Genomic DNA, 57,671 nt, shown 5'->3' with positions numbered 1-57,671 from the left:
ATGATTATCTTGTAAAACCGTTTAGTCCTCGTGAGCTAGTAGCAAGGGTAAGGGCCATATTGAGGAGAATAGGGGAGTATCAGGTATTGAGCGACCTTATCGGAATTGGTGACCTGAAGATATCATTGCGTGAGAAAAACGTTACAAAGAAGGGGCAAGCGGTAGAAATGACACCCAATGAGTTTCGCATGCTTACCACCTTGGTACGTCACCCTGGCCGAACGTGGTCACGTGAAGAGTTGGTGGAAGAAGTACTTGGAATGGACTTCGCTGGGAGCGACCGAACGATCGACACGCATATTAAAAACTTGCGGCAGAAACTTGAAGACGATCCAAAACAACCAGAGTACATTAAAACAGTGTACGGTTTAGGTTACCGCTTTGACAATCCTGCCAAGAATGGGGGTTAACGTTTGAAAAGCATATGGATGAGACTGGCGCTGGCCTTAATGGCTGTTAGCGCCAGTGGTATTCTGATATCTACGATTCTCTCGATCAAAGAGATGGATTATCATTTTTCTCTCTATGTGAGTGATGTGAATCAACAGCACCAGCAAGATCTCCTCGAAATCCTTCAGAATGAGTATCAAAGGGGACAAGGATGGAACGATCGTACTCTAGTGAAACTTGAATCCGCTTCTCGAGTACTCGGGGTGCAAATTTCTCTGTTTGATCATGAGAGAACACTCATCCGAACGTTTGGGAAAACAGTTAGTTCAGCTTTTTCGAGTAAAGATGACATGATTCCTATTAAGGACAACGAAAAAACGGTAGGGTACATCGACATCCAATATGACAACTCTAATGCAATGTCCTTAGAGGAGCACTTTCAGATAGCCCATACAAATGCAATGCAGTGGACAATGCTTGCTTTGCTTCTTCTGGTCTGTATCGCCAGCATTTTCATCGCTAAGCGAATTGCCAAGCCCATTGTTAATATGAGTGAAGCTGCCCAACAAGTATCAAAAGGGGATCTATCTATAAGAGTAGCTCTTCCTAAGGGTAAAGACGAACTGACAGTTTTGGTGCAAGCATTTAATAATTTGGTTCGGAACTTACAAAGACAGGAGGAGCTAAGGAAACGGTTAACTTCTGATATCGCCCACGAATTGCGAACGCCGTTAAATACGTTACTTGCCCAAACGGAAGGCATGTTGGATGGGATTTGGGAAGCGTCCCCAGACCATCTAGAAGCTACTCGTTCCGAAGTTCTACGGCTCATAAGAATTGTAAGTGATTTGGACCAAGTAATTCAGGCGGAAGCTGGTGCATTGAAATTCTCTAAGGAAGTGACAAACCTTAGTCAAGTAGTAGAAGGCATCGTGGATTCGATGACTGCAGCATTTCAGCTACACGGGATAAATTTAACAAGTCAGCTGAATACCGATGGGTGGATTGTAGGAGATAAACAAAGAATGGCTCAAGTAGTTTCCAATTTGATCACGAATTCGTTGAAACATTCGTCACAGGGTGGCGAAGTTATAGTTTCTGTTGAAAAAAAGGGAAGTTGCGTTGAGGTCAAGGTGAAGGATAATGGAGCCGGAATCTCACCAGAAGATTTGCCTTTTGTTTTCGAACGTTTTTATCGTGGAGATCGTTCACGTAGTAGGGAGAAAGGAGGAACAGGTCTAGGATTGACCATCGTGAAGGGGATTGTGGAGGCTCATCAAGGAAATATCACCATCGAAAGCGGAATAGGTAAGGGAACAATTATAACGCTAACTTTTCCGGCTGTGGAAAACAAATTTTGACTATAGGGGACTACAAAGGGTAAAAGCATTTGTTAACTTGAGATTGTTGAGGGCTCTTGTGAAGTATTTTGCAAATGATCTGTTCCAATTGTGAAAGTCTTGACGCAAGCAGCGACAAGAATGGAGATCATTGCATTGAATGGTGGAAGACATTGAATCCGTTACACGTAGCATCTTTTCGTAATTAATGATCTTGTTAGAAAGAAAAACAATTCTATAGCCCGAATGGGTCATCGTGAGTTTCTTCGATGAAACTAAAAAAACATTACAAATAATATACTTTTACAGATTGTACATTTTCAAACCGCCAAGTAAAAAAGAAACGATATAATCGATCTATTGCAGAGGAAACCTTTCCGGCAAACAGGGGGGATAATCATGGGGAGTCAACTTGATAACATGTCACCAAATGTAGGGTCAGCATCATTTTTGGAACTATGGAGTCCAAATTTGATGCTCTTGACGATTTTTCTTGCAATTTTGTACTTTCTAATAGCAGGTCCGTTACGCAATCGCTTTGCCAATTCTGCTCCTGCAACCACCAAACAAAAGTGCCTTTTTGTTTTTGCATTGATTTTGTTTTATACAGCTGAAGGGAGCCCCATAAGTTATTTCGGTCATCATTACTTATTTAGTCTTCACATGACGCAGCAGTCACTTTTATATTATGCATTGCCACCGGTTACGCTATTAGCAATACCTGATTGGCTCTTGGAAAAAATCTTCCAGCCCAAATTACTCAAATCGATTCTGCGTTTTTCTACCCATCCGATATTAGCATCGTTGGTTTTCAATACGTTATTTTCCTTTTACCATATCCCAATCATCTTTGACAAAGTAGCAGGCAATACCCAATGGATGATGGCATTTCATGTAGTCTTATTACTTTCGGCATTCGCTATGTGGTGGCCGATAGTAAGTCCATTTTCAGATAAGCAGCAACTATCGGGATTAAAAAAGCTTGCCTATATCTTTGCGAACGGAGTGCTTATTACTCCTGCTTGTGCTTTAATAATTTTTGCTGCTAATCCTTTATATCATCAATACAGTCTACATCCTCAACTTTTCACTAACTTGGATCCATTTAGTGACCAGCGTCTAGGAGGTATTATAATGAAGCTAGTACAGGAACTAGTATTCGGTTCTGTGCTTGCTTACGTCTTCTATAACTGGTATAGACAAGAGAAGCAAGAGGATATGTCAATGGAACAGCAAACATAACCACCAGCTGGCTAGTACAGTGAAGATGAGCGTAATTCAGAGTAAAGACAGTTAACCACTCACATTTCTTTTGTCATATACCATCAAAACCCTTGGTAGTACAAGGGTTTTTCATTATACTGAAAATGCTCACGGCTTCAGCTATATCGTGCTACGTCAGCAACTTGTCACCGTGGCTATTCCTTGCGCCCTAAACGTTCTCCTGGCCATTTGCGTTCGTGCAGTTATCCGCCGCGAGTAGGGGAGCCTTCAGCTTCCCCGACAGTCCTTCGTTCGTTTGGGAAGCAGCAGACGCTACCCTTCCTAGTCGGTGAAGTCATGGCGTGGGCAGCAAAGGAACGAGAGGCCGCGAACGAGACGTTCAACATTACTAACGGTGACGTCTCAACTTGAGAACGCTTAAAATGTATAAACTGGGTCTAAAACTTTATTTTCCTTAGTCAGCGAAGAGTAGTTTATGCTTTCGTTTATAAAAGGTCATTACCATGCAGTGAAATTGCTTTGCACTTCTGCTATTAAGTTGGAACTGGCTATGTTCAATGATATAAATTAGTACAGCCACTAACTACAAAAGGGTAGGAACATTCTTTCCTACCCTTTTGTACATTTTTTACTCTGGCATATTATTCACGCTTGGATCGATGGTAAAGTTAGGTTTGAAACCATTGTATTTTACTTCTGTCATCATACCTTTTGAAGCGTGCCCCAGGTCATGACAGTGGAACATCCAGTTTCCCGGATTGTCAGCCTTGAATGCTACGACATATTCCTCCCCTGGTAAAATGTTTAGTGTATCTTTCACTAATGGGGAACCAGAGACAGGCTTACCATCTTTACTCAAGACTTGGAAGAAGTGACCGTGAAGATGCATAGGGTGAATGTCTTCTGATGAATTATTCACCATTTTTACTTTCACCAAGTCTCCTTCTTTAACATTAAGCGGTGGGATGTCCGGGAAAGTCTTACCGTTAATAGTAAAGGACATGTCACCATTGCTCATTTTAGTGTTGAGATCCATCGTATATTCAATGTCGTATTTATCATCTAAAGAGAAGTTACCTTTTGCTGCTTCACCGTATTTTGTGATATCAACCAAAGGCATGTCACCTGAATCTGCTTTTACAGTAGCATTATCTGAACCTTCATAGATAATGGGAATGGCCAGAGATTTTGCACCCGGATTTGAACTGTGTTCGTCCAGAAGCCATTTACCCGGATTATTTGCTACAAATTCGAGGTCGTACCGTTCACCTGGTGCGATATTCAGCAATTGGCCGTTAATGAGAGGTGGGTTGTTAATCGGTTGACCATCGGTCGAAACGATTTTGAAATCATGACCAGGCAAGTGCATCTTGTGTGAGAGATACCCGGCGTTAATCAGACGGATTCTTACCTTTTCCCCTTCTTTTACTCTTAAGGGTTGGATAGCCGCTCCTGTCTTGCCATTTGCAGAAAAGATCGTGTACATCAATGGCATCATTTCAGCATCGCTCATATTACTCATGTCCATAGTAGAGCTGTTGGCAGTGCTGCCATGGTTCTTATTACTCATGTCCATAGTAGAGCTGTTGGCAGTGCTGCCATGGTTCATGTTACTCATGTCCATAGTGGAGCTGTTGGTGGTGCTGCCATGGTTCATGTTACTCATGTCCATATTTGCGTTATCTGCTGTACCACCATTCTTATCACCTCCAGCCCCGCCTCCGTGCATTTCGGCCATGCTGTCGTCTTGCATCCATTCATCCAAAACAAGAGTGTAATCTTTATCGACAGGTTCTGCATCCTTTGCCTCTACGACTAAAGATCCATATAAGCCTTTGTCGACTTGGTTAACACCATCCTGGTGAGAATGGTACCAATAAGTGCCGGGAACATCGACTTTAAATTCATAAGTGAAACTCTCTTTAGGTTTTACAGCATTTTGTGTAATACCTGGAATCCCGTCCATGTTATTCGGAACAGGTAACCCATGCCAGTGAATAGTTACAGGATCCGGTAACTCGTTATTCAAGACGACTTTAATTGTTTCCCCTTGTTTGACACGCAGTTGTGGTCCTGGCACGGTGCCATTATAAGTCCACGCTGTCTTCATAGTTTTGTCATCAAGCATGAGCATGTTTTCTTTTGCGGTTAAATTAAAAGTATTCCCTGTAAGAACTTCTGAAACTGGATCAGCAGAGGCAGACATTTGTTTTGCTTGATCGTTTCCTTCTGAATTCATGGAACCCATTTTCGACATATCATGGCCTTGCATATTATTTTGATTACTATTTGAACAAGCAGACAATACGAGTGCACCTGTTAATAAGACCGGGAGTACAATCCACTTTCTCGTTTGTTTCTTTTTGGTCATTTTGAATCCTCCTTTACAACTTCTAGGTGAAGAATAGCATACGATTGTGAAGAAAAGATGGAGAATGATCTTTTCTATAAATGCAAAGGCTTAGGATGACACTACTTCGCAAAGTTTATATTTAACCAGCCAAGGTCGAAGGTGGGGAAGGACAATAAAGAGTGATTTTATGATTGCGTTTGGTCTCCTATTCGTAACACTTATCGCTGTTTGGTTACTTTATAGATTCGGGTAGCTATACCGGCGTGTGATTTATCACCAACTCCTGCTTTTGTATTATACGCGTAAATCATAAGCACTCCCGTCTGTGTATATGTACATAAGAAGATGGGTAAGAGTATTTTCCACTATGGAATAAAGGGCACAAAAAGCACCTCGAACCGGGTGCTTTTTTAATGAGCGAGCATAACGGCTTTTATGTCGGCTTATGTTTAGTTCTAGCCAAACTGCCTGGACACAGGACATCCTCATTTTCAACACAATTTCTTCACAACCGCGTTCTACAATAGAACAGATTAGATAATGGGAATTGAACTAATTCGAAGTGATTTGAAAGGAGTACGATCCATGGGTCTTACTTTGGTGGGAACAGCTTTGATTACTCTTGTAATTTTTGTATGGTTTATCGTTACAAGAAGGCAAATTGAATCGTTAAAAAATGTGAAAAAACAAGAAGAAAGGGAAAAACGTCAAAAATTGTCCAGAACCCTCGGTTATTTAAAATGGGGGATGATTGCTTCCTTTCTTGTGGTAGTTGCAACGGGAGCACTGGCTCTGTTAGGAAATGCCAAAGAGCAGGGAATTTATCTTGAACATACACATGGGTTGGGTTATTCATCGGACGGTAAACGCATATTAATTCCAGCGCATGATGGACTGAGGGTATATGAAGATGGGCGTTGGAAAACACCGGAGGGTGAAAAACACGATTATATGGGGTTCTCACCTGTAAATGATGGTTTTTATAGCAGCGGCCACCCGGCCCAGGGATCTGAGTTGAACAATCCATTCGGCATTGTAAAAAGTACAGATGAAGGGAAAACAATAAAGTCTCTTGCTTTGGACGGAGAAACAGATTTTCACAACATGGCAGTGGGATATACGTCCCATGTCATTTACGCAATTAATCCCCAGCCTAATTCCAAAATGAGTTCAGCTGGTCTGTATTATTCAAAGGACGAAGGCAAGTCATGGACAAAAAGCGAAATGAACGGAATGACGGAGGAGCCAACAGCAATGGCTGTTCATCCTACGGAACCTTCTATTCTTGCCTTTGGCACTCCAACTGCGGTCTATTTTTCAAATAATTATGGGAACGCATTTGAAAAAGTAACTTCAGCAGGACAAGCTACCGCTTTGTTTTTTACGAACAAAGGCGAACTGTATATCGGTGGATACCAGAACAATGCGTACCTTCGTAAGGTGGATGTCGCAAGTAAAGCGTCAGAGGAACTGAAAATCCCTGAACTTGAGAAAGACGCCGTTGCTTTCTTTGCCCAGAATCCAAGTAATGAGAAAGAAATGGCTTTTGTAACCTTTAAAAATGACGTCTATCTATCAATCGACGAAGGTTCGAAGTGGACGAAAATCGCTGATGAAGGGAAGACTATTTCCAACGACGCTGAGAAAGCAAACTAAAAACAGTAAAGGAGTAAAATGCTCCTTTACTACCGAGTTATCCATTTTAACGCGGTGTGGCAATATACATCTTCATATTCTCTCCATATTGTTTGAGTATGATTACTCTGAAGGAACTTATGAGGGGAGACCGATGTATGAAGAAATTTGTGATTGGAGCCGTTCTTATCCTTTCCTTGGTGGTAAGCGCATGCTCATCGTCCGAAAACAAAAATGATAATATGCAGAACATGGACCACTCTAATATGCAAAATATGGATCATTCCAACATGACCAACAATACACAAAAGAACTAAAATATCGACTCCCCATCATTTCATGTGATGGGGAGTCCTTTTAATCGCCATTTTTGCTCTTAGTCAACAGGCTTTACCCTTTGTGATTTTGAGCCTAATTTCACCATGAAATAGCAGCCCACTAGAAACAAAAATACAATAATCCCTACAATTTCGAAATCAATCTCCGCCCAAGGATTAAAGAAAGTAAACGCTTCGTAAAAGGAGACACCGTATGCTAATACCACGATGACCCAGCCAATCATCCTTGAAGCGAATTGTCCATGTTTGTTTGATTGAGTAATCATACGATATACCACCAATGAATCAATGGTATCAGTGATCATAATGCCTATCATAAAGACAAGCCCCAAAATCAAAGGCATATATGTGTTTGAATTTCCCGCCGCAAGAGCCCAAACAGATGTTTGGCTAACTGTCTCTGCAGCAAGTGCAAACAATGCTCCAACTAAAATAATGAGGAATGGATTTGTGGTTCCCCTGGCTATCTTAGAAATAAGTTTTCCCTTTAACCCGCTTACATGAAATTCCTGCTTTTTGGCCTTTGTTCGAAGCAGATTATAAATATTTAACGTCCCGATAAGAAAAAGCGAAGAGATGGAAACCCAGGTAGCAAATGTGTCAAAGTGCTCTGGGAAGGTAAAGTCCTTGATCAGCATACCCAGAATAACGGCCATACTTGCCACGACCGCCCCATGGCCAAATGAAAATAATGTCCCAACCCAACGGGCAATGCGGCTGCCCATTCTCCAATTGAAACGAGTCTGGCCGTCAATAAAGGCTAAATGATCAGCATCTAGTCCATGGCGAAGTCCTAAAATAAATACAAGAAAAATCAGTGAAAGGTTCTCCAACAATAACTCCTCCTCATGAATAAATATAGCAACACAAAAAACCCCCAACCTTCATTCGATTGGGGCACTTAGTGCACGCGCAAAAATACGAAATATCGCCAAATCAATATTTTCGTTCCGTCCACGTACACCGCTCCTTTCCGCGAAGGCTTTTGGTGTGCAAGTTAGGTAGGTCTCCTGGCTATTGGATCATCGCACTTTATCGTCTTCCCCGAAATATTTCGAGTGACATGATGATAAAGTACTCCTCGATTACAGTGGCGGGACCGCTCGGGATTTACACCCGATTCCCTGTTACCCCTTGTTTTTTAAGGGCACCTAATTTGCTTCATACATATGAAGTTGTATTGTATCTTATTCGAGATGGAGACAAGAATTCCTTTTTCCCTTATTACTGGTAGTCAGTTGTAAACTGATATCAATCACGGAAGGTGAAATTTCCGTGTAAGGATAGTTTGGACACAAATGGGAAAGTTAATTTAAAAAGGGGTTGCTTACGATTGGATGAATTACTATACCTCATTGCATTAGTTGTGGGAAGCGTAGTTGGGTACTATTTATATCGCTATCAAAAAGAAAAACGCGTGAAAGCCAAGGAAAAGTTAAAACCATAAAATAAGCAGTCATAGTAAACATCGAAAAATTTTAGGTATTGCATACCCTACAGGGGTATAGTAATATAAGCGTTATAAAAGGTCTGGATATTCTTGGAGGTGTCGGCCTAATGAACAGCACGACTATGGCAAAAGACGCAAATGAAAACAATGCAAGCTTAAAAATAGAGGGGATGACCTGTGCATCCTGTGCGATCCGAATTGAAAAGGGCTTAGGTAAGTTAGAAGGTGTCAAGCAGGCGAATGTAAATTACGCTATGGAAAAAGCCACCGTAACCTACGATCCGTCCAAAGTAGATCTAACAACGTTACAAGCTAAGGTTAATGATCTGGGTTATAAGGTATCTACCGAAAAAACCGAATTAGATATTACGGGGATGACTTGTGCAGCATGTGCAACACGAATTGAGAAAGGGATTAAGAAGTTACCTGGTGTTATCGATGCTAATGTCAATTTGACAATGGAAAGGGCGACCGTTCATTTCAATCCGGGAGCAATCAGTACTGGCCAAATCATCGAGAAAATTGAGGATTTGGGATACGGTGCCCTACAACCTGAAGAATCAGCAGTTAAGAGTGATGACCGGGGAAAAGAAATAAGAGTACAAAAAACGCGTTTTTTTGTATCCGCAGCATTGTCATTGCCACTTCTCTATACCATGGTAGCTCATCTCGGACTATCGGGTATCTATATGCCCCATTTCTTAATGAATCCATGGGTACAATTTGCCTTGGCTACACCCGTTCAATTTATCATCGGCTGGCCTTTTTATAGGGGGGCCTATAAAGCTTTAAAGAACGGTAGTGCCAATATGGATGTTTTAGTTGCGTTGGGTACATCCGCTGCTTATTTTTACAGTTTCTTCGCTACGCTCGCCGGCAATACGGATAAATTGTACTATGAGACGAGTGCTGTTCTAATCACGTTGATAATCCTCGGTAAACTCTTTGAAGTTCTTGCTAAAGGTCGTACATCAGAAGCTATAAAAAAACTGATGGGTCTCCAAGCGAAAACGGCCACGGTCATTCGTGAGGAAAAGGAAACGGTCATCCCACTTGAAGACGTTGTGGTAGGGGACATCATTCTTGTGAAGCCTGGCGAAAAGATACCGGTAGACGGAGTTGTAAAGAAAGGAACCTCCGCAGTTGATGAATCCATGCTTACAGGTGAGAGTGTCCCGGTCGACAAGAAGGCTGGTGACGCAGTAATTGGAGCTACGATAAACAGGAATGGCAGCTTAATGATTGAGGCAACGAAGATCGGTAAAGATACGGCGTTGGCACAAATCATAAAGGTTGTAGAAGAAGCACAAGGTTCAAAGGCGCCGATACAACGTGTGGCCGACCGGATCTCCAGTATTTTTGTTCCGATCGTTGTAGGGATTTCAGTTCTTACCTTTATCATTTGGTATTTTTTCATGGAACCTGGCAATTTTACAGGTGCACTCGAGCCAGGGATTGCCGTACTTGTGATTGCGTGCCCTTGTGCTCTTGGATTGGCTACTCCAACATCTGTGATGGTTGGTACAGGAAAAGGCGCTGAATTGGGCATCTTGTTTAAGGGCGGAGAACACCTAGAGGCTGCACATAAATTGAACACAATTATCCTTGATAAAACGGGGACGATCACGAAAGGGGAACCATCGTTAACTGATATCGTAGCTGTAGGTAATATTCAAGACCAACAGTTGTTAACTTTGGTAGCTTCTGCTGAAAAAAATTCAGAGCATCCACTAGCACAAGCCATCGTGAAAGGAGCATTAGAGAAAGGTGTATCATTAAAACCTGTACACAACTTTGAAGCCATTCCAGGTTACGGATTGCAGGCAGAAGTGGACGATCAACAACTGTTAATTGGCACAAGGAAGCTCATGCACCGCCATAGCTTAGATACCTCTATGGTTGAAAGCAAAATGCAAGCTTTGGAAGATCAAGGTAAAACCGCAATGCTTATAGCCATTAACAATTCTCTTTCAGGTGTTGTTGCCGTAGCGGATACCATCAAAGAAAGTTCAAAAGAAGCAATCACCCAGTTAAAAGAACTGGGGCTCGAAGTGGTTATGATTACCGGTGATAATCAGCGAACTGCCAACTCCATCGCGAACCAAGTGGGTATTACTCAGGTGCGTGCGGAAGTACTTCCTGAAGACAAAGCTAAAGAAGTTGAAGCGTATAAGCAGCAAGGTAAAAAAGTAGCAATGGTCGGTGATGGGATTAATGACGCTCCTGCACTTGCTACTGCTGATGTAGGGATGGCTATAGGTACTGGAACGGATATTGCGATGGAAGCTGCGGATGTGACTTTAATGCGAGGCGAACTGACGAGCATCGCTCAATCCATTGCACTTAGTCATAAAACCATGCAAAACATTAAACAAAATCTATTTTGGGCATTGTTCTACAATAGTGTCGGTATTCCGGTTGCTGCTGTGGGATTGTTGGCTCCTTGGGTTGCAGGGGCTGCAATGGCATTTAGTTCTGTATCCGTTGTTCTTAATGCGCTACGTCTCAAGCGTGTGAAGATTTGATACGCGTTCCCGGTCTAATGCCGCAGACTGTAATCCAAGATCCAAATTCATTCAAAAAGGAGAGAGAAAAATGTCTATTACATTGAACGTTCAAGGAATGTCATGCAACCACTGCGTGAACTCTATTGAAGGGGCTCTGAATAAACTTGAAGGTGTAAGCTCAGCAAAAGTTTCCCTTGAAGATAACCAGGTTATCGTTACCTTTGATGAATCCATTGTTTCACTTGATAAGGTAAAAGAAACGATTGAAGATCAGGGATACGACGTTGCCTAATATCCTTAATATGAGAAAGGCCGCGGTTTATACCGTAGCCTTTCTTTGAAGTAGTATATTTCAGAAAGTTCAAAAATTGTGGTTGAGTTTGACATGACAAGATGTTGTCAAAAAACTGCTGAATCAGATACATCAAGTCATTTGTGTCCAATATGAGGTCAAAGCGGCAAGGATATAAAAGTAATTACATTGAAGTCTTTATTAAAGCCAGCATCACTAGCAAAATTACATCCCCAAACTGAACCATTTTTTTGTTCAACCTCCCATTGTGACGTGGTGTATTACAGTGAGTTGAACACATTTCTCATCCGATATCTTAAAGTGCCTATATTTCAAAAAAACAACGGATTGCAGAAGTAAAAGAATACGCCGTTGAATTCATTCGTGAACAGATGAAAGAGAACCGCTGTGGCTGTGAAGTAAATAAGCCACAAGGGGCATGTTGCAACGTATCTCATGTGGTTAAGCAATTAGGCAAGTATTGTGGAGGAGGAGTCATTCATGAATCGTGTAACGTTCGCAGTCAGTCCTGAAATTCGGGTAGGTGGATCTGTCTTTTCTCCAAAAGATATGATTGCAATTGGCCAAATTGTCGGTGATGATGCACAAATTGAGCTCACTACCTTTCAGCAATTAATCGTTGAGATGAATGAAGAAAATGCCGTAGAGGCTAAAAATGCATTGCGAGAAAAAGGTTTATGTGTCTATCAAACGGGTTCTGTTGTGAAAAACTTGTCAGTTTGCACTTTTTGCAAAGGAGCAGAAGAAGAAGGGTTATCGGCAGCAAAAAACTTGAACGATACTATAGTTGGCATGTCAGTGCCTTTTACCATGCGAGTAGGCTATACGGGTTGCCCAAATGCCTGTGGTGAACCTCTTGTCAAAGATATCGGAATTGTGAAACGAAAGGATACGTTTGAAATTTACGTTGGTGGCCAAACCAAAACTCTCGAGGCAAAAACGGCGGAATTGTTGATCGATCAGGTAAATGAAGATGATCTGTCTCCAATCGTAAAAAACGTTGTTACTTTGTATCAGGAAAAAGGGAAAAAGAGGGAGAAATTCTCGAAATTTGTGCAAAGATATGGAATCGAGAACATACGAAAAGATTTGGGGTTTTCCTCATAAATGATAATGGGGGAAGCTACCATATCTTCCCCCAATCTATCAATGTTCCTTAGATAGATACTCTTCAAATACCTCAGAAAAAGCTTCAACCGAATTGTAACCTTCTTTCATTGAATTTTCGATTCCTCCAATCTCCAGTAAAATACTGTTTGGGGAGACAGACTGATTGTATTCTCCGTCCCCGCCATCTTCGCCTTTATCAATGATTCCACGGGAAAGGCCTGGGTATTTACTTTCCATGATGGAATGGAGTTCTTCCGCAAACTTTTTGTTTTTGTCACTGTGCTTGCTCGAAGCACCAACTACGAAAAAAATTCTCGCATATCCTTTGCCATTAATCGTAACAGTTGTTTTTTCGCGTGGTTTATCATCTCGATGAAGATCGAAAAAGTACTTTAAATTTTTGTTTTCCTTCTTAGCGGCTTGTATCGCTTTCAGTGACTCTTCGTAAGAATCGACATACGACTTGCCTTGATCAAGTAAGTTTTGATAAAAATCATCGGTGTTTACGGCTGTTCCGATGCCTTTTTCAGAAAGTTTCTCCGCCAATTTCTTTCCGATTAACGTCATGTTTTTGGTTGGATGCTCTACTGATTTCGTTAACTTAGTAGGGGAGGTGACGCTAAGCCAAGATTCTCGATTGTGCGTTTGGTATACAAATACTATCCTTTTGTTCTTATCAATTGAGGATGCTGTAGCCATATTCATACTCGGCTTGTTTGTCACAGGAATGATCTGACTTTCCTCGGTCTTAAATTTCTTTGCTGGTGGTTCTTCGAGTTTTTCCTTTTGCAATTCATTAATCGGATTCTCGGATTTTTGCGGTGTAATTGCAACAATAGTGTCCAAATTGCCTGTAGGTGCTCCTGGTAATTCTTTATTGAGAAGTGTATTTAGCTCTTGGGCATTTACACCTGAACTTAGTTCGAAAAGTTGACTTGCAATTTTTTTATTTGTCTCATCAATTAAGAAGAGGCGTGCTCCATTGATAAACCGGTGTAACAAAGTTGCTTCATTTTGCTGGAACAAGGGGGAGAGATACGAGATGACACTCCCATTGCTTGCAAAAAAAAGAGTAAAGGCCATAAAGAAACCAAACAAAAATGACATGAGATACCAGTATCGTTTAAGACTAAGCATAATTCTCCTCCTTCCTGCTGCTCACTATTAATCTATGCACGGATTGTCAAAAATGACTAGGATATTTGGTATAAAAATAGAGAAAACGGTAGATTAAATTTTCTAAAGATTCGATAAATATATTTGACAAAGAAGTGGCTAATGGTATTAAAATAATACTGTACCCATGCATGGTATATAACCAAATAAGGGGGCATTTTCTAATGATAAAGAGGCTCATTAGGTATAGTCTTTTATTATCCTTATTGATTCTTACCGCTTGTTCCCAATCCACAAATTCACCGCAACCACAAACGAATTCACCAAAGGAATCATCTTCAAACACTAAAAATACAACTCAAGCGTTAACAATTAATGCAAAAACGGAACCATCCAGTTTAAATCCGGCTTTGATCGACAATCAGTCAGCAGGAGATATCGCCAATCAATTGTTTGAAGGTCTAGTACGAGTAGATAAGAATGGCGAAATAGTGCCAGGGGTCGCGGAGAAATGGGATATTTCTGAAGATAAAACGGTTTATACCTTTCATTTAAGACAAGACGCCAAATGGTCGAACGGGGAACCGGTAACCGCAGATGATTTCGTTTACTCATGGGAAAAAGCTTTGCGCCCGGATACGGGAGCTCCCCTTGCAGATAATTTAAGCTTCATAAAGAATGGGAGCAAATACTTGGCTGGAGAATTAAAAGATCCAAGCGCCTTGGGAATGAAAGCGTTAGATCCTCAAACGCTTCAAGTCACTCTAGAGCGACCAACTCCATTTTTCCTCCGTCTCACCTCTTTCTTTTCCGTTTTGCCTATCAACAAAAAAGTGGACGAAAGCAATTCAAGCTGGTCTGGAGAAGCAGCAAGCTTTGTCTCAAACGGTCCTTTCATGATGAAAGAGTGGAAACATGATCAAGAAATTGTCATGGTGCCAAATCCCCAGTACTGGGCTAAGGACGCGGTTAAATTGCAAAGCATTGTTTGGAAAATGGTCAATGATCAAAATACGGAGTATCAGATGTTCCAAACAGGTGAACTGGATATCGCCTTTCCTCCTACCAGCGCTACAGCCAAATTGTTAGCTGAGGGAAAAGCGAAAACAGTCCCTGTGGCCAGGACTGCATACGTTCGCTACAACCATAAGGATAGCCTTTTTGCCAATCAGAAGATAAGAAAAGCGTTTGCCTCCGCGATCGATCGAAAGCTGCTTGTAGAGAAAGTCGTTCAAGGTGGGCAGACTCCGGCGACAGCATTAATTCCTGAAGGTCTATCCAGTGGAAACGGGGACTTCCGGACAAAAGCGGGTACGGATCAGTATACAGGCTATTCCGTAGAAGAAGCTAAGAAATTACTGGAGGAAGGCTTGAAAGAACTAAATCAGACTACCCTACCGAAAGTTACCTTCCTAACAGACAATAACGATCTCCGCAGTAAAATATCTCAGGCTCTCCAAGAAATGTGGAAACGTGACCTGGGTGTCGAGGTGGAAATCAAGAGCATGGAGAGAAAAGTATTTGTACAAAGCGTGAAAGCAGGTGAATATCAGTTTGCCTTATACAGTACCGGGGCTGACTATGACGATTCGTACAATCTGTTTGGACAGTTTACTACGGGAGACGGTTATAACTACAGCAATTACAGCAATTCAGAGTATGATAACTATGTGAAAGCGGCCTTTATGGAAACCGACCCAGCCAAAAGGGCTGAGCATATGATCGAAGCAGAAAAAGTCCTAATGAATGATATGGCTATCAATCCGCTCTATTACGATAAAGTAGTCATATTAGAAAATGAGCGGGTGAAAAACGTATATCGGTTTGCCGTTTCAGCATTGGATTTGAGGGAAGCATTCGTGGAATAGAAGTAGGTGAGGAAGGGGACGAGGATATCGCCCCCTTCCCATCAGTAACTGCAGAGGCGGGATGCAGATGCTTGTATTTATCGTTAGACGATTAACGGGTATTATCCTGACATTATTGATGATCACGACGTTGACGTTTCTGCTCATGCATGCTATCCCAGGCGATCCATTTACGAGCGAGCAGCGTATCCCGGAGGCAGTCCTTAAGAATTTGTATGCTTACTACGGTTTGGACAAACCTCTCTATATTCAATATCTCCAGTACATGAAAGGCATCTTCACGCTTGATTTTGGCCCTTCATTAAAGTCGGAGACGCGGGAAGTAATTGATATCATTTGGGATGGTTTCCCGGTATCAGCAAGGTTGGGGATTCAGGCGATATTGATCGCAGTCATTTTCGGTATCACGTTGGGAATTGTTTCGGCACTGAAGCAAAACGGTCTCATCGATTATCTTTCGATGATCTTGGCAGTAATCGGAATTTCAGTCCCCAGTTTTATATTTGCAACACTACTTATTCACTATTTCGCTGTGACTTGGCGCATATTTCCCGTTGCGAGCTGGGGGAGTTGGGAGCATACGATTTTACCATCCATTGCACTAGCAATGACTCCCTTAGCGTATATCGCTCGACTTATGAGATCTAGCGTCCTTGAAGTATTGGATCAGGACTACTTAAAAACGGCAATCGCCAAAGGGGTCTTCGGCAAAAGATTAATTTTGAAGCACGTGTTGCGTAATGCTATCCTTCCCGTCATTACAGTCTTAGGGCCCATTTCAGCAGGTATCCTCACAGGCAGCTTTGTCATTGAGCAAATTTTTGGCATACCGGGATTGGGAAAATACTTTGTGTCCAGCATTGTAGACCGTGACTATCCGGTTATTCTGGGGACGGCTGTCTTTTTCAGTTCTATCCTCGTATTGCTCGTTTTCATTGTTGATATCGCTTATGGGTTCATTGATCCTCGCATTAGAGTGACAGGGAGGAAAACGTGATGCAGCCAACCATCTCGGACAAACAATTTCAATTTATCGAGCGAAAGGATCAAGCCTTTCGTCAAGAGCCGCTTCTCGGTAAAAATCGGTCATCTTTTCAAGAGGCAAGGGAAAGGCTGCTGAAAAATAGGCTGGCAATCGCCGGCATGATCATCATCGCTTCGCTAATCTTGATGGCAGCAATCGGACCTTATATGGTTCCGTATTCATATTCGGAACAAAGCCTTTTGGATACCGATATGCCGCCTGATCTGCAGCATTGGTTTGGAACTGATGATTTGGGAAGGGATATCTTCGCCCGGACTTGGGTTGGCGCAAGAATCTCGCTGTTCATTGGGATCTCTGCTGCCATAATCGACCTAATGATAGGTGTTATCTACGGAGCAATTGCAGGATATGCCGGCGGCAAAACGGAAGAAGTGATGATGCGATTTGCAGATATGCTATACAGCCTTCCTCATCTTCTGGTAACCATTCTGCTCATGGTTGTTATGAAGCCGGGGTTGCTGACGATCATTCTTGCGATGACTGCAACTGGTTGGATTGGTATGGCCCGTCTGGTTCGAGGTCAAGTCTTGCAACTGAAAGAGATGGAATATATCATCGCAGCGAAAGCTCTCGGTGCCAGCTTCCCACGTATTTTGTTCAAGCATTTGATTCCAAATACGATAGGGCCCATCACAGTAGCGATGACCCTCACCATTCCGGGAGCAATATTCTCTGAGGCAACGCTTAGCTTTTTGGGCTTGGGTGTTCCTGTGCCGTTAGCCAGTTGGGGGACAATGACGTCGGATGGATTGGTAGGCATTTTGACAGGTCAGCCCTGGCGAATTCTCTTTCCAGCTATGTTGATTTCCTTGACAATGTTCGCATTCAACGTATTGGGTGATGGTTTGCGTGACGCATTGGACCCACGTCATCGAAAGTAGGGGATCGTAATGAACAATTTGCTTGAAGTCAATCAGTTGCAAGTAGCTTTTCATACCAAGTACGGAAAAGTACATGCCATCAGAGGTGTATCCTTTCATGTTGGGAGAAAGGAGGTAATAGCTATCGTAGGTGAATCAGGCTGTGGCAAAAGCGCGACAGCTCAAAGTATTCTTGGCCTCTTGCCGAAACGTAATACCGAGACTTCAGGTTCCATACTTATGGAAGGCCAGGATTTATTATCGTCTACTGAGAAACAACTCAAAGAAATTAGAGGATCTAAAATTGGAATGATCTTTCAAGACCCGATGACGTCGTTGAATCCCACCATGACAGTAGGAGATCAAGTGGCTGAGGCTTTTGTCGTCCATCTAGGAATATCAGCAAAAGAAGCCTTTCAAAAGTCGATTGAATTATTACAACTCGTGGGGATTCCAAGTCCGGAAGCGAGAGCAAGACAATATCCCCATCAATTCAGCGGGGGGATGAGACAACGAGTCCTCATAGCAATGGCGTTGGCATTGCAGCCAGATCTGTTAATCGCCGACGAGCCTACGACAGCGTTGGACGTAACGGTACAATCTCAAATTCTTGCCTTGCTGAAGGAATTGCAGATCAGACGGGATATGTCCATATTGCTGATCACACACGACCTAGGTGTTGTGGCAAATATTGCGCAGCGTGTCATCGTGATGTACGCAGGCGAAATTGTAGAAAGTGGATCCGTTGAAGAGATTTTTGCTAGACCCCAGCACCCGTACACGTGGGGGTTATTGGAATCGCTCCCAAGAATGGATGATAAAAAAGGAGGGAAGCTCAGATCAATCACTGGGACTCCTGCGGACTTGCTCAATCCCCCAACCGGGTGCGCATTTGCACCCCGATGTCCGTATACCATGGAGATATGTGAAAATATGAAGCCATATGAATACAGTCTCTCCACTGATCATAAGGCTTCATGTTGGTTACAGGACGAACGAGCACCAAAGGTTACCTGGAACTACGAGAGAGATGCATCGGAACAAAAAACCACTATTTCACCACGTCCTTTTTTCAAAAAACCTTGAATACGCAAGGGGGGTATGCTAACATTCATATTGTATCTAACTTTTTTCTTGTAGCTAAGTAAAGCGTTAAATAATTAGAATATTCGAATTTATTATATCGCATTAGTAAGGGGAGGAGAATGACATATGCAAGCCATTACAATGAGCGTAACGGGCATGTCGTGCCAACATTGTGTAAACGCAATCGAAGGTGCTTTAGGAAAGCTCGACGGCATTCAATCCGCTAAGGTAGAACTCGCTGCCAATCATGTATTTGTCACATATGATGATTCCAAAATCAGTGTTGATACAATCAAAGAGACAATTGAAGAACAAGGATATGATGTAGTATCGGGGTAGTCATTTCATAAGCGAGTAGGCTATCTTACGGACAACAAATAGCCTACTCGGTAAAAAGGAGATACTAGTATTAGTTCGTTATTCATTTGAGGAGGAAAAGAATATGTCAGCAATGGAAGCGAATGTCGGTCAGTCCTGCCATACATCTGAACGTATGAGTCATCATTCTGAGAAGACGAAGCAAAATCTACAGTCCAGATTGAATCGAATTGAAGGTCAAGTGCGTGGTATAAAAGGCATGATTGAAAAGGATGCATACTGCGATGAAGTTCTTAATCAAATTGCTTCTATTCAATCCGCTCTAAATTCAGTTGGTAAAATCCTTCTGGAAGGTCATATGAAATCATGCGTGATTGAACGGATCCAAGAAGGAGATCACGCAGTCATTGACGAGATCTTAACTACGATGAATAAACTCATGAAATAAAGGCTTCGAAATGAAGCTTTTTTTTCATGTTCACGATGAATTGGCTATACCGAAACGTTATTGTTTGAATCATGTACGTGATCATGTGATCGCATCTTCCGGATAAAGCGAAGATATAAGAATACAGCGCGGGCAAAAAGGTCAACTGCGATTGACAACCAAACTCCTGCTATTCCCAACTTGAAGTGGATGGACAAGACATAAACCCCGACAACTCTGACTAGCCACATGCCGATCGCCGTACTGTACATGGGACTTTTGGTGTCACCAGCCCCCTGCAAGGCACCTGCCACAACCAGTCCTATCGCCAGAAACGGCTGAGCGAAAGCGTCAATCCTGAGTGCAGTCGTTACCATTAGAATGACTTCGGCTTGATCAGTAAACCAAGATGCCGCAATGGGGGAGAGGAAGAAAAGCAGAATCCCTACAAACGACATGAATATGACAGCCATACCTGTTGTCAGAATTCCATAACGGTAAGCGTCTTCGCGTCGATTTGCCCCTAAATTTTGCCCTACCAAAGTGGTTGCAGCAACCGCTAACCCATAACCAGGCATATAAGAAAATACCTCAATGTTGCCTGCAATCGTATGGGCAGCATATACATCCGTTCCGATTCGGACAATCAACCCAAAATAAAGCACCTGACCGAACCTCATGATCAACCTTTCGATTGCAGCAGGAAATGAAATTTGTAAAAGAGGTAAAAAGAATTCTCTTGAACCATCATTTCGCCAGGAAAAAGAGAGATTTGATTTCTGGATTTTATGATAAAGGGCAATTGTTCCGACTGCTCTGGCGATGACTGTAGCCCAAGCAGCCCCGGTAATCCCGTATCCGGTAATTCCAAGGAAACCGAAGATCAGCACATAGTCTAGAACGATATGGATCAGGTTGATCCAAATGCCTACTTTCATCGGAGTTTTCGTATCGCCTGCTGCACGCAAAATACTTCCAAATATCATCATTAAAGAAATGAAAATTGAGGGAACTGCTACAATCCGAAAATAGGTAACGCCATCAGCTAAAATACTTCCTTCTGCTCCCATCAATCTCAACAAAGGCGCAGCAAACAAAAAGGTAAGGAGGCCAAATAAAATACCCAAGAGAGCAGAGAGTAAAGTCGATTGTCTCGCGATGGACTTTGCTTTTACCAAATTACCTGCTCCCACATTCTTGGCAATAAGAGCTGAAGTACCAACACCCATCGCTAAAAAAACAGCAAGATAAACGGCTAATATAGCATTTGTTACCCCAACAGCAGTCACTTCGCCAAGGCCGAGCTTAGAAACAAATAAGGTATCTACGAAACCAACGACCGTTTGAAGCATGTTTTCGATCATAGCCGGTACCGCTAACGCCAAAATAACTTTCATTTTCTCTTTATTACTGGTATCACCTACTGATACTAAGTCTGACAAGTCTTTCACTCCCTCATCGGATGTAATTATCTAAAGCCTTATGTAAATCCTCCAGCACTTTCTCTTGATTTCCATGAAGCACCGCGTCAACTACGCAACTCTCAAGGTGGTCTTTGAGGAGCAATTTCGCTGCTTTATCCAATGCTTTTTGTACTGCGGCGATTTGCAGCAAAACCTCTGAACAGTCACGGCCAGCTGCTGTCATTTCCTTGACGGACCTCAAATGCCCTTCGATTCTGGCCAATCGATTTACAATTTGTTTTCGATGTTTGTGTTCATGGTCGTGATGTTCCATAATATCCGAACCCTTCTTGATATATTTGACACCAATCCTAACCCCCCAGGGGGGATGTGTCAAGTCGAATTAACGCGCGAGGACCAGTCTATAATACCGCGTATGGGTATAGCCAGGCATTCATAAACCTTGTTCATTGTTCTATAAAATCACGCAAATCTTTAGCACCTCTCATACAGACGGGTACATGTAGCTAGGGAGAGAAAATAAGTAATTCATATTGATAAATATAGGTCAGTGGGGTATAGTATAAATAAGTTCAGAAAATTGCATATATACTGATTTCTGGACATCTACGTATTAAGAGGGAGGAAGTCAATTGGGCAAAAAAATGTTACTACTGGGTGTGTACGGCATGGAGGTTGTCGAATGCGGAGGAGCTTTAGCAATTAACGTGCAAAACGGGGGAGAATCATACGCTTCCATCATGCTGTCCAGTGAAAAGTCTCGCTCCCAGATTACCCACGCGGCAGAAGTTTTGGGTGTCCATATGCATTTTCCGGGTTTCCAATACGGGTATGTGGATGTGAGTCCAGAGTCAAAGAAAAAACTTGTTCGGATCATTCGGGAAGTGAAGCCGGATATCATCATCACGCAGGATCCCGAGCATTCTTTCCATGACCTGGATCCAGATCGCAGACAAGCCATGGTGTTGATCCTCGAGAGCATCGCGTTAGCAAGCAGAGATTTTGCATTGGATGAAATGCCAGAGCTTGATCCCCACCCCATACCTACGATCTACTACATGACACCGCACCATCCGAACTGCGTCGTTGACATTTCCTCCGTTTGGGAACTAAAGAATCGAGCCATGGATGTACTACATAGTCAAATGGAATTCAGCGGACGTCATTTTGAAGAGTCCATCGAGCAGAAGGCGCTTGAAACTCTCGTCCCGGGGTTCTCGACAATGCCCAATGATTACGAGAAGGGAAGGGCGATGCACAGGGTCCTCGATCAAGCCATTCACGTGTATCACGGGCTAGCGACTCATGGGCATTTCGTCCTGGCGGAAGCATACAAACGAGAAGGTAATTTTCATCTGAAAGAGCTTATTGACTAAAGGAAGGAGGGAGCCCCATGAAGCCGAAACGGAGATCCATCGCAATCTTGCTGATTGCCCTTCTCTGTACCTTCGCGGTCCCCGCCTACAGTGCGGAACCTGTTAAAGAGCTAAAGCTGGGGATTAGCAAGGACGAGAACTGGCTGAATCCATACACGTATGTTACTGGCTCACCAGGGCTTGATCTTGTGAATTTGATTTACGATACGCTGTTCATCCTCGATGAGAGCAACAAACCCGTTCCCTGGTTGGTAAAAGATTTTTCTGTTAGCGATGATGGAAAACAGTACAAGTTGGTCTTGCATGACAATGTCAAATGGCAAGACGGGAAACCTTTGACCTCGGATGATGTGAAATTTACTTACGAGTATCTGGTTGCTCACAATAAATCCCGCTTTACGAAACCTGTAAAAGCAATCAAGAGTATTCAGACCCCCGATGCTGCAACGGTTATCATGGAACTTAACCAACCAGAACCTGACTTTTTCATTCAACCTCTCGCAGATCTGCCAATTCTTCCTAAACATATATGGAGCACGATTTCAAATCCCGATCAAGCCACTGAACATCTTGGAAGTGGTCCTTACCTTCTTGAAGAGTATAAACAAGGACAGTATTACAAATTCAAGTCAAATCCGAACTATTTTAAAGGCATACCGCCCATAGAGAACATGGTTTTACCCATTATTGAAGATCCGACTGCATTGTTCACCGCATTAAAGGCAGGACAGTTGGACGCGGTGAGTCGTTCGGTCTCGCCGGAATTGGCCAAGGAATTTGAGAACAACCCAAATATCAAATTGATGAGAGGGCCAGGCTTTTCCACTACCATGCTTCAGTTCAATTCGGAAAAGTTCCCGCTCACAGATATCAAGGTGCGAGAAGCAATCAGTCTTGCGATTGACCCGCAGTATCTGGTGGATACAGTCCTGCTGGGCTATGGAGCTACTGGAAGCCCTGGTTTTATCCATCCAGATTCCCCGTATTACAATAAGGCCGTAACTCACAAGACAGATCTTGAAAAGGCAAAATCCACTCTTGAACAAGCAGGTTATAAGGATATCGACAACGACGGGATGAGAGAAGCACCCGACGGAAAAAAAGTAGAACTAGTAAACCTGGTATATTCGAATAGCCCAACAAGGATACGAACCGCTGAGATCATTTCTGATTGGTTAAAGAGTATAGGGCTCAATGTCAAAGTGCGGCCGATGGACTCCACTACTGTAGATTCTCTTGTATGGCCAGAATTTGACGTAACAAAAGGGCGAAATTACGATATGGCGATTTGGTCCTGGTCTTCAACCATGCAGTTGTTCCCAGCACGAATAACCGAACTATTCCACTCCAATCTGGAAATCGGGAATACAAACATCGGGGCGTTCAAGAGCAAGGAATTCGACAAACTTGCTGACCAATTGAAGATCACGTTAGAGCCTGAAGAACGCAGCCAGCTTATTAACAAAATGCAAGAGCAAATCGCGGCAGAAAATCCAATCGTGCCCCTTTATTATGAAGAGGTTACCAATGCTTTTAATCCAAGTAAATATGGAGGATGGTTGTTCCAGGACGGAAAAGGAATTATCAACAAGTTGTCATTCATAACGGGTGATGAAACAAAGGAGGCAGTGGCAGCGAATCAACCCGCGCCAGCTGCGACCAGTACTAGCAATCAATCAGAACCGGCAAAATCCACAAGTTCAGGACAAGAAACGCCCAATGTCAATACCGGGAAGGGATCGAATGCCTTAGTAACACTACTCGTAATTTTGGTTGTGATTGCCGGAGGGGGTTACTGGCTAAGACGTACCAAAACTCAGAACAAAGGTAAGAATTTATAAAGGATTCCCCCACAATGAAACCATACGTTCATTGTGGGGGAATTGTATAACTTTGACTCAACATAAAGAGGTGAACCCATGTCACGATTTTTGACCGGCAAGGTAACCCAATATGTATTCGTAATCTTCATTATGCTTACATTGAACTTTCTTCTACCTCGATTAATGCCAGGCAGTCCTCTTGCCTATCTTGCAGGAGAAGATGTAGGTCTCATGTCGGCATCCGAGAAAGAAGCCATATTAGAATCACACGGACTGAACAAATCTCTTTGGGAGCAGTACGTTCTCTATCTGAGAAATATCGCGACAGGTGACTTTGGCTATTCTTATCAACAAAAAATGCCAATCCTCGAGATCATACAGGACCGTTTGCCTTGGACTTTGTTATTGACAGGAGTGAATTTGATCATTTCAACTGTTTTGGGTGTGCTCTTCGGTACGATTTCAGCATGGAAGCGAGGGAGCAATAAGGATATAAGTTTATTGACCGGTTTTATGTTTTTAAGTGCAATGCCTTCTTTTTGGTTGGGCATGATCCTTGTTTCCATTTTCGCTTCGCAATTAAGTCTTTTTCCTATCTACGGTGCAGAGACGGCTTGGAGCAATTTAAAGGGGTTGGACAGAGTCCTGGATATCGCTCACCATCTTGTGTTGCCTTTGACTACTCTCGTGTTAATTTCAGTGACGAACGTTTACATGACCATGCGGTATTCCATGCTGAATGTTCTTGGCGAGGATTACATCATGATGGCACGAGCAAAAGGTGTTAAGGAAAAAATGATCAAGTACCGGCATGCGATGCGAAATGCATTACTTCCGGTAGCTACGGTCTTTATGTTGAGTTTGGGATTTATGTTTGGTGGAGCTACGGTGATCGAAACCGTATTTGCTTACCCAGGTATAGGCAGGCTCATGTTTGAGGCAGTGATAAGTAGGGATTATCCAGTCATTCAAGCCTCTTTCCTTATTATTACGCTGAGCGTAGTAATTGCTAACTTCCTGGCAGACGTGCTTTACCCCGTACTCGATCCAAAGGTGGGAAGAAACAATGGTTAAGGGAAGATGGCAACATTATTGGCATGTATTTCAGTCAAGTCGGCTTGGGTCAATAGGAGCTGGCATCATTCTCTTGTATCTGGTCGTTGCCATCGCGGCCCCGCTTATTGCCCCATTTGATGCGGAGGAACGTGTGGCGCAACCGTTTCTTAAACCGGGAGGGGACTACCTGTTAGGGACGAACGACGTCGGACAAGACATCTTCAGTGAAATGGTTTTCGGTACAAGAGTATCGCTATTGATCGGCATTGTGGCTGCTCTTCTTTCCATTTTAGTTGGATGTCTTGTAGGAATTGTCGCAGGTTATTTTGGTGGCAAGATCGATTCCATCCTGATGAGAATAGTCGACCTAGTCTTGGTTGTTCCATTTTTGCCTCTCATGATCCTGCTCGCTGCTTTTATCGGTCCGAGCTTTTGGAATCTGATCCTCGTGATCAGTATATTAAGTTGGGCATCTCCGGCTCGAGTCGTGCGTTCGCAGGTACTAACCATTAAGACGAAAGGCTTTGTGGAGGCGGCACGCTCAATCGGGAGCAGCGTTCCAACGATATTAATCCGGCACATTTTGCCCGGTGTAGTTCCCATCGCATTATCCCAATTCGTTATGGCAGCGAGCCATGCCATTTTAATCGAGGCTTCTCTTAGTTTTCTGGGATTAGGCGACCCTTTAAACAAGAGTTGGGGAACTATTTTGTACTATGCCCAAGCTAGAAATGCCTTTCTGACAGATGCATGGGTTTGGTGGGTCTTGCCGCCTGGTGTCATGATCACAGCCCTCGTCATTGGGTTCGCATTTACAGGGTATTCGCTGGAGGAAATCTTTAATCCACGCTTGAGAAAGGGGTGACATGGAGTGGATAAAGTATTGGTCGTTGAAAACCTGCACACACACTTTTTTACGGAAAATGGAATCGTGGAAGCTGTCGAAGATGTGAGCTTTCATCTAGAGAAAGGCGAAATGCTTGGGTTGATCGGCGAATCTGGATGCGGGAAGACGACCGTAATTCAATCGATCCTGCGATTGCTGGAATACCCCGGTAAAGTGGTGGGGGGAAAGGCAATCATGAATGGCGTCGATTTATTGCACGCTCCCATGGATCAGATTGAGAAGCTCCGCTGGAAAACGATATCGGTTATTCCCCAGAGCGCAATGAACGCGTTAAACCCCGTAATGACCGTCGGGGATCAGATAGTGGAAGCGATTTTGTTGCATGAAGAAGCTACGAAGGAAGAGGCGATCAAGCGGACCGAATACCTTTTGGAGATTGTCGGGATCCCCAAAGAGCGAAGAAAATCTTATCCCCATGAATTTAGCGGGGGCATGAAACAACGCGTGGCAATTGCAATGGCACTCGCCTGTCAGCCTCAGGTTGTCATCTCAGACGAGTCTACAACCGGACTAGATGTATTGACACAGGCTCAAGTTATCGCAGTGATTAAAGATTTACAGGAAAAAATGGACCTTTCAATTATCCTCATTTCTCATGATTTGCCCATGGTAACGGCCATTTGCGAACGAGTGGCCATCATGTATGCGGGAAAGTTAGTGGAGTGGGCAACCACCGACCAACTGGTGAATAATCCCCAGCATCCGTATTCGCAAGGATTGCTTGCTGCTACACCAGATATTAATAATCTGGACAAAGTGTGTAAGTCGATTCCAGGTACAGTACCTATGCTGATAAACCCACCCAAGGGATGCAGGTTTCAAACGAGATGCCCTTCTGTGATGGACAAATGCAAAGAACAAGTACCCGCAATGAGGAAAGTGCAAGAAGGTCACTACGTATCCTGTTTTTTAGGGGGATCGCTATGACAAATTCCAAAAAGACACAAATTCATGACGAACTAATTACGGTAAAGAGTCTTGTTAAGCGATTTGAAAAGAAGCAGGGTACGATTTTTCGAAAAACAAAATCAACTGTTCATGCTGTTAATCATGTAGACTTCTCTATAAAAAAAGGCGAGATTCTGGGGATTATTGGAGAAAGCGGTTGCGGAAAAACTACGACTGCACGGATGATTATGAGACTGACAAAAGAAACCTCAGGGCAAATTCTTTTTGAGGGACAAGATTTATGTCAGATGGGCGAGAGGGAATTGCGCAGGGTTCGTCCTCAAATGCAAATGATATTTCAAGATCCCTATGACTCATTAAACCCGGGTATGACCATCCTTGAAATTCTGATGGAACCGCTGCATGCTCATAGAGTGGAACTATCTTTTGACGATAAACGAAAACTGGTTATCGAGGCATTAGAACACATAGACATGAAACCAGCCGAAACATTCTTGTATCGGTATCCCCATCAATTGAGTGGTGGTCAGCGCCAACGAATTGCGATTGCTCGTTCCTTGATTTTAAAACCCAAATTTGTTGCCGCTGACGAGCCCACATCCATGCTGGATGTTTCTGTAAGGATGGGGATCCTGCAACTATTAAAATCTCTTAAAGAGGACATGGGTTTGACCATGCTGTTTATCACACATGATCTTTCTACAGCTGCCATCATGTGTGACCGTATTGCTGTCATGTACCGAGGTGATGTTGTTGAAATTGGGCCGACTAACAAGATCATATACAACCCAACACACCCATATACGAAGGCATTGGTCGCGGTTGTCTCCGATCTCAATTACTTTTTGGACCATCGAAGCGAATTGATTTTGGACGGTGAAGTACAAAACGAAGGAGAGCAAGGGGGATGCCCATTTCTCGCTCGTTGTCCACAACAGATGGATAACTGCCGAATCGGCATCCCTAAGCTGGAGCAGATGTCTGCAGATCATTACGTTTCCTGTTTCCATCATCACCCTGAGAGTTTGATGAGTGCCAACAAACAAGCAAACTAGAATTATACAAAAAGAGGCCCTTTGACATTGTCAGAGGGCTTTATTCTTGTCCTGTTTTGCATTCTAGCGACATATTCTGTAAGGAGGAAATATACTCGGGGGTGGTATCTTGAGCTTAACGTATCAAGTCCTGGCATTTGTCGGATTATCTTTCGGTTGGTTTTCGTTTTATTCTTGGAATAGAAAAAGACGAATGGACCACATGCAGATGATGATCATTGGTATGTCAATGGGTATGATGATTGGTTTGATAGCGGGTCTTCTGTTTGGTGTTGTATATAAAGGAGATTTGTTCCTCTCAACAATTTGGGGAATGCTCGTTGGTGGTATCTCCGGAATGATTATTGGAATTCCTTTATCCCTTCTGAGTACAATAGAGGGAACTCTCTCTGGAATTATGGCCGGAATGATGGGAGCCATGCTGGGAGAAATGATTCCAATGGAAAAAATGGAGCCGCTTTTGTTCTTATTTATCATGCTCTATACAGGATGCATTCTAATGCTGTCAAACTTGATTGAGAGAAGCGAGGGAGACACACCAAAGAGAAAGTGGCTATTTACATTGCATCATCCAATTACCCCTCCAGTTCTACTGATTGGAGTGTTCATATGGTTTCAATCGTTGCCATTCTCCATTATGTCTGCAGAAAATGATCAAATGCATAGTCAAAATCATATGAGTCAACCTGTCGTACAAGAAGTGAATATCATCGCATCTGATTTTTCCTATAAGCCTAATCGGATCGTAATGAAAAAAGGTGTCCCAATGAAAGTGAAGTTTCAGAACGTTGGGAGTGTTGAACATGATTTTGAGGTTGTCTCTTCTAGGAATTTTGTCATCAGTTCTGAATCCAATAACCATCATCAACATGGAAACACGGGCAAAGAAAATCCGCATTTGCATGCAAAACCGGGAGAATTGGCTACAAGTGTATGGCAAGCAACGGAAGAAGGTAACTATGAATTTTATTGTACAATTCCCGGACATAAGGAAAGCGGAATGGTGGGGAGGTTGGTCGTATTGTGACTCCCTACTTATTTCCCTTTGCTGCTGTCATGATTGTCGGGAAAGTAGCGTTTGTTGCTGAGGTGAATAATTATTAAGATCAAATGATGAACAGTAACAGCATGATGAATATGATGGGAGATAAAAATATAACAGGATGATGGGTTCCAGGAATTCTGTGAGGGTAGAGATGATGAAGGGCTCCAACCAATTTATGGATTTTTACAGTACGAGAGACGATCAATTAGTTACGTCCAAAGAAAAGGAAAACCGTGTAATATAAAGTTAATCAATTGGCAGTAACATAATGGGATACTGTTGACCTTCCAATAAGAAAACTCATGTTTCAAACAGTCAACCGACAAGTAAACTCAGCCCACTTGATCTGTTGAAAATTCGGTTTCCTCAGGGGGATATTATCTTTGAAGAGTACGAGAAAAATAATCACATGCGGACGATGAGGACCAGCATCCGGCGGGGGGCGGTGCTAGCTATTTATAAAACCTAAGTCGGAGATGAAGAGCAATGGGAAAATGGTTCCCAAAGTTATATGATTCATTGATGAGCCCTTTAGAGCGCCGGGGCATTCAGGGTGTTCGTAAAAATCTAATTCAAAAAGCGCAAGGAAAAGTGCTGGAGATTGGTTCAGGAACAGGATTGAATTTTCCCTTTTATCTCCAGGCAGAACAAGTAGTCGCAATTGAACCTGAACCTTTGATGAGAAAGCAGTCGCTTTTGCGAGCAAATAAATCCCGGGTGCCTATTGAAGTTATATTAACAGGAGCAGAGGAGCTGCCTTTTTTAGACAATTCTTTTGACACGGTGGTCGGAACCTTAGTGCTATGCACAATTCCTGATCCCCAAAAAGCTTTAGAAGAAATCCGAAGAGTTTGCAAACCAAATGGCCAGATGCTTTTATTTGAGCATGTAAAAGTAAATCATCCGGTTCTAGGGCGAATTCAAGATTGGATGACCCCAGTATGGCGACGATTTTGTGATGGATGCCATTTGAATCGAAACACGCTTGAAATAGTCAAGCATACAGGCTTTCATGTGAGGCATATTGAACGGCATTATAAGAATATTTTTGTTGTGATTGAAGCGGTAAATCGTAAGTAAATGAAGCGAATTTGTCAATCGGAGTAGCACATAAAGTTCATTGGCAATGCCGCCTATTTAATAAGGTCTGTAAGAAACTAGAAGGGGAAAGGTGCATGCCTTTCCCTTTCATTCTTTTTATGAAGCCATCATGCGGCAGTGTTCCGCACACTCTCTGCAGACTTTCGCACACTCCTGACAATGGGGATCTTTGTACATTTCGCAATGAGTCGCACATTCTGTGCAGATCGTGGCACAAACGGAACACAACTGCTTTGCGTATTGACTGTTACGTGTCATGAACTGAGAGGAGAGGGCACAAATATCAATGCAGTCACGTAGGGTTTGAATGCACATGGTACGATTCTGCACATCGGGCTCTTGTAGGCAAGCTGTTAGACATTGCTCGCACGCTTGCATGCATTTCATGCAAGCTTCAATACATTGTTGATACGAAGTGGAAATAGTTACAGGCATACATACTCCTCCTTAAAATTGAATCAGGAGTAGTATGGTGTAAGCAATTAGAATTATACCCGTTTATCTTCATAATTCCAACACACAGCTATCGTATGATATTTGTAACTTGAAGTACGTTCAGTTTATCGCAGAGGTTGGAGGAGAAGGAATGGATTGGTATTCGTACTTGTATCAATTTGGCTCATGGATTACTAAGCCATTTTCTGATTTATATTATGGTATGGGAGAACAGGTACCTTTGATTGGGGCGCTCCTTCTCGGGATGATCGGTGCGTTTGCACCTTGTCAACTTTCCGGAAATGTTGCTGCTTTTACCGTGTTTGGAAAAAAAGTTATCAGTGATGGGACATTTGGCAGTAATCTGTTCATGTTCATTTTAGGGAAAGTGCTAGTGTATTCTACCTTGGGCGGTATCGTGTTTATTCTTGGGGAACAACTCTCTACACAGACAATCCCCTTGTTTCAATGGGCAAGAAAACTGTTAGCTCCATTGTTTTTACTGATTGGGCTGTTTATGCTCGGATGGATCCGATTGCCGTTTTTTCAGACACAATCTTTTACACGGAAAATGGAGCAATTTACAAATCGCTTTGAAGGCAGGACCCAGTCGTTTTTGCTTGGATTTACATTTTCCCTGGGTTTTTGTCCAACAATGTTTTGGCTCTTTTTTGGACTTGCCATGCCACTAATGCTTTCCAGTTCATTCGGTCCTTTCATACCTGCTGTTTTTGCGCTGGGGACTGCCCTTCCACTTGCGGTTGTTCTGCTCATACTGGCGGCAGTGAGTGACAGACCATTTATTTTGAAAAAGGCAAGAGAGTTTGGTTCGGTTATTCAAAAAGCTGCTGGTGGAATCTTTATTATTTTGGGGATTTCTGATCTTTTTACGTTTTGGTAAGTTCTCTCCTACTCTAAGTTATCCAAGACAAACAATGAAGGGGATGAGTCTGTCATGAGAAAAATATGGGTTGTTTCTATGCTGGTCCTTTTGATTGCCGCAGGTGTTTATTGGATGAATGTTTCAGAGAATTCAGCAGTGGAAAGTAGCAGTGCACTTCAAATTGTTGGTTCTGAGGCACTGACCCAGATGATTAATGAACAAACCGATATGACGATTGTGGACCTTCGCGAGCCAGAACTATTTGCACAAGGGAGAGTACCCAACGCAATTAATATCCCGTTTGCAGAAATCAAAACGGAATATACGAGTATCCCAAAAGATAAGAAAGTTGTGTTTGTCTGCCATACAGGACGAATGGGGACTGAAAGCGGAAACTTCCTGATAGAGAATGGGTATAGAGATGTTTACAACCTTGATGGCGGGATGGCGAAATGGAAAGGAAAAATTGAGCAATAATTACTACCTGATGGCGACGGTCGAACCGTTGCCGTCTTTTCGTTATCATAGTGGAATGCTCTGTTCGAAACGAAAGACATTTTCTGGATCGTAGTTTTTTTGACTTTTTTCTACTTAGCGATTTTCTCCCCAAAATACATGGTCGGCCAATCATGAATGAGCAGATCGGAATAGTTGCGGTATGCACCTCGGGTGAAGGGTAGCATGGATGTACGAAATTGTTCGACCCATCGAGATAGCCGTACCCGCCGCCAAGAGTCAACCCGGACACGCCGGTTGTCGAGCAGGCCCCTCTTGAAACGGTGAGTCTTGTTTCCACAAGGCTTCATTTAAAAGCAGTACCCGAAACCCCACATCTACACGTGAGTGCAACCAACCTTGTCAATATTTAGTTGCTGTAACTCGCTGATATCGATTACAAGACCACCGTCAACTAGAGAAAACGCTTCATAGCTATGCCCGCCGCCACGCTCATGGAAAGACACCTTATTTTTACGTGCCCATGTAACGGCGCATCCTGCTCACTCATGTAGTAAACAATTACTTTTGGAAATTAGAAATGCGGGTGTTGAAATCGAGCCTTACTTCCTTGTACCCAGATTTTCCCTCCACAATCACACGCCCGGTCAATCCGTATGTCGATAGCACACGAACAACTCCTTTGAGCTCAACTATGATTATCAATGGCAACGGTCGAACTTTTTTATTTTATTGTCGCTTGCCTAGTAATACGCACATAATTTGCCTCCTCACACAAAAAACTATGGGTATAACCGATGGGAGGAAATTATATGAGAAGAATGGCAATACCCGTCGTATCGCTTTTGATCCTGGGAATGTGGGGATGCTCTCCGAATGCGATGCAACAAGCAAAACCGGCCAAAATTGCGGCAGAAAATCAGATGCCCATGCCTATGTCTAAACCGAACCAACAAGCTACTGGGAGTAAGCCAAATACCGAGATTCTCACTACCCTGAAATTAAGACAATTACCAGCCCTTGCGGAGACGGATGCAATCAAGCCTACGGGACATCTACGAGAGTATAAGCTAGAGGCCAAACCAGCGCGCTGGGAGCTTGTTTCCGGTGTACAAACGGATGCCCATACGTTTAACGGGACGGTTCCAGGGCCAACCATTCGTGCGAAAGAAGGAGATACGATTCGTGTAATACTCAAAAATAGTTTGCCAGAAGAAACCTCCATTCATTGGCACGGTCTGCATATTCCCAACAATATGGACGGCGTGCCATCCTTCACTCAGCACGCTGTGAAACCAGGCGAAACATTTACTTACGAGTTTATAGCAAATCATGCGGGAACTTATATGTATCACTCCCATTTCAACAGCATTCCACAGATTGATAAAGGTCTGTACGGTTTGTTAATTATTGATCCTCAGAACAAGGGAGCGTTAAAGCACGATCGTGAATACACCATGCTTTTCGGAGGATGGAACGTACCAAACCAATCAGGCGGACAACAAAAGCAGACCGGGAATGACAAAATGACCGGAATGTCAAAAGGAAAGGCAAACGAGCCGAAACATAAAGGAAATGTCAGAAGCATGATGAACCATGGGGCTCAAAACAAAGATCAGCAGAAAAACCCTCACGCGGGTATGAACATGCCGCCGACCGAATCCTCAAAAGACAACGCGGGCAGCAGCGTGATGGGGATGGATTACAATTACTGGACAATCAATGGCAAGTCATTCCCGGACACGGATCCGATAGAAGTAAAACAGGGAGAAGTGGTACATGTCCGAATGGCCAACATCAGCAATGGAACTCACCCGATGCACCTGCATGGACATGATTTTCGTATCATAGCGAAGGACGGTCATCCACTTGCCAGTCCTTCCATAGTAAACACCGTCACGGTAAATCCAGGGGAAACCTACGACATCGACTTCATTGCCGACAATCCTGGAGAGTGGGTTTTCCATTGTCATGAGCTTCATCACACAACGAACGCTATGGTGGAGCCTGGAGGATTAATGGTCCTCGTAAAATATATCAAGTAGCATCAAGAAAAGCAGCTTTGTTCCCGACTTGAATTAGTCAATATAGGCTGTGAATGAAACGATTATGGTAAGGAAAACAGTGACGAAAAAGTCTTACAACACATACCCCTTTAAACTATCCCGCTCCACAACGGGATAGTTTTTTATATGAAAAGACCACCTGATTGAGTATACAGGAAAGCGTTGGAATCTGGACAAATGCTACTTTTCTACCCCTTCGTTGGACCTGATTTCAAATTTCTACAAAAGCACCAACCATCTTGCTACACAAAACCGTTACAATAGACATGCAACGACGATATTTTCACCCCCGAAAGAGGCCGAGAGACATGAAAAAATTGCTTCCTTTTTTTATCCTATCATTGATTTTGATGTTGTTTCTTCCAGGCGGGAGTTCCGCCAATACCTCTGCCATTCAATTGGGAAGTGATGTACTCTTCAATCAGTTCCATCAAGTAATAGAAGGCAAAAAAGTGGGACTCGTCACCAATCAGACAGGTGTAAACAGCAAGGGAATTAGTACGATTGATTTGTTGAGACGCGACCACTCCTTAACCTTGTCAGCCTTATTCGCCCCCGAGAACGGTTTGGACGGAAAGGGCGAAGACCAAGTGAAAAGTTACACACATCCTGTCTATGGGATCCCGGTTTACAGTATTTCCGGGGTAAACCGGATGCCTACCAAGGAAATGCTCGCTACCATTGATGTAATTCTCGTCGATCTGCAGGATAACGGCTCCCGGACCTCCACTTACATATCCACCCTGCAGTATTGCCTCACAGCAGCGAAGCAGCAAGGCAAACCAGTAATCGTGCTTGATCGTCCTAATCCTGTCGGTGGCAAGATCGTGGATGGACCCGTCTTGGAAAGCCCGTACCGTTCGATCATTGGGGTAGATACCCTACCGCTTGCACATGGCATGACGATTGGCGAGCTGGCGCTGTTTTTCAACCGGAACATCGGTGTGGACTTGACTATTGTTCCAATGCAAGGCTATACCCGCAGCATGGTGTTTCAGGAGACCGGACTTCGCTGGATTCAAAACTCACCACAGCTTCCCGATCTGGCTGCCGTGTTCGGCTACATGGCCACTGGTTTGGGAGAAGGTATCGACCTCAATCAGGCAGACGGCTTCACCTGGATTGGTGGAATTGGAATCCCTTCCTACCAGTACGCAGATTTGTTAAACGCAAGTAAACTGCCTGGAGTGACCTTTTTGCCTGAAAGCAAAGAGACAGCAGGTGGAGTCCGACTGCATATCACAGACCCACGCCGATTTAATCCGGCAAAAACCGGGATCTATGCATTGGCCTATGCCAGACAACTTATCCACTTCCCATTGCCGAAAAGCGACAGAACCGTAGAATTGTTCGATCAGGTGATGGGCACGAACAAGATCGGCCAATATCTGGAGCAAGGAAAGAGTCCCCAAGAAATAGAGGCTACATATAAACAAGCGCTAGCGCAATTCCGCGAGCTTCGCAAGGCATATCTGATTTATGGCGAGCAGCCATTTCAACCAACTCAGCTGATCCATAGTAAGCAGACTCTATCTGTGAAGCCAAATACTGCACCACCTACTGCTTCACCGGCCAGGCCGCAGCCAGGTACGAGTGTGACGAACTCTCAGCCGAAACCGCAGTATCAGTCCGTCCAGCCGCGTCCTGGTACCAAGGCAACCACGCCGGGAACGAGCAAAGTCGCCTATCTGACCTTTGATGACGGGCCATCTCCTGTAACCCCACTGGTACTGGACACGCTAAAACGGTTCAAGGTGAAGGCTACCTTCTTTATCGTTGGCCGAAATGTTCCCGGCCATGAAGCAATCTTGAAGCGGATTGTTTCAGAAGGTCACGCAATTGGTGGCCATACGTACTCCCACGACTACCGCGTTATTTACAAAAGCGTCCAGGGTTTTTTCACGGATTTTGACAAAGGCAATCAGTTGATCGAAAAAGCAACAGGCATCAAGCTGACATTCTTCCGCTTTCCAGGGGGAAGCACCAATACGGTCAGCCTGAAGTATCAAGATCCAACACTCTACACCAAAGAAAAACCGGTCATGCGCGCAATCAAAGAAGAAGCTGCAAGACGTGGTACCATCTTTATTGATTGGAATGTAACCAATGAGGATGCACGAAGCAACCACTATACAGCTGAGGAAGCACTCGCGAACGTGAAGAATCAAGTTAAAAATCAGAAGGAAATCGTCATCCTGATGCATGATGCCAGTACCAAAATGGCGACTGCACAAGCTCTACCGGGAGTGCTACAGTTCTTGAAAGATAAAGGCTATCGTTTTGAAGTAATCAATCATGACCATCCTACATTAGCTGTAGTGAAGTAATGATGAATAAAGCCCGCTCACGGCGAATAATGCCGTAGGGCGGGCTTAGACTGTTTTTCGAATATTTGGGACATTTCTGTCATTAGTAGCGGGGGATTCTGTTAAGGATGCTTGGATTTATACGTAGATGATCATGACCCGTTCTTTCCCGAGCCAATCAGGAACAGATGCATATGGCGAAACCAGCTATATCATGAAAGGCGGTTTACATTATTTCTGAGCAACATCCTTTCATTTATGGTTGACAACAAAGGTTGCCTTTACCTGTTTCAAGAGCAGACTTTAAACTACTGAGAACGCCTGACCAAGCCATTTGATGCCACTTAAATGTCTCTTCCCATTTCTCATCTTCCATAAACCCCGAATGCTCAATGGTAACCGTTGTGGTCTGTTGATCCACTGACGCAAACGTTACTTTCACAATGGTCAGTTCGTTAGCTTGGTTCATGATCTCAGCGAAAGGGTCTGGTCCTTTCCATGTAAATTGTAATTCTTCTTGATCAAGCAGTTTTGTTATTTTGCAACCTTTGGTATTCATTCTAGTAGTGTTACCTGGTTCAAAATATAATTCGAATGGTCCTCCTTCTATTGGATCTATAACTGCTTCAGGGGCAAACCATTCAGAAACTCTGTCAGAAATAGTCCACGCGAACCAAACCAAGTTCAGTGGGGCATGAATCGTGACCCCATTTTTTATGAACCTTTGTGTAGAAGAGGCGGCCATCGCAATCCCTCCATAAGGTATTTTTTACAAAATAAGTATATCATTTGATAGGTTTAGATTGAATCATTCTTTAGAATATTTATAAAGAACCGCTGGTTTTGTGCTATACTTTTCCAAAGGATCGTAAGCATCAAATGGGGGAGAGTCATGATACAAATTAGTTCGATTGAACATTGGTTTCTTCAATTGATTGACATGTATAGGAGAGATCCTCATTCCGTTTATAACACATGGTTTGCCAACGAAAGCCGATTAAAATACTTTCGTTCTATTCGTAAGGGAGTTGCGAAAGTCGTTGATGAAATTAGATCTGGATCTTTTGGGAATGACTTTAAAGGCTCGTCCTTGGAATCCGTATTACATTCCATATGTGAACAAAAGGAAGTATTCCAAGGTGCAAGTCATGCATTTATCTGGAAACCTAAATTACGGATACCGGATATCTATGAAAATGAGGAAAATAAAAAGGCGTTCGGTGCGTTCTTAGATGCATGTTTACGTGGACAGACTGATTCCGCCTTGTTGCAAGAGGTAGATAGGCTTGCCAGTCGCAATATCAAGGGATTAGGTCCAGCAGTTGCCAATATCCTGTACTTTTTGCATCCAACAATCTTTCCTCCCTTCAATACTGCAATGGTCGAAGGTTTCAATTTATTGTTTCAACAGAAAATAAAGCTAGGGTCTTGGGAGTCGTATCTGTACATGCGTCAGATCATTCTTCAGGTGAATAAAAGTTTCAATCGTGATTTATCAAAAGATCTAGGAATGATAGGGGGTCTTCTCTTTGAGGTCGGGACAGGTGAAATTCTCCCTCCTGTATCATCTGGAATCTCAATAAGAATGGATGATGAGAAGATTCGAAAATACCAAGAGAAGCGGTCAAGTTCCGCGAAGTCGACAAAAAAGGAGGAAAATGCACATCAAGAGCAGCAGTTTATGCTTTCTAAATTAGGTGGGGCATTGGGATATGATGTTTGGATCGCCTCAAATGATCATGGTAAAGAATACTGTGGTGAAAAACTGGGGAGGTATTCGTTACATTCTTTTCCTAAGCTTCCCTATCCTCAAGAGGTAATTGATACAGCAAAACTAATCGACGTCATTTGGTTTAAGAAAAACTCGAATGAAATTGAGGCGGTCTTTGAGGTAGAGAGCACAACATCCATCTATTCGGGTATATTGAGAATGTATGATTTATCACTTTCACTTGGAAGGCGACAGTTGTGCTATCTGGTAGCACCTAAAAGCCGTGAAAAAGAAATATTGGCCCAAGTAAGAAGACCGTCCTTTCAAGATATAGCTGATATGGAATTACACTACTTGTTTTTTGAAGAGATCTGTGATCACTGTGAAGCAATGTGCAAGTTTGGAAATGACAAAGGAGTATTACATAAACTGGCAAAAACCTGTTGTTAGACAACTTTCGCCTCATCATAACTACTCTGAATGATTACAGAGTAGTTTTTTTATTTATCTACTGAATGATAAAGTGAAGAACCGGAACAATGAAGACATCTATTAAAGTTTGGAAAAGCCCTCATACATGTGCATGAGAGCAAAAGAAGGGCATTACAGCCGTTGTTTATTAAATCACACGTTTGATTTTAACTACTCTTTTTTCCCAATTCGTATCAAAGAATTTGGAGTAAATCACTCCCGGACTTCCATAGGTATGCAGAACTTTTCCATTACCAGCATAAATGGCAACGTGTGTAATCCGATCTGACGAACTGTTTACGGAAGCTTTCATAAAAATTAGATCGCCTTTCTGTAGATCCTTCATAGAGACGCTTTTCCCTACGGTTGATTGTTGTCGAGAATCACGCGGTAAGGTGATGCCTGCTTCCTTGAAGACTCGTTGGGTAAACGAAGAGCAGTCAAATGTTTTGGTTGTATCCTTGCTGGATCCATACTTATACTTTGTCCCTAGATACTTCTCACCATTGGAAATGATTTTGTCCGCCAAATCGTTGGGAGATACAGTTTGTTCGGACTTGAATGAAGGTGTTGATGACGACTCTTGTTTCGTCACATTCCCACTCAAAATTCTACGTGCACCAACGAACTTATTATCAAATTCAGAAATGTTTTTCAGAACGACTGCATCTTCGGCTTGAGAAGCATAAACAAATTGATTTTTGCCTATGTATACTCCCATATAATTGGGGGATTTCGATCCTTTAGAAGAGAAGAAAACCAAGTCTCCAGCTAACAGGTTTTCTTGAGACACACTGCTGCCGGATTTATACAAATCTGAGATTGAGCTTTTAATCGTAACCCCCGCTTTTTTGTAGACGTAGGTAGCCAATTCAGCAGAGCCAAACTTTGAAGGACCTTTGGCCTTAAATTGATAATCTTTCCCCAGCAGAGATTCTGCAAGTTTCGCAATCTCTTCAGACTTTTGCAAACTTGTCGTATCGGATGCAGCTTGTCCAATTTGACCACCAAATCCTAACAGGGACGTACTCAGTATGACTGCTACTGCTGATTTCTTCATCCAATCTCGTTTCGTCACTTTCTTTTCCTCCTTGTCATCTTGTGGATACCTTTGTGGGGTATGTGGATAGATTACCTTAGGAGGAAACGGTAGGATAAGCCCGTAAAATTTCCCAATCAATCATTTAGTAAGATGGGACTATAAACCAAGCGCATAGAAAGTATTGATGCTAATGGTATTTAGTTCTATAGTACTGATCACAAAATGTCCAATAATCAAAAAGCTTTGGTCAAGAAAAACCATCTTTGGGCTATGCCAATTGATGGTTTTTCACTTCAATAATTGTTTGGGCAGCAAGACATTGTTTCCTTGGTTGTTTGGGGATGGCATTTTGATTCTGGGTCTGTCTTGGGGTCACTTTTGGTAACGATCCATCTTCCCCTTGTAAATTTCATCCAAAGTATTAGTGCTTTCACAATAATGTCTAACCCAATTGCAATCCACACACCCATAAGCCCCCAACCGAGACGAATTCCGAGTAGATAGACAAACAACGTACGAATAACCCACATACCGATTGCAGTGAGATACATGGGGAATTTTGTATTGTTTGCACCTTGAAAGGCACCTGTCAATACCAGGACAAATGCTAAAAACGGTTGGAATAAACCTGATACTTGCAGAGCCACCTTAATTTCATCAAGCACTTTAGCTTCAGTTGTAAAGAAAGTACCTGTCCATCCCCCAAAGAAGAACAAAAATACTCCAAGAATAGTCATAAAGACGACAGATAAATAAGTACAAAGCTTTGCATATTGTTTAGCCTCTTCAAACTTACTTGCACCCACTTTTTGACCCACTAGAATGGTCGCAGCTGTACTAAAACCATACCCGATCATATATGAAAATATCTCTATGTTACCTGCGATCTGATGTGCTGCAAACGTGTTGGTACCTAGCGCAACGATAAATCCGAAGTAAACAACCTGTCCTGCCCGCATCACAAGTCGTTCTCCTGCAGCGGGGCTGCCCATTGTAACCAACTCCCACTGATGTTTCCAATCAATTTTCCAAAACTCTTTCTTGAAAGCAATTGTTTTTGATCTCTTGATGTAAAAGTACAAACCTATAGATCCTAAAATACGAGCGATAACAGTTGCCCACGCAGCCCCGATAATACCTAAAGAGGGAATGAAGGAAAATCCAAAAATGAATACATAGTCCAACAGAGCATGAACAACATTGATTACGATACTTACAATCATCGGGGATTTTGTATCACCGGAACCTCGTAAGATACTACTTAATACGAACATTAATGACATAAAAACGGATGGGATGGCAACAATTCGAAAATAAATGGAACCTGCCTCAAGAACATTTGGAGCAATCCCCATTAACCGAAGGAGAGGTTCTGCAAAAAAAAGAGTGATGAGTCCGAACAAGATACCTAAAAAAATGGCCATGATAATCGCTTGTTGAGCAATATGCTGTGCTTTGTCTTGTTGATTTGCACCTAAAAAGTTGGATATAAAAACATTAGCGGCTACACCAAGTGCCATAAATACTGCAAAATAGATTGCCAATAGCGCATTGGCGATACCTACGGCTGACACTTCTACGAGCCCAATTTTTGAAACAAAATACGTATCGACAAAGCCAAGGGTTGTTTGAAAGAAATTCTCGATTACTGCCGGAATAGCCAGGATTAAGATAATCTTGATTTTTTCCCTTAGATTATTATCTTTGCTAAGTAGACCTTTATGATGTGAAAACTCCATCTAATTATTCAACCACCTTACCCAATAAGATAATGATTAATCCTCTATAGCTATACCCATAAATTCCATTTTAAACCTATCTAACTCAGCCTTGAGTTCACTGCCATTTGCCATTAATTACTTTAGGAATCATAACTTCAATACCCGAAATTCCGAAATCTCCTTGAGATAAGATTGGAAAGCCATCATTTTGTGGAGTGAAAAATTGTATTGACAACATAGGGTAGGGGGCTATACTATTTATTCATCGAGCACCGGTAAATTATGGAATACAGTGGTGTCTTTTTATGACGGCCGTCGCGTGCACCAATGATTATTCACCGGAGTTCGTGAGCAGAGGAGGGACTTTTCATGGGGAATCAAGCGCAAGCGGTTTTTCAACCGGATCCAAGACGGTGGAAAGCATTAGCTTTGTTATGTTTAGCCAATTTTATGGTGATCATGGATACGTCGATCATCGGTGTTGCATTACCGGCGATAAAAGAGGCACTCGGTTACACACAGGCGAGTTTACAATGGGTGTTTAATGCTTATGTCATTTTCTTTGGCGGGTTGCTTTTACTAGGCGGTAGGTTATCGGACCTCTTCGGACAAAGGCGCATGTTCATGTGGGGATTTTCGATCCTCACGCTGGCCTCTTTACTTGCAGGAGTTGCGTGGAACGAAGAGTCGCTAAACGTCGGCCGGGCATTGCAGGGTATCGGTTCTGCATTTATCGCTCCAGCGGCCTTAACGATCGTCATGATGCTGTTTGGCAGCAATCCGAAAGAGCTCGGAAAAGCATTCGGTTTTTGGGGAGCGTCAGCTGCTGCGGGAGGAACTGCAGGGGTATTTCTGGGAGGGGTCATCACCGAGTGGCTTAGCTGGCATTGGACGTTTCTGATCAACATCCCGGTCGGAGTTCTTGTTCTTCTCGTTTCGCCAGCACTTCTCTCCAAAGGAATGGCTCGAAAAGGAAGTGTCGATCTACTAGGAGCACTTTCTGTCACTGCCGCCCTTGTGCTAGCCGTTTATGGTATTGTGACTGCTGAACATAACGGTTGGAGTTCAAACACGACGATCTGGACCCTGATCTTTGCTGCAGTTTTATTCGTTCTGTTCCTTGTTATTCAGGCGCTGAAAAAAGATCCGTTAGTCCCATTGCGAATTTTCTCCGCGCCGAATCTGGCTGCAGGCAACATAGCGTTAATCATGCTCTCGGCCGCATGGATCCCGCTTTGGTTCTTCTTGAATCTATACTTGCAACAGGTCTTACAATTCAATGCTTTTGCAGGTGGACTTGGATTGCTCCCCATGACAATCCTGATTATGGTTTTCATGGTGCTCATCACGGGCAAAATGATCGGGAAGTTTGGAGTAAAGGCGAACATGGTTATAGGTTTGATCGCCCTTGGGGGATCTCTGCTCCTATTCGCTGAAAACACTCCGGTAGATGGAAACTTCGTAGCCAATGTCTTACCCGCTTCCTTGCTGGGGGCTCTTGGCATGTCACTCGCTTATATCCCGGCAACCATGTCCGCGATGTCTGGAGCGAAACCGGAGGAAGCGGGCCTTGCTTCTGGTATCGCCAATACGAGTTACCAGATCGGTTCAGCCATCGGGCTCGCAGCTATGGTCGCTATTGCCGCGGCTACTACTGGATCCCTGACAAGTATGGAGCAAACCGTCGCCCTCAACGAAGGATTTCATCAAGCCTTCTTTTGGTCAGGAATTGTGGCTTTCGTAGGCGCACTTCTGGCACTCGTTTTTATCAAGCCAGCTAGACAAGGAGATACGAACGGGCCTGCTGCTTTGTAAAAATATGATCTCCAGCCAAATGTACTTTGGCTGGAGCCTTTTTCAAAACGTTGCACTAAATAGGGTGTAGGAGTATAAAAATGGGTAAGGGAGAGACGATTGGAATGAGTATGGAATCAGAACAACTGAATGTAAATTCGATCAAAGTATCAGCTTGCTGTTCTCCAGGTGAAGAAATCCGTAAGAGCCATCATTCGGATCACGTAAAAAACGGTTTAATCAGTCGTCTGAATCGGATTGAAGGGCAAGTTCGAGGTATTAAAGGGATGGTTGAGAAAGATGTATATTGTGACGACGTTCTTAATCAAATTGCTTCAGTCCAATCTGCACTGAACAGTGTAGGAAAGCTTCTGCTTGAAAATCACATGAAAAGTTGTGTCATTGAACGTATTCAGGAAGGTGATACGCAAGTACTGACAGAACTTATGATAACAATCAACAAACTGATGAAATAAACTTTGTAAATGGCGTAGTTGCTGCGATTTTTAAAAACAATATAGGGTACTAGGGTATTGTAATTTTCCTGTTGACATTAAATACGGTAGAGGGGTATACTAAATTCGAAGGGGTTGATGGAAATGAATCCCAGTGAACCAACTGAAGAGCGAAACAGCCAACTGAATTTGAAAGAGAAAACAGCAATCCTAATGAGACTAAATCGCATCGAAGGCCAAATTCGCGGTGTGAAAGGTCAGGTGGAACGTAACGAATATTGCGATCACGTGTTAAATCAAATGTCTGCTATACACTACGCACTTAACGCCGTAGGGAGACTTCTTATGGAGAATCACCTGAAAACGCACGTTAGGAGTCGTGTCGAGCAAACAAAAGGAGCACTTCTTGATGAAATGCTCCAAACACTAACCATTTTGATGAAATAAAGGAGAGATTACGATGAAAAAACTTACATTGCAAGTCGAAGGCATGAGCTGCCAGCACTGTGTCATTTCTATTGAAGGTGCACTGAAAGAAATCGGGGCCGCCGGAAAAGTCGATCTCGGAAGCAATACTGTGGATGTGACGTATGACGAGGAGAAAATCACGCTTGAGGCTGTAAAAGAAACCATTGAAGAGCAAGGCTACGACGTCGTGTAATCAACAGTAAAAAAGAAAAGGGGGGCGAATCGTTATGGAATCAACCGCTACAAAAGAAAGCAAACAAATCAACTTACAAATTACAGGCATGACTTGTGCCGCATGTGCGATTCGAATTGAAAAGGGCTTAAACAAAGTGGATGGGGTATCAGCGGCAAATGTCAACTTCGCCATGGAAAAAGCAAGTGTGATTTATGATCCGGCAAAAGTCAGCGTAAGTCGGCTTGAAGAAAGTATCAGTAAGTTGGGGTACGGTACGGCGAAGGAAGTCGTTGATTTTCAACTCGAGGGAATGACATGCGCCGCATGTGCGAACCGGATTGAAAAGGGTTTGAATAAGATTCCCGGTGTTACGAATGCAACTGTGAACTTTGCTATGGAAACCGCGCACGTTGAATATTCACCTAGTGAAGTTTCCATAAGCGATATGCAGAAAAAGGTACAGCAGCTTGGCTATAAAGCCATATTGAAAACGGAAAATGAAGGTGGCAAAGATCATCGCGAGAAAGAAGTGCAGAATCAAAAACGTAAATTGCTCCTTTCAGCGATTCTCTCGTTCCCTCTCTTGTGGAGTATGGTTGGTCACTTTTCCTTCACTTCCTGGATTTATATGCCGGAAATTTTCATGAATCCATGGCTGCAACTGATTCTGGCCACACCGGTTCAATTTTACGTCGGCAGACAGTTTTATGTGGGTGCGTACAAAGCCCTTCGCAATGGCAGCGCAAACATGGACGTGTTGGTTTCACTTGGGACATCAGCGGCATACTTCTACAGCCTATATCTGACGATTGCCTGGTTCATTGGAGATGGCGGGGCTCATCACGGTCCATCACTCTACTATGAGACAAGTGCGGTCCTCATCACACTTGTAATCATGGGCAAGTTGTTCGAGTCGCTCGCAAAAGGACGTTCATCAGAAGCCATCAAATCCTTGATGGGACTGCAAGCGAAAACGGCTTTGGTAGTTCGCGACGGTCAAGAGCTGTCCATTCCAGTAGATGAAGTGATTACAGGGGATATCGTCCTTGTCCGCCCAGGAGACAAAGTACCTGTTGACGGTGAAGTCGTAGAAGGCACTTCAACTGTGGACGAATCCATGCTCACCGGAGAAAGCATTCCTGTAGAAAAGAAAATCGGTGATGCAGTTATCGGGGCAACGATAAACAAAAACGGCATGCTCAAAATCAAAGCGACAAAAGTGGGTAAAGAGACAGCGCTGGCGCAGATCATTAAAGTCGTGGAAGAAGCACAAGGTTCGAAAGCACCGATTCAAAGGGTCGCAGACGTAATTTCCGGCATATTCGTTCCCATCGTTGTCGGTGTAGCAGTGGTAGCTTTCCTGGTCTGGTATTTCTTCGTTACGCCAGGCGATTTTGCTGAGGCGTTAGAAAAAGCAATCGCGATCCTAGTCATCGCATGCCCTTGCGCATTGGGATTGGCAACACCAACCTCCATTATGGCGGGATCCGGACGTGCAGCTGAGCTTGGAATCCTTTTCAAAGGCGGCGAGCATCTGGAACAAACCCACAAAATTGGCGCGATTATTTTGGATAAAACAGGAACAGTCACAAAAGGGAAACCAGAGTTGACGGATATTGTTACCGATGGAGATGAAGCGAACTTCCTCAGACTCGTAGGCGGAGCCGAGAAAAACTCAGAGCACCCACTTGCTGAGGCAATTGTGGCGGGGATCCAGGAGAAAGGCATCTCGCTGCCAAGAACGGAATCGTTTGAAGCAATGCCAGGCTTTGGAATTAAGGCCGTAGTAGAAGGGAAAGAGCTATTAATCGGGACTCGTCGCTTGATGGAGAAGTTCGAAGTAGACGCCAAACCAGCCTATGAGAGAATGTCCCTTCTAGAAGAAGACGGTAAAACGGCCATGTTGGTAGCAATTGATAAGCGCTATGCCGGAATGGTAGCTGTCGCGGACACGATCAAAGAAACCTCAAAGGATGCGGTCAGTCGCTTAAAAGAAATGGGTATCCAGGTCATCATGATCACCGGGGACAACGAGCGGACAGCTAAGGCTATTGCTGCTCAAGTCGGAATTGACCATGTGCTTGCGGAAGTCCTACCCGAAGGCAAAGCGGAAGAAGTTAAAAAACTTCAAGCTCAAGGGAAGAAAGTTGCGATGGTAGGGGATGGAATCAACGATGCACCTGCTCTGGCAACAGCTGATATCGGGATGGCGATCGGTACGGGCACAGACGTAGCCATGGAAGCATCTGATGTAACTCTCATGCGTGGAGACCTTTCGAGCATCCCTGATGCTATCTTTATGAGCCGGAAAACGATGAGCAACATTAAGCAGAATCTGTTCTGGGCACTGGGCTATAACACACTTGGGATTCCCATTGCTGCAATTGGTTTGCTGGCACCTTGGGTTGCAGGGGCTGCAATGGCATTAAGTTCAGTATCCGTAGTTCTCAATGCCCTTCGATTGCAGCGTGTTAAAGTACGATAAGCGTAGAGACTAGTCAAAGTGAAGGCGACCCATATGAACACAAGAGAGGAGAATGATAATGGGTGAAACAACAAAAATCGCCGTTACCCCTGCAATACAAGTAGGAGGAAGTCTTTTTACTTCAGAGCAGCTCGGTAAAATCGGTTCAGTAGTTGGAAACGATGCGAAAATAGAAATGACGCCTTTTAAACAAATTTATATAGAAGTTCCACTGGATAGACGTGAAGCAATTGCCGAAGAGCTCCAACGTTCGGGTCTAGAAGTGTACCCAGCTGGTTTTGTAACAAAAAGCTTGATCGCGTGTAATTTTTGCAAAGGTGCGGAAGAAGCTGGTCTTGAGACGGCAAGAGTGTTAAACAAGGCGATTGCGGGAATTGAAACTCCGACCCCGATTAAAGTAGGGTATGCTGGCTGCGCACTAGGAACAAGTGAGCCCCTGTTAAAAGACATTGGTGTGGTCAAAATGCGGGATACCTTTGATATCTATGTTGGAGGAGAAGCAAAGGGTCTGAAGGCTGGTCTTGCAAAATTGCTTATTTCCGGATTAAAGGAAGCACAGTTGGTACCAGTGATTACGAAGATTATCGAGTATTATAAGGAAAACTCCAAAGGGAAAGAGAAATTCAGCAAGTTTGTCGATCGCATTACATTGGAACATTTGAAACAGATTGCGGGTTAATAACTATACAGATTATGATGTTAGATTAGACGTAACGAGCAATGCAGTAATGTAAGGCACTTGTCATCAACTGAAATATACAACTTTCCGGTCTTCATGACCGGATTTTTTGTTATAGGGGTACCGCCAACAATATGCGGATTTTGTACGCTAAGCCCTAATTGACAGAAAAAACGCCGGTATCCCGTACGCTAAGGATTACCGGCTTCGATTTTTCCCTGAATAAGTGGTAACAATGAGTTTAGGCTGGCATTTCGCTTTTGATCGAATGTGTACTCCCCAAGAAAGTTGATATGTTCCCATCCTAACGGCGAAATGTGGTTTAACAGATTTTCTTGAAGCGATCCCTTTTGCTTCAGAAGTTTCGTTGCTTCTGTAAGATAAACCGTATTCCAGACACTAATTGCATTAATGAGAATATTCAATGCGCTGGCACGCTGGAGTTGATCTTGTAAGGCGCGCTCACGTAATTCTCCACGTTTTCCAAAAAAGAGTGCTCTGGCAAGAGCATTCATTGCCTCGCCTTTATTTAGACCACGCTGTATGCGACGTCGCATCGATTCGCTAGAGATGTAATCCAGAATAAAGATCGTCTTCTCGATCCGTCCCATTTCCCGTAGAGCTGTAGCCAAACTATTTTGTCTTGCATAAGAACCGAGTTTCCCCATGATAAGAGATCCAGAAACTTTTCCTTCACGAATAGAATGCGCCAGGCGTAAAACATCATCATAGTTCTCCTGAATAATCTTCGTATTAATACGACCGCGTAGTAGGTTTTCTATCTTGGGAAACTCGCCTGCCTTATCAAAAGAATATAACCTGGAATCTGACAAATCCCGAAGCCGTGGAGCAAACCGGAATCCGAGCAAATGACTTAAACCAAAGACTTGATCTGTGTAGCCGGCCGTATCCGTATAATGTTCTTCAATAGACAGCTCAGATTCATGATGCAAAAGGCCATCGATGACATGCACCGCGTCACGAGCGTTCGTATTGATTACTTTCGTATAGAACGATGAAAATTGATCGCTGACAAATCGATAAATTGTTGTCCCTTTTCCTGAGCCATAGTGTGGGTTCGCATCAGCATGTAGTGCCGAAACACCTACCTGAACACGCATACCATCTGAAGAAGATGTACTGCCGTCTCCCCAATAAGAAGCTAATGCCAACTTGTGATGAAAGTTTACCAGAGTGGCTTGTGCACGATTCATGGCATCTTCATACATTCTCCATTGAGCTACGTTTGCCATTTGATGATAAGAAATACCTGGAGTAGCCTCAGCCATTTTTGTCAGCCCTATATTTGTTCCCATTGCCATGAGAGTGGCCATCACAATCGTTCTTTCTTCGGCTTTAGGTGGACGACCAGTAGAAGCGTGAACAAACATTTCATCAAATCCAGTCCAGTTGGCCACATCCATAAGCAAATCTGTTAATTTGATACGAGGCAGCATGTCATAAAGAGATAAACTGAATGATCGGGCTTCATCTGGTACGTCTTTCTCCAGTCGATCAACACGGAGTTTTTCTTTTTCAATACTAACTCCTTCCAGCTCATGCAGATGATCTGATACCCATTGCAGACGTTTAGACAAGGCTTCGTATCTCTCCTGAAGATATTCTTCTGACGACAAGCTAACAGCAAGTCTGGTACCGGAGGTACGGGCATCACTCCATTCTTGTTTTGATACCAGGTATTCATCAAAATCCTTATGTTGCTTGCTTCCCACAACGGAAATATCTCCAGAACGAATATGATTACGCAGCTCTGTAAGAGCAGCCATCTCATAATAATGTCGATTGATTAAGCCGTCCTCGTCATACACATGTTTTTGCCAACGATTCGGGATAAAGTCTAATGGTGCTCCATCTGGAACCTTACGTTTCCCTGAATCATTCATTTCACGAATAGTATCTAATGCGTGTAATAATGGTTCGGTTGACTGAGTAGAACGAAATTCTAGTGCTCGTAGAAGAGTAGGTGTATATTTTCGGAGATAAAAGAATCGATTCTCCAATAAATCTAAATAATCATAATCCATTGGCCGCGCCAATTTCTTTGCTTCTTCTACTGAAGCAACTATCTTTTCCCACGGCATAACCGCCTCTAAGGATGCAAATGGATCAAGCCCCTCGTTTCTAGCTCGGATCAGAGCTGCACCTAAATCAGCATAATGTATAACCTTTTCATTGACGGACTTTCCATTTTGTTTTTGTATTTCTTCTTGTGCTTTACGTCCCTTTGATTGCAAGATCATAATCTGCCGGTCATGGATTTCAATCGCTTGATCGATTAAATCTTGACTTACATTCAGAAGGTAGGCGACTAGAATGGCGTATCTTTTTGTCTCGTTAAATCGTCGGAATGAATGTGGCTCGTATCTTGCTCCCAAACGGGCCAATTGTATGAATCGATTAGGATGGATCTTACCCGTGTTTATCGATAATTCAATTCCCCGAATATACTCCAGACGCTCAATCACTTTTAGAAATTGCCTCTGGCGAGGATTGGCCAGGTACCTCCCGAAGCCATGCTAGGAGTGTTTTTCCGTTCTCTACAAATGGATCGATCAGCTTGTCTAATCTCAGCTTTTGCCAAGCAGAAAGGGAATTTGTTAGCTGTTTAAAAATCCTTTCCTCTGCTCGATGACGGGTTTCCCAGACGAGCCTTTCAATTGTTGTCATGGCAGGAAGAATAATTTTTCTTTTTCGTAGTTCGTTTAGGACGGTACGAATCAAATGAGTCGGATTTCCATTCTCCATCGCATGATGTAATAAAAATTGGGATGAACTACGATATTCACGCGAAGAGAAATTGCGATATCCATAGTCCTGACGGATCTCTTCAAGATGTTCACGTCTGGTCGGGTCCCGTTGAGCATACAGAGGATAGACTTCCGGATCAACATCAATTTGCTTGGCTATGTATCGTAAGACAGTCTCAGGAATATCTTTCACATCAGACAATGACCAACCTGGGTACCGAAGAGTACATAACTGAACAGCGAAGCCCAAACGATTATGATTTCTCCGGTGCCTGTTGATGATTTCTATGTCATGTTTTGAAAAGGTATAGTAAGTAGCGAGTTCCCATTCACTCATGTCTGGACGAATCCTCATGAGTTCATTTCTTTCCTCTGGTGTTAGTAGCTCTCTTCCTCTAACCGGCATAAACTGCTCATCCTTTCAGATTATTGCCAAGCTATCTTTTCTACTTCGGATTGCAAATCAGCTTGTGTTGCTTTGACGTAGATCATTGTTGTGTCTAAGCTGTCGTGCCCCATAATTTGCGCTAACCGATGTAATGGGGTGTTGTCGGCCATGACATAGCCGAATCGATGGCGCAAATCGTGAGCACTCAATCCTTCTAAGCGAGCTAATTTCATGTATTTTTGAATGAGATGTCGTAAAGCACGTTCAGTTAAACGATCACCTGTTTTTTCTGAAGGGAATAGATACAGACTATCTGGAGACAAGTCCACCATATACTTTTCCAATATGGCGCGGCAGGTTGCATTCAGCGGTACTTCTCGTTGCTTGTTTCGTTTTCCTGATCGAACCGTAACCTGACCACTTCGTTTTCCAATGATTACATCACCAGGAGCAAGATCACAGATTTCCATAGTTCGAAGCCCCGTATGCAGCATTAAAGTAATGATCGTTTGATCTCGAATCGATCCACTATGTTCCACCGCAGCAATGAGAGCAGCTTCTTCTCTTTCGGTCATCTGCCGTGGGCTTGCCTTTTCTTCTGGTACCAACTTGACCGGCTTAGACGGATCGCGACGAATTAACCCTTGAGCTGAAGCCCACTCAAAAAAGCGTTTCAATGTAATTAACCTACGGTTAATCGTGGCAGGCTTCAGCTTCATTTCCTTTTGCATCACATCGCGGTATCTGGTGATGGTAGGTGTTGCTACATCTTCGATACGAAATGGTATAATTTCTTCAGATGCTTGTTCGCTTTCAAACCACCCGATGAAATGCTTCAGATCCCCACCGTACTCTTTAACTGTTTTTGGTTTCAAATCTTCCTCAGTTTCGAGCATATGTATAAAGTCGGCAATGACTTTTTCACCTTGTTCTGAAATCCCGTTTCCTGTCATCTTGAGAACCTCCAAATTCTTGACTTACCTTAGCGGACATGATAATCTTATCTTAACGGAAACCTTAGCGGACATCAATGATAGAATTTAAATATCCATCATGTCCACTAATATTAATTAGCGGACATTTAGAAAGGAGCTCGTTCACATGGCGGTTAGCAAAGAAGCTGTAATCAAATTGTTTGACCTTCTTCCAGATGATGCAAAGCAATCAGCCTTTGATTATTTGCAATTTTTATCCATTCGCCATACACGACCAGATTGGAAAGAAATTGATAAGATGGATCCGGACACAGAACCTCTCACAGAAGAAGAACTTCGCCAAATGAAAAGTGACGCCGGTTACGTCACGGGGGAGGACGCCAAGCGTGAGTTCGGGCTACAAGTTGATCTACCATAAGGATGCGGTTAAATTTTTAGCTAAGCAAGAAAAAGCCGTTCAGGAACGAATTGTTCTTGGACTACGAGGACTTCTTGAAGTCCCACCTATCGGTGACATTAAGCCAATGAAAGGTTATACAGCTCTCTATCGGCTAAGAGTTGGCACCTACCGCGTCCTTTTTGAAATTGATCACAATGAAATGATCGTATACATACGCGCAATCGATTCACGCGGCGGCATCTACAAATAAATATTTTTTTGACCACCGAGTTAACTAGGTAAACTCGGTTAACACTTTGGTAATACTATGTTATATAGTTAACTCATCGGGAGAGTGATATTGAATGGCTGAAACCACAAAAGGCTTTAAAATGACCGACGACTTAAAAAACAGGATTAATAGCACGATTGAAGCATCCGGAATGACTGATAAAGATTGGATCGAAGCTGTAACCAACCTTTGGGTGATGCAGGATATGAAAAACGGAATGCCGGACTTCCAAAAAGATATTTCGGAGCTAGAACTTCATACCAATCGAATTAATGAATTGGTCATGAACATGATTCAGCGATCCTCGTTTGAAAAAGAAGAGATCCATCGTAAAGCTGAGGAACTGAAAGAATCTAAGAATCTAATGATTGAGGAATGTCAGTTTGAAATCAGCGATTTAAAAAAGCAGCTACAAGCTGCCGCAGAGGAAGTAGATCGATTCAAACAAATGAAAGAAGAAGCTGAGCGTCTTGTACGGCAAATGGAAGAATCCAGTGAAAATAACAAGCTGTTAATCCAGGAATACAAAGAGAAAAACGATACATTGACTGGTCTCGTAAACGATTTTCGTCAAGGATACGAGGAAAGTAAATCTTATAAGGATCAAGTTGACCGGTTAACTCAGCAAATCGCTAAACTCCAAGAGGATCTGAGCAAAGAAAAAGAAGCTATTCAAAGTATGGATGAGATCCAAAAGGAAGTCCTTCGCCAAGCTGAGGAACGTCATAAGGCTGAACTTGAACGTGTTATTGAAAAGAAAGAGGTTGAAAAAGAGCGCGAGCTACTACAGCTCCGTACCGAGTTCCAGGACAAGCTCCAAAAAGCCAACGAAGAATCAACGACAAAAATTCAATCGTTGTATGAACGCATTGAACAGCTCCGCAAGGAACATGAGCAAGAATTGAAGAAACAATCTGAGGCGTATGAGAAGCAAATCGATCAAATGAAGAAACAAAAATAAGGAATAGTGTTTATATGTTGAGCCATCATCAAAAGAAAAAGGATTTGGTGGAAGCTGTAGCAGCGCGCCGTGCGGCTGCGGCCAAACTACGTGAGGCGATTTCGATTATTGACGAAGCCATTCGAAAACTGGCCTATAACAAGAGCAATTCTATTTTGTTTGAACTGAAACAGCTACACGACGGTATTAAGGAAAATGCGGAAATGCTTGAAGATCCGGAGTATGACCCGGATTAATGGAGTCGAGGGAAACGCGGAAAGACGAGATTGGTAAGAAGTAGTAATATGCCGGTAATCCTTAACGTACAGGATACCGGCGTTTTTTTCGTTAATCGGGGCTTAGTGTACAAAATCCGCACTTTGTTGGCGGTACCCCGTATATAACAATGTTGGAACAAAAGCCAATTCCACTATGGGACCCAAGGTATTTGGTTACCATCCGAATTTACCAAGTTATGATTACGATCTCAATAAAGCAAAAGAATTGCTAATTGAAGCAGGCTATCCAAATGGGTTTAAAACTACGATCTGGACGTATGACAAAAAAGAGCGAGTAAATTTAGCTGAAGTTGCCCAGTCTCAGTTGAAGGGAATTGGAATTGATGCTGAAGTGAAAGTGTTAGAATATGGAGCTTTTATAAGTGCAATAGGGAAGGGAGAACAAGACATATTTATAAGCGGCTGGGGGAATGCGACCGGCGACGCAGACTACAACCAGTCTAATATGTTCCATTCAAGTTCACAAGGAGACGCCGGAAATAACTTCTTCTACAGTAATCCGAATGTAGATACGTTGATCGAAGAAGGTCGTAAAGAGACAGACTCCGTCAAGCGTAAAGAAATATACGCAAAAGCGCAGGAGATTGAAATAAAAGATGCGGTATTTATTCCCATCCGGAATGGAGAACAAATTGCAGCATTAAGTAAAAAGGTGAACAATTTCTGGATGAATCCATCCGGCTATTTCATAATTAACGAGGTTTCCATCCTCGAATAGTAAAAAATGAAATAGTAACGGATTAATTGTGGGTATGACGCTCAACGTGAGGGTATGACATGCTCCGTATGTGCGAACCGGATTTGTCGACCGAATCACACTCGATCAATTGAAGCAAATTGTTGAATAACAAGTTGGAAACAATAACTATAGGACTCTATGATGATAACCCGGTCAAATTGTCTGGGTTATATTTTTTAAATTTCGGATCTTTTCGGAACGATTGATGCAACACAATATGGTAATGCATGAACCGCAGGAAACAGTAGAAACACAAAACGAGCTGCGGAGAACGCTTCCTACTGCGTAACAGGTAAGTCAGATTCCTTATCGTTCATGCAAAACGTTGATTTGATGTCCGGCATGAGAAGGTATGCTACAGACCACAACAAGTGCAGAATTAGGTCGATTCTTCAAAGTTTCTTCGTTTTACAGAGATTCCTTTGTTTAAACTCTTGGTAATGAGATTGATGCTTCCCTAACCGTTATCCATTCATGCAATATTGCCAGGTGGCCTTTACTTGGATTGAAGGAATGTACGGTAGTTATCTTAGTAGGGATATCGTTTACCGTGGCCGTTAAATAGCTCACGTACACCTTGATACACCCTAACATTTAAATCTGGAAAGACAAAGGCAACTTCTCCAGCGGAAAGTTGAAGACGATCAGATGGCTGCTCTATTAAAAAAGGTACTTCCATTATTTCAAGTGCAACTTTTGTATATCCGATATCCTGCCAGGAGACAGTGTAGTAAAAGGATTTTTCCATGATGTTTGCGCCCCTCCCATTATTGCATTGTACCAGAATGAAGTGAGGCAAAAAAGTGACCATAAGCAAGCATGATCCTAATAATGGGTTCTGTTTTACCTAAAACAATGATTTAAATTATTTGCAATTACTTACACGAACGGGCAAAAGACAAAAGGTCCCTGATACTTTCAGCCGTTTCATACTCGCTATTGATGGCTTCGCTTCAGTTTTTCCAACTAGGATATACACGTGCAGCTATACTTCACCACGAAGGCTTGGTCCGCAGCTCATAGCGGTATTAATTTTCCATGACGAATATAAATCTCCATCCATCTTCAGCAGATACTAGATACTATCAGAGAATACCAAAATGCATTAAAGAAGGTGTCCCATGACATACTATCATCGAATTAATTACCTAATATAGGAGGTTCGTGCTTTGAACGAAACTCACAACCATAACATTCACCGAAGCACACAAAGCCACGATGGTATAGGCCAGTATGAACATCTACATGGACATCACTTAGAAGATCAAATAAACGTGAAACCCATATGGAGCTTCCAAAATGAGCAACCTATAGCCGGGAGGACGGAACGGCTTTTCATACAATTAAATGATGAAGCAGGAAATAGGATTGACACTTTGCAAGTTAGTCATGAGAAATTATTGCACATGATTGTAGTCAGTAAGGATCTTTCTTATTTCGACCATGTCCATCCCGAATATGAAGGACATGGCCGATTTCATGTAGACATCCAGTTTCCAGATGGTGGAGAATATAAGCTGATAGCAGATTTTGTGATGGAGGATTCTGTTCCTGTACTCACTAGTAAATGGGTAGTGGTAAAAGGAGAGGTAAATACCGAAAAACCATTAAAGGTAGATACTGAGTTAACAAAAGTTGTTAATGATAAATTGATTTCACTTTCATTTGACAAACTGAAGCAGGGTCATGAGGTAACACTAACCTTCACCATCCTCGATTCAAATACGAAGCAGCCGATCATCGATTTGCAGCCCTATCTTGGCGCCATTGGGCACGTAGTCGCATTAAGCGAAGGTGCTCAACATTATCTGAATATACACCCAATTAATGAGACGACAAATGGTCCGGAAGCAAAATTTAAAACAACATTCCCTGCAAGCGGACTGTATAAAGTATGGGGGCAATTTCTGCACCATGGGATTTTATTAACCGTCCCATTTACCATTCAAGTCCCACATTCGCAGCAACATCATGAAGAAACAAGTGGGGAATTACATTGACTTACTCCTAGTAGTGATCTTAAGTTCTTTAGGAGTAATGATTAAATCAAGGACGTTAGGAGTGACTAATAAGACGAACGCGAAAACCCGCCTCTCAATCTTAGTAGGCGGGTTTATGAAGTTTACCAGAAAAATTTTTCTTACGAAATCTTTTAATTTTTTCAATCGTTCATGGAAAAATTCGTTTTCCACCAGGATTTTAACTGAAACTGGTTCATGAAACCATACTGGATCACTGTAAGGGCGATGGCCAACCACATTGCCATACGAATTTGTTCCTGCAGCATCCATGGATACGTTCCCACTACGTAATCCATGTAATCGTTTATCAGCATCCAAGTTGTAACAATACCTATATTTTTGAAATGAACTTTGGATAACAATATCAAACCCTGAATAAATAAGACAACATGTGAAATTTGTAAGCCTAATGAATCAATCGTAACTGGGCTTCCCCAATAATAGGAATCTTGAACAACGATTACAGTCCAAATACCGTACTTTATCAAGCCTGTCCAGGTTATCGCTGTGAATAAGTTATTTTTGTGGAGAGTCGAGTTTCTTAAATAACTAAATAACCAAATCGAAAATAAGGTAGCATAAAACGGGCAATCCCATGTAAACAGCCATAAATACCAAGGGGTTTGACTCAATTGATCTTTATACCAATAGTAACCATAGATTGAACCTAAAATTTCGAAAATTAACACAAGCCACAAAAACGGTCGGAAATAAGGCCCCATCATTCTTAAGCTAAACATCATCAAACATCCCTTCACATGTTTGGTTAACAGCGAGAAAGATTGATCCCGCCATTTTTTAACCTACATTAGTCGCTTTGTTTTAACATTTTAGCAAGGAAATTTGTAGAAACTATGTAGGTAATGAGGAGGGGATTAGTTTCAAACACAGTTGAAGTCAATGGATTACCTTTATGATACAATTCCTGATTCGCCGTTCTTGATTATTGGATTTTTAAGGCAGATATCAAGTATAACCATCAAGCAGAGACCATTTCATTGCCCCAATTCTTTCAACCTTTGTTCCACGGAACTGACCGTTTTTTCTGTAATAATCAATTTGTCTTTTAATTTTTTCACAACTTGGTATGGTGTTTTAAATGATTATAAGGCTAACGGGAATGACTCTCTGTCCCGCATAGTTATATTGAGTTCCATTAATATTGTTCTTGTTTTTATTGCTAAACTTCTTGTTCAACTCATTGTTATAAAATGTAACCCATTTGATTTGATGTACATGATCAGTATGGATTGTCTTAAAAGGCTGACTTTTGTCCCATGACCAATAAATTCGGTAGTCTGAATGATATTTAACCAACGCATACTGATGTGGAAAGGAAAACAGCATGGCCTTAAGGTCATCAACAGAGTAATCAGGTAGGGTTGTTAGAAGGTTAGAAACGAACTGATCTGATACTTCGAATACAACTTTTGTTCTTTCCGCTAAACAATCCGGGCATATGATGATTTCGAACCCTTCCTTCTGTTTTCCGTAATAACTGATTTATCGCACCGCTGACTACATTCTTGACAAACGCCATCAAATTTCTGATGTAACTTCACTATATGATCAGTTATCAACACTATTGTCACTCCCCTGGAATAAACGCATTTCGACAATTCGGCTCAATAACATATATTACCACATCACGAAAGTATTGGAGCCACCCAAAAATTAATGCAGAAAT

The 57,671-nt window shown here is 42.8% G+C and carries 51 protein-coding genes, 2 pseudogenes and 1 riboswitch (1 of these 54 only partly in view); of the genes and pseudogenes, 39 read left to right on the top strand and 14 right to left on the bottom strand.

From position 1 onward, the window contains the following. The 3 genes from ACLIN2_RS30740 to ACLIN2_RS30730 form a co-directional block, all read left to right on the top strand. A protein-coding gene (locus ACLIN2_RS30740) for a response regulator transcription factor (protein WP_411504872.1) crosses the window boundary here: on the top strand, positions 1-410 show its 3' portion. 286 nt of this gene lie to the left of the window's left edge; 410 of the gene's 696 nt are visible here — the last part of the coding sequence; its start codon lies off the left edge, out of view; the stop codon is at positions 408-410. Positions 411-413: 3 nt separating this feature from the next. Then, positions 414-1,751: a sensor histidine kinase gene (locus ACLIN2_RS30735; RefSeq protein WP_411504871.1), complete on the top strand. Its 1,338-nt coding sequence runs from the start codon at positions 414-416 to the stop codon at positions 1,749-1,751. A gap of 378 nt (positions 1,752-2,129) precedes the next feature. Further along, positions 2,130-2,972, top strand: coding sequence for a cytochrome c oxidase assembly protein (locus ACLIN2_RS30730; protein WP_411504870.1), 843 nt, complete (start codon positions 2,130-2,132; stop codon positions 2,970-2,972). A 610-nt stretch (positions 2,973-3,582) separates the two neighbouring features. Here the strand turns inward: ACLIN2_RS30730 and ACLIN2_RS30725 are convergent. Continuing rightward, positions 3,583-5,325, bottom strand: coding sequence for a multicopper oxidase family protein (locus ACLIN2_RS30725; protein WP_411504869.1), 1,743 nt, complete (start codon positions 5,323-5,325; stop codon positions 3,583-3,585). A gap of 567 nt (positions 5,326-5,892) precedes the next feature. Between ACLIN2_RS30725 and ACLIN2_RS30720 the strand changes: the two genes are divergently transcribed. Continuing rightward, positions 5,893-6,963 carry a F510_1955 family glycosylhydrolase gene (locus tag ACLIN2_RS30720; RefSeq protein WP_411504868.1) on the top strand — a complete coding sequence of 357 codons (1,071 nt, stop codon included), beginning with the start codon at positions 5,893-5,895 and terminating at the stop codon, positions 6,961-6,963. Between the two features lie 355 nt (positions 6,964-7,318). On the opposite strand, the gene ACLIN2_RS30715 is transcribed toward ACLIN2_RS30720, so the two are convergent. After that, complete coding sequence (locus tag ACLIN2_RS30715; RefSeq protein ID WP_411504867.1) at positions 7,319-8,113, bottom strand: sodium:proton antiporter; 795 nt, start codon at positions 8,111-8,113, stop codon at positions 7,319-7,321. A 149-nt stretch (positions 8,114-8,262) separates the two neighbouring features. Then, positions 8,263-8,450: riboswitch (cobalamin riboswitch) on the bottom strand. A 387-nt stretch (positions 8,451-8,837) separates the two neighbouring features. Here ACLIN2_RS30715 and ACLIN2_RS30710 point away from each other — a divergent pair. The 4 genes from ACLIN2_RS30710 (at position 8,838) to ACLIN2_RS30695 (ending at position 12,657) form a co-directional block, all read left to right on the top strand. Then, a complete protein-coding gene (locus ACLIN2_RS30710; RefSeq protein WP_411504866.1) occupies positions 8,838-11,255 on the top strand; it encodes a heavy metal translocating P-type ATPase in 2,418 nt (805 codons plus the stop codon). A 70-nt stretch (positions 11,256-11,325) separates the two neighbouring features. Next, entirely contained in the window at positions 11,326-11,529 is a 204-nt protein-coding gene (gene copZ, locus ACLIN2_RS30705) for a copper chaperone CopZ (RefSeq protein ID WP_411504865.1), read from the top strand. Between the two features lie 189 nt (positions 11,530-11,718). Beyond that, positions 11,719-11,889, top strand: coding sequence for a hypothetical protein (locus ACLIN2_RS30700; RefSeq protein ID WP_411504864.1), 171 nt, complete (start codon positions 11,719-11,721; stop codon positions 11,887-11,889). 141 nt (positions 11,890-12,030) lie between these two features. Beyond that, on the top strand, positions 12,031-12,657 hold the full coding sequence (locus ACLIN2_RS30695) for a nitrite reductase (protein ID WP_411504863.1): 627 nt from the start codon (positions 12,031-12,033) through the stop codon (positions 12,655-12,657). A gap of 39 nt (positions 12,658-12,696) precedes the next feature. On the opposite strand, the gene spoIIP is transcribed toward ACLIN2_RS30695, so the two are convergent. Next, positions 12,697-13,797, bottom strand: coding sequence for a stage II sporulation protein P (gene spoIIP, locus ACLIN2_RS30690; RefSeq protein ID WP_411504862.1), 1,101 nt, complete (start codon positions 13,795-13,797; stop codon positions 12,697-12,699). Positions 13,798-14,000: 203 nt separating this feature from the next. On the opposite strand from spoIIP, the gene ACLIN2_RS30685 reads away from it, so the two are divergent. The 6 genes from ACLIN2_RS30685 to ACLIN2_RS30660 all read left to right on the top strand — a co-directional run bounded on the left by ACLIN2_RS30685 (position 14,001) and on the right by ACLIN2_RS30660 (position 19,401). Further along, positions 14,001-15,644: a peptide ABC transporter substrate-binding protein gene (locus ACLIN2_RS30685; protein ID WP_411504861.1), complete on the top strand. Its 1,644-nt coding sequence runs from the start codon at positions 14,001-14,003 to the stop codon at positions 15,642-15,644. Positions 15,645-15,711: 67 nt separating this feature from the next. Beyond that, positions 15,712-16,641, top strand: a complete 930-nt coding sequence (locus ACLIN2_RS30680; RefSeq protein WP_411504860.1) for an ABC transporter permease — start codon at positions 15,712-15,714, stop codon at positions 16,639-16,641. After that, entirely contained in the window at positions 16,641-17,570 is a 930-nt protein-coding gene (locus ACLIN2_RS30675) for an ABC transporter permease (protein WP_411504859.1), read from the top strand. Before ACLIN2_RS30680 ends, ACLIN2_RS30675 begins: the two co-directional genes overlap by 1 nt. A gap of 9 nt (positions 17,571-17,579) precedes the next feature. Beyond that, the gene (locus tag ACLIN2_RS30670) at positions 17,580-18,635 is read left to right on the top strand and encodes an ABC transporter ATP-binding protein (RefSeq protein ID WP_411504858.1); all 1,056 of its coding nucleotides are present in this window, start codon (positions 17,580-17,582) and stop codon (positions 18,633-18,635) included. Positions 18,636-18,761: 126 nt separating this feature from the next. Further along, positions 18,762-18,974: a copper chaperone CopZ gene (gene copZ / locus ACLIN2_RS30665; protein ID WP_411504857.1), complete on the top strand. Its 213-nt coding sequence runs from the start codon at positions 18,762-18,764 to the stop codon at positions 18,972-18,974. A 103-nt stretch (positions 18,975-19,077) separates the two neighbouring features. After that, positions 19,078-19,401, top strand: coding sequence for a metal-sensitive transcriptional regulator (locus tag ACLIN2_RS30660; RefSeq protein WP_411504856.1), 324 nt, complete (start codon positions 19,078-19,080; stop codon positions 19,399-19,401). Between the two features lie 44 nt (positions 19,402-19,445). On the opposite strand, the gene ACLIN2_RS30655 is transcribed toward ACLIN2_RS30660, so the two are convergent. Next, complete coding sequence (locus ACLIN2_RS30655) at positions 19,446-20,822, bottom strand: MATE family efflux transporter (RefSeq protein ID WP_411504855.1); 1,377 nt, start codon at positions 20,820-20,822, stop codon at positions 19,446-19,448. Positions 20,823-20,835: 13 nt separating this feature from the next. After that, a complete protein-coding gene (locus tag ACLIN2_RS30650; RefSeq protein ID WP_411504854.1) occupies positions 20,836-21,117 on the bottom strand; it encodes a metal-sensing transcriptional repressor in 282 nt (93 codons plus the stop codon). A 319-nt stretch (positions 21,118-21,436) separates the two neighbouring features. On the opposite strand from ACLIN2_RS30650, the gene ACLIN2_RS30645 reads away from it, so the two are divergent. The 8 genes from ACLIN2_RS30645 (at position 21,437) to ACLIN2_RS30610 (ending at position 30,055) form a co-directional block, all read left to right on the top strand. Then, positions 21,437-22,180 (top strand): PIG-L deacetylase family protein, encoded by a 744-nt coding sequence (locus tag ACLIN2_RS30645; RefSeq protein ID WP_411504853.1) that lies wholly within the window; start codon positions 21,437-21,439, stop codon positions 22,178-22,180. Positions 22,181-22,197: 17 nt separating this feature from the next. Continuing rightward, a complete protein-coding gene (locus ACLIN2_RS30640; protein WP_411504852.1) occupies positions 22,198-24,021 on the top strand; it encodes an ABC transporter substrate-binding protein in 1,824 nt (607 codons plus the stop codon). A gap of 78 nt (positions 24,022-24,099) precedes the next feature. After that, the gene (locus tag ACLIN2_RS30635; RefSeq protein ID WP_411504851.1) at positions 24,100-25,077 is read left to right on the top strand and encodes an ABC transporter permease; all 978 of its coding nucleotides are present in this window, start codon (positions 24,100-24,102) and stop codon (positions 25,075-25,077) included. Beyond that, on the top strand, positions 25,070-25,924 hold the full coding sequence (locus tag ACLIN2_RS30630) for an ABC transporter permease (protein WP_411504850.1): 855 nt from the start codon (positions 25,070-25,072) through the stop codon (positions 25,922-25,924). The genes ACLIN2_RS30635 and ACLIN2_RS30630 overlap by 8 nt, the downstream gene beginning before the upstream one ends. A 6-nt stretch (positions 25,925-25,930) precedes the next feature. After that, a complete protein-coding gene (locus tag ACLIN2_RS30625) occupies positions 25,931-26,893 on the top strand; it encodes an ABC transporter ATP-binding protein (protein WP_411504849.1) in 963 nt (320 codons plus the stop codon). Further along, positions 26,890-27,930, top strand: a complete 1,041-nt coding sequence (locus ACLIN2_RS30620) for an ABC transporter ATP-binding protein (RefSeq protein WP_411504848.1) — start codon at positions 26,890-26,892, stop codon at positions 27,928-27,930. Before ACLIN2_RS30625 ends, ACLIN2_RS30620 begins: the two co-directional genes overlap by 4 nt. A gap of 109 nt (positions 27,931-28,039) precedes the next feature. After that, entirely contained in the window at positions 28,040-28,957 is a 918-nt protein-coding gene (locus tag ACLIN2_RS30615) for a cupredoxin domain-containing protein (RefSeq protein ID WP_411504847.1), read from the top strand. Positions 28,958-29,461: 504 nt separating this feature from the next. Continuing rightward, positions 29,462-30,055: a class I SAM-dependent methyltransferase gene (locus ACLIN2_RS30610; protein WP_411504846.1), complete on the top strand. Its 594-nt coding sequence runs from the start codon at positions 29,462-29,464 to the stop codon at positions 30,053-30,055. A 117-nt stretch (positions 30,056-30,172) separates the two neighbouring features. Here ACLIN2_RS30610 and ACLIN2_RS30605 read toward each other — a convergent pair whose 3' ends face one another. After that, positions 30,173-30,511, bottom strand: coding sequence for a four-helix bundle copper-binding protein (locus tag ACLIN2_RS30605; RefSeq protein ID WP_411504845.1), 339 nt, complete (start codon positions 30,509-30,511; stop codon positions 30,173-30,175). Positions 30,512-30,662: 151 nt separating this feature from the next. On the opposite strand from ACLIN2_RS30605, the gene ACLIN2_RS30600 reads away from it, so the two are divergent. Further along, entirely contained in the window at positions 30,663-31,412 is a 750-nt protein-coding gene (locus ACLIN2_RS30600; protein ID WP_411504844.1) for a cytochrome c biogenesis CcdA family protein, read from the top strand. A 54-nt stretch (positions 31,413-31,466) separates the two neighbouring features. Then, on the top strand, positions 31,467-31,871 hold the full coding sequence (locus tag ACLIN2_RS30595; protein ID WP_411504843.1) for a rhodanese-like domain-containing protein: 405 nt from the start codon (positions 31,467-31,469) through the stop codon (positions 31,869-31,871). Between the two features lie 356 nt (positions 31,872-32,227). Here the strand turns inward: ACLIN2_RS30595 and ACLIN2_RS30590 are convergent. Beyond that, positions 32,228-32,371 (bottom strand): annotated as a pseudogene (locus tag ACLIN2_RS30590) (FAD-binding oxidoreductase); the annotation flags it as partial. A gap of 276 nt (positions 32,372-32,647) precedes the next feature. On the opposite strand from ACLIN2_RS30590, the gene ACLIN2_RS30585 reads away from it, so the two are divergent. Both ACLIN2_RS30585 and ACLIN2_RS30580 read left to right on the top strand, forming a co-directional pair. Next, positions 32,648-33,895: a multicopper oxidase family protein gene (locus tag ACLIN2_RS30585; protein WP_411504842.1), complete on the top strand. Its 1,248-nt coding sequence runs from the start codon at positions 32,648-32,650 to the stop codon at positions 33,893-33,895. Between the two features lie 329 nt (positions 33,896-34,224). Next, positions 34,225-36,243: an exo-beta-N-acetylmuramidase NamZ domain-containing protein gene (locus tag ACLIN2_RS30580; RefSeq protein ID WP_411504841.1), complete on the top strand. Its 2,019-nt coding sequence runs from the start codon at positions 34,225-34,227 to the stop codon at positions 36,241-36,243. 235 nt (positions 36,244-36,478) lie between these two features. Here ACLIN2_RS30580 and ACLIN2_RS30575 read toward each other — a convergent pair whose 3' ends face one another. Next, on the bottom strand, positions 36,479-36,967 hold the full coding sequence (locus ACLIN2_RS30575) for an SRPBCC family protein (protein WP_411504840.1): 489 nt from the start codon (positions 36,965-36,967) through the stop codon (positions 36,479-36,481). Positions 36,968-37,114: 147 nt separating this feature from the next. Between ACLIN2_RS30575 and ACLIN2_RS30570 the strand changes: the two genes are divergently transcribed. Beyond that, on the top strand, positions 37,115-38,383 hold the full coding sequence (locus ACLIN2_RS30570) for a hypothetical protein (protein ID WP_411504839.1): 1,269 nt from the start codon (positions 37,115-37,117) through the stop codon (positions 38,381-38,383). A 169-nt stretch (positions 38,384-38,552) separates the two neighbouring features. Here the strand turns inward: ACLIN2_RS30570 and ACLIN2_RS30565 are convergent, their stop codons facing one another. Both ACLIN2_RS30565 and ACLIN2_RS30560 read right to left on the bottom strand, forming a co-directional pair. Continuing rightward, positions 38,553-39,482: a C40 family peptidase gene (locus ACLIN2_RS30565; RefSeq protein WP_411504838.1), complete on the bottom strand. Its 930-nt coding sequence runs from the start codon at positions 39,480-39,482 to the stop codon at positions 38,553-38,555. Between the two features lie 257 nt (positions 39,483-39,739). After that, positions 39,740-41,185, bottom strand: coding sequence for an MATE family efflux transporter (locus ACLIN2_RS30560; protein WP_411504837.1), 1,446 nt, complete (start codon positions 41,183-41,185; stop codon positions 39,740-39,742). Positions 41,186-41,536: 351 nt separating this feature from the next. Between ACLIN2_RS30560 and ACLIN2_RS30555 the strand changes: the two genes are divergently transcribed. The 6 genes from ACLIN2_RS30555 (at position 41,537) to ACLIN2_RS30530 (ending at position 47,223) form a co-directional block, all read left to right on the top strand. After that, the gene (locus ACLIN2_RS30555; RefSeq protein WP_411504836.1) at positions 41,537-42,982 is read left to right on the top strand and encodes an MFS transporter; all 1,446 of its coding nucleotides are present in this window, start codon (positions 41,537-41,539) and stop codon (positions 42,980-42,982) included. A 110-nt stretch (positions 42,983-43,092) separates the two neighbouring features. After that, the gene (locus tag ACLIN2_RS30550; protein WP_411504970.1) at positions 43,093-43,437 is read left to right on the top strand and encodes a metal-sensitive transcriptional regulator; all 345 of its coding nucleotides are present in this window, start codon (positions 43,093-43,095) and stop codon (positions 43,435-43,437) included. A 123-nt stretch (positions 43,438-43,560) separates the two neighbouring features. Further along, positions 43,561-43,863 carry a metal-sensitive transcriptional regulator gene (locus ACLIN2_RS30545; protein WP_411504835.1) on the top strand — a complete coding sequence of 101 codons (303 nt, stop codon included), beginning with the start codon at positions 43,561-43,563 and terminating at the stop codon, positions 43,861-43,863. Between the two features lie 13 nt (positions 43,864-43,876). Further along, entirely contained in the window at positions 43,877-44,077 is a 201-nt protein-coding gene (locus ACLIN2_RS30540; protein WP_411504834.1) for a copper ion binding protein, read from the top strand. 34 nt (positions 44,078-44,111) lie between these two features. Beyond that, positions 44,112-46,544, top strand: coding sequence for a heavy metal translocating P-type ATPase (locus ACLIN2_RS30535; RefSeq protein WP_411504833.1), 2,433 nt, complete (start codon positions 44,112-44,114; stop codon positions 46,542-46,544). 58 nt (positions 46,545-46,602) lie between these two features. Beyond that, on the top strand, positions 46,603-47,223 hold the full coding sequence (locus tag ACLIN2_RS30530; RefSeq protein ID WP_411504832.1) for a nitrite reductase: 621 nt from the start codon (positions 46,603-46,605) through the stop codon (positions 47,221-47,223). A gap of 191 nt (positions 47,224-47,414) precedes the next feature. Here the strand turns inward: ACLIN2_RS30530 and ACLIN2_RS30525 are convergent. Further along, positions 47,415-50,397: pseudogene (locus ACLIN2_RS30525) on the bottom strand (Tn3 family transposase). 20 nt (positions 50,398-50,417) lie between these two features. Further along, complete coding sequence (locus ACLIN2_RS30520) at positions 50,418-51,332, bottom strand: tyrosine-type recombinase/integrase (protein ID WP_411504831.1); 915 nt, start codon at positions 51,330-51,332, stop codon at positions 50,418-50,420. A 148-nt stretch (positions 51,333-51,480) separates the two neighbouring features. Here ACLIN2_RS30520 and ACLIN2_RS30515 point away from each other — a divergent pair, with 148 nt between their 5' ends. From ACLIN2_RS30515 to ACLIN2_RS30495, 5 genes are all read left to right on the top strand, one after another. Then, positions 51,481-51,732 (top strand): hypothetical protein, encoded by a 252-nt coding sequence (locus ACLIN2_RS30515; protein ID WP_411504830.1) that lies wholly within the window; start codon positions 51,481-51,483, stop codon positions 51,730-51,732. Next, positions 51,701-51,964, top strand: coding sequence for a type II toxin-antitoxin system RelE family toxin (locus tag ACLIN2_RS30510; RefSeq protein ID WP_005835955.1), 264 nt, complete (start codon positions 51,701-51,703; stop codon positions 51,962-51,964). Before ACLIN2_RS30515 ends, ACLIN2_RS30510 begins: the two co-directional genes overlap by 32 nt. Before the next feature lie 94 nt (positions 51,965-52,058). After that, complete coding sequence (locus ACLIN2_RS30505) at positions 52,059-52,946, top strand: hypothetical protein (RefSeq protein ID WP_411504829.1); 888 nt, start codon at positions 52,059-52,061, stop codon at positions 52,944-52,946. Positions 52,947-52,960: 14 nt separating this feature from the next. Continuing rightward, positions 52,961-53,182, top strand: a complete 222-nt coding sequence (locus tag ACLIN2_RS30500) for a hypothetical protein (protein ID WP_411504828.1) — start codon at positions 52,961-52,963, stop codon at positions 53,180-53,182. Positions 53,183-53,357: 175 nt separating this feature from the next. Next, positions 53,358-53,942: an ABC transporter substrate-binding protein gene (locus ACLIN2_RS30495; RefSeq protein WP_411504827.1), complete on the top strand. Its 585-nt coding sequence runs from the start codon at positions 53,358-53,360 to the stop codon at positions 53,940-53,942. A 550-nt stretch (positions 53,943-54,492) separates the two neighbouring features. Here ACLIN2_RS30495 and ACLIN2_RS30490 read toward each other — a convergent pair. After that, positions 54,493-54,711 carry a hypothetical protein gene (locus tag ACLIN2_RS30490; protein WP_411504826.1) on the bottom strand — a complete coding sequence of 73 codons (219 nt, stop codon included), beginning with the start codon at positions 54,709-54,711 and terminating at the stop codon, positions 54,493-54,495. 421 nt (positions 54,712-55,132) lie between these two features. Between ACLIN2_RS30490 and ACLIN2_RS30485 the strand changes: the two genes are divergently transcribed. Then, positions 55,133-55,963 carry a hypothetical protein gene (locus tag ACLIN2_RS30485; RefSeq protein ID WP_411504825.1) on the top strand — a complete coding sequence of 277 codons (831 nt, stop codon included), beginning with the start codon at positions 55,133-55,135 and terminating at the stop codon, positions 55,961-55,963. Positions 55,964-56,124: 161 nt separating this feature from the next. Here the strand turns inward: ACLIN2_RS30485 and ACLIN2_RS30480 are convergent, their stop codons facing one another. Next, positions 56,125-56,724, bottom strand: a complete 600-nt coding sequence (locus ACLIN2_RS30480) for a DUF1405 domain-containing protein (RefSeq protein ID WP_411504824.1) — start codon at positions 56,722-56,724, stop codon at positions 56,125-56,127. Between the last annotated feature and the right edge of the window lie 947 nt (positions 56,725-57,671).

Source organism: Brevibacillus centrosporus, from assembly GCF_046622605.1.
Classification (GTDB): Bacteria; Bacillota; Bacilli; order Brevibacillales; family Brevibacillaceae; genus Brevibacillus; species Brevibacillus centrosporus.
The sequence above is the reverse complement of the archived record's forward strand: the minus strand, read 5'-3'. Positions and strand labels throughout refer to the sequence as shown.

What these genes read in the sequence shown, in the direction of transcription:
- ACLIN2_RS30730 (WP_411504870.1), top strand. Translation starts at nt 2,130, where the DNA reads ATGGGGAGTCAACTTGATAACATGTCACCAAATGTAGGGTCAGCATCA.
- ACLIN2_RS30725 (WP_411504869.1), bottom strand. Translation starts at nt 5,325, where the DNA reads ATGACCAAAAAGAAACAAACGAGAAAGTGGATTGTACTCCCGGTCTTA.
- ACLIN2_RS30720 (WP_411504868.1), top strand. Translation starts at nt 5,893, where the DNA reads ATGGGTCTTACTTTGGTGGGAACAGCTTTGATTACTCTTGTAATTTTT.
- ACLIN2_RS30710 (WP_411504866.1), top strand. Translation starts at nt 8,838, where the DNA reads ATGAACAGCACGACTATGGCAAAAGACGCAAATGAAAACAATGCAAGC.
- copZ (WP_411504865.1), top strand. Translation starts at nt 11,326, where the DNA reads ATGTCTATTACATTGAACGTTCAAGGAATGTCATGCAACCACTGCGTG.
- ACLIN2_RS30695 (WP_411504863.1), top strand. Translation starts at nt 12,031, where the DNA reads ATGAATCGTGTAACGTTCGCAGTCAGTCCTGAAATTCGGGTAGGTGGA.
- spoIIP (WP_411504862.1), bottom strand. Translation starts at nt 13,797, where the DNA reads ATGCTTAGTCTTAAACGATACTGGTATCTCATGTCATTTTTGTTTGGT.
- ACLIN2_RS30685 (WP_411504861.1), top strand. Translation starts at nt 14,001, where the DNA reads ATGATAAAGAGGCTCATTAGGTATAGTCTTTTATTATCCTTATTGATT.
- ACLIN2_RS30680 (WP_411504860.1), top strand. Translation starts at nt 15,712, where the DNA reads ATGCTTGTATTTATCGTTAGACGATTAACGGGTATTATCCTGACATTA.
- ACLIN2_RS30675 (WP_411504859.1), top strand. Translation starts at nt 16,641, where the DNA reads ATGCAGCCAACCATCTCGGACAAACAATTTCAATTTATCGAGCGAAAG.
- ACLIN2_RS30670 (WP_411504858.1), top strand. Translation starts at nt 17,580, where the DNA reads ATGAACAATTTGCTTGAAGTCAATCAGTTGCAAGTAGCTTTTCATACC.
- copZ (WP_411504857.1), top strand. Translation starts at nt 18,762, where the DNA reads ATGCAAGCCATTACAATGAGCGTAACGGGCATGTCGTGCCAACATTGT.
- ACLIN2_RS30660 (WP_411504856.1), top strand. Translation starts at nt 19,078, where the DNA reads ATGTCAGCAATGGAAGCGAATGTCGGTCAGTCCTGCCATACATCTGAA.
- ACLIN2_RS30650 (WP_411504854.1), bottom strand. Translation starts at nt 21,117, where the DNA reads ATGGAACATCACGACCATGAACACAAACATCGAAAACAAATTGTAAAT.
- ACLIN2_RS30640 (WP_411504852.1), top strand. Translation starts at nt 22,198, where the DNA reads ATGAAGCCGAAACGGAGATCCATCGCAATCTTGCTGATTGCCCTTCTC.
- ACLIN2_RS30635 (WP_411504851.1), top strand. Translation starts at nt 24,100, where the DNA reads ATGTCACGATTTTTGACCGGCAAGGTAACCCAATATGTATTCGTAATC.
- ACLIN2_RS30630 (WP_411504850.1), top strand. Translation starts at nt 25,070, where the DNA reads ATGGTTAAGGGAAGATGGCAACATTATTGGCATGTATTTCAGTCAAGT.
- ACLIN2_RS30620 (WP_411504848.1), top strand. Translation starts at nt 26,890, where the DNA reads ATGACAAATTCCAAAAAGACACAAATTCATGACGAACTAATTACGGTA.
- ACLIN2_RS30610 (WP_411504846.1), top strand. Translation starts at nt 29,462, where the DNA reads ATGGGAAAATGGTTCCCAAAGTTATATGATTCATTGATGAGCCCTTTA.
- ACLIN2_RS30605 (WP_411504845.1), bottom strand. Translation starts at nt 30,511, where the DNA reads ATGCCTGTAACTATTTCCACTTCGTATCAACAATGTATTGAAGCTTGC.
- ACLIN2_RS30600 (WP_411504844.1), top strand. Translation starts at nt 30,663, where the DNA reads ATGGATTGGTATTCGTACTTGTATCAATTTGGCTCATGGATTACTAAG.
- ACLIN2_RS30595 (WP_411504843.1), top strand. Translation starts at nt 31,467, where the DNA reads ATGAGAAAAATATGGGTTGTTTCTATGCTGGTCCTTTTGATTGCCGCA.
- ACLIN2_RS30585 (WP_411504842.1), top strand. Translation starts at nt 32,648, where the DNA reads ATGGGAGGAAATTATATGAGAAGAATGGCAATACCCGTCGTATCGCTT.
- ACLIN2_RS30580 (WP_411504841.1), top strand. Translation starts at nt 34,225, where the DNA reads ATGAAAAAATTGCTTCCTTTTTTTATCCTATCATTGATTTTGATGTTG.
- ACLIN2_RS30575 (WP_411504840.1), bottom strand. Translation starts at nt 36,967, where the DNA reads ATGGCCGCCTCTTCTACACAAAGGTTCATAAAAAATGGGGTCACGATT.
- ACLIN2_RS30570 (WP_411504839.1), top strand. Translation starts at nt 37,115, where the DNA reads ATGATACAAATTAGTTCGATTGAACATTGGTTTCTTCAATTGATTGAC.
- ACLIN2_RS30560 (WP_411504837.1), bottom strand. Translation starts at nt 41,185, where the DNA reads ATGGAGTTTTCACATCATAAAGGTCTACTTAGCAAAGATAATAATCTA.
- ACLIN2_RS30555 (WP_411504836.1), top strand. Translation starts at nt 41,537, where the DNA reads ATGGGGAATCAAGCGCAAGCGGTTTTTCAACCGGATCCAAGACGGTGG.
- ACLIN2_RS30550 (WP_411504970.1), top strand. Translation starts at nt 43,093, where the DNA reads ATGGAATCAGAACAACTGAATGTAAATTCGATCAAAGTATCAGCTTGC.
- ACLIN2_RS30545 (WP_411504835.1), top strand. Translation starts at nt 43,561, where the DNA reads ATGAATCCCAGTGAACCAACTGAAGAGCGAAACAGCCAACTGAATTTG.
- ACLIN2_RS30540 (WP_411504834.1), top strand. Translation starts at nt 43,877, where the DNA reads ATGAAAAAACTTACATTGCAAGTCGAAGGCATGAGCTGCCAGCACTGT.
- ACLIN2_RS30535 (WP_411504833.1), top strand. Translation starts at nt 44,112, where the DNA reads ATGGAATCAACCGCTACAAAAGAAAGCAAACAAATCAACTTACAAATT.
- ACLIN2_RS30530 (WP_411504832.1), top strand. Translation starts at nt 46,603, where the DNA reads ATGGGTGAAACAACAAAAATCGCCGTTACCCCTGCAATACAAGTAGGA.
- ACLIN2_RS30520 (WP_411504831.1), bottom strand. Translation starts at nt 51,332, where the DNA reads ATGACAGGAAACGGGATTTCAGAACAAGGTGAAAAAGTCATTGCCGAC.
- ACLIN2_RS30515 (WP_411504830.1), top strand. Translation starts at nt 51,481, where the DNA reads ATGGCGGTTAGCAAAGAAGCTGTAATCAAATTGTTTGACCTTCTTCCA.
- ACLIN2_RS30505 (WP_411504829.1), top strand. Translation starts at nt 52,059, where the DNA reads ATGGCTGAAACCACAAAAGGCTTTAAAATGACCGACGACTTAAAAAAC.
- ACLIN2_RS30500 (WP_411504828.1), top strand. Translation starts at nt 52,961, where the DNA reads ATGTTGAGCCATCATCAAAAGAAAAAGGATTTGGTGGAAGCTGTAGCA.
- ACLIN2_RS30495 (WP_411504827.1), top strand. Translation starts at nt 53,358, where the DNA reads ATGGGACCCAAGGTATTTGGTTACCATCCGAATTTACCAAGTTATGAT.
- ACLIN2_RS30490 (WP_411504826.1), bottom strand. Translation starts at nt 54,711, where the DNA reads ATGGAAAAATCCTTTTACTACACTGTCTCCTGGCAGGATATCGGATAT.
- ACLIN2_RS30480 (WP_411504824.1), bottom strand. Translation starts at nt 56,724, where the DNA reads ATGTTTAGCTTAAGAATGATGGGGCCTTATTTCCGACCGTTTTTGTGG.